This window comes from Gracilibacillus orientalis (assembly GCF_900114645.1).
GTDB lineage: Bacteria > Bacillota > Bacilli > Bacillales > Amphibacillaceae > Gracilibacillus > Gracilibacillus orientalis.
Genome location: NZ_FOTR01000008.1, coordinates 173015 through 217596 on the forward strand (window position 1 = coordinate 173015; position 44582 = coordinate 217596).

42 protein-coding genes, 2 tRNA genes, 2 rRNA genes and 1 pseudogene (1 of these 47 cut by a window edge) are annotated in these 44582 nt (G+C 36.1%); 14 read left to right on the top strand and 33 right to left on the bottom strand.

Translation table 11 applies throughout. From position 1 onward, the window contains the following. The 4 genes from BM121_RS15115 to BM121_RS15130 form a co-directional block, all read left to right on the top strand. On the top strand, positions 1–764 hold the 3' portion of the coding sequence (locus BM121_RS15115) for a response regulator transcription factor (protein WP_091484491.1). It extends 385 nt beyond the left edge of the window; the window shows 764 of its 1149 coding nt (coding positions 386–1149); its start codon lies beyond the left edge, outside the window; it ends in the stop codon at positions 762–764. Beyond that, the gene (locus tag BM121_RS15120) at positions 761–2017 is read left to right on the top strand and encodes an ABC transporter substrate-binding protein (RefSeq protein WP_091484492.1); all 1257 of its coding nucleotides are present in this window, start codon (positions 761–763) and stop codon (positions 2015–2017) included. The genes BM121_RS15115 and BM121_RS15120 overlap by 4 nt, the downstream gene beginning before the upstream one ends. Positions 2018–2279: 262 nt before the next feature. Further along, positions 2280–3755, top strand: a complete 1476-nt coding sequence (locus BM121_RS15125) for a glycoside hydrolase family 68 protein (RefSeq protein WP_091484493.1) — start codon at positions 2280–2282, stop codon at positions 3753–3755. A 122-nt stretch (positions 3756–3877) separates the two neighbouring features. Further along, a complete protein-coding gene (locus BM121_RS15130; RefSeq protein ID WP_091484534.1) occupies positions 3878–5407 on the top strand; it encodes a glycoside hydrolase family 32 protein in 1530 nt (509 codons plus the stop codon). Between the two features lie 852 nt (positions 5408–6259). Here the strand turns inward: BM121_RS15130 and BM121_RS15135 are convergent. The 3 genes from BM121_RS15135 to BM121_RS15145 all read right to left on the bottom strand — a co-directional run bounded on the left by BM121_RS15135 (position 6260) and on the right by BM121_RS15145 (position 9345). Continuing rightward, the gene (locus BM121_RS15135; RefSeq protein WP_091484494.1) at positions 6260–7279 is read right to left on the bottom strand and encodes an NADP-dependent oxidoreductase; all 1020 of its coding nucleotides are present in this window, start codon (positions 7277–7279) and stop codon (positions 6260–6262) included. A 193-nt stretch (positions 7280–7472) separates the two neighbouring features. Continuing rightward, a complete protein-coding gene (locus BM121_RS15140; RefSeq protein ID WP_091484495.1) occupies positions 7473–8243 on the bottom strand; it encodes a sugar phosphate isomerase/epimerase family protein in 771 nt (256 codons plus the stop codon). A 256-nt stretch (positions 8244–8499) separates the two neighbouring features. Further along, the gene (locus BM121_RS15145; RefSeq protein ID WP_175495452.1) at positions 8500–9345 is read right to left on the bottom strand and encodes an AraC family transcriptional regulator; all 846 of its coding nucleotides are present in this window, start codon (positions 9343–9345) and stop codon (positions 8500–8502) included. Between the two features lie 561 nt (positions 9346–9906). Between BM121_RS15145 and BM121_RS15150 the strand changes: the two genes are divergently transcribed. After that, complete coding sequence (locus tag BM121_RS15150; protein WP_245780815.1) at positions 9907–11406, top strand: right-handed parallel beta-helix repeat-containing protein; 1500 nt, start codon at positions 9907–9909, stop codon at positions 11404–11406. Between the two features lie 229 nt (positions 11407–11635). Here BM121_RS15150 and BM121_RS15155 read toward each other — a convergent pair whose 3' ends face one another. From BM121_RS15155 to BM121_RS15175, 6 genes are all read right to left on the bottom strand, one after another. Continuing rightward, positions 11636–12631, bottom strand: a complete 996-nt coding sequence (locus BM121_RS15155) for a hydroxyacid dehydrogenase (protein ID WP_091484497.1) — start codon at positions 12629–12631, stop codon at positions 11636–11638. A 56-nt stretch (positions 12632–12687) separates the two neighbouring features. Then, positions 12688–12855 carry a hypothetical protein gene (locus tag BM121_RS22155; RefSeq protein ID WP_175495453.1) on the bottom strand — a complete coding sequence of 56 codons (168 nt, stop codon included), beginning with the start codon at positions 12853–12855 and terminating at the stop codon, positions 12688–12690. Between the two features lie 116 nt (positions 12856–12971). Beyond that, positions 12972–14366 carry an extracellular solute-binding protein gene (locus BM121_RS15160; protein ID WP_091484498.1) on the bottom strand — a complete coding sequence of 465 codons (1395 nt, stop codon included), beginning with the start codon at positions 14364–14366 and terminating at the stop codon, positions 12972–12974. A 67-nt stretch (positions 14367–14433) separates the two neighbouring features. Continuing rightward, a complete protein-coding gene (locus BM121_RS15165; RefSeq protein WP_091484499.1) occupies positions 14434–15288 on the bottom strand; it encodes a carbohydrate ABC transporter permease in 855 nt (284 codons plus the stop codon). A 24-nt stretch (positions 15289–15312) separates the two neighbouring features. After that, positions 15313–16293, bottom strand: a complete 981-nt coding sequence (locus BM121_RS15170; RefSeq protein WP_091484500.1) for a carbohydrate ABC transporter permease — start codon at positions 16291–16293, stop codon at positions 15313–15315. A gap of 103 nt (positions 16294–16396) precedes the next feature. After that, entirely contained in the window at positions 16397–17536 is a 1140-nt protein-coding gene (locus tag BM121_RS15175; protein ID WP_091484501.1) for a DUF2264 domain-containing protein, read from the bottom strand. 550 nt (positions 17537–18086) lie between these two features. On the opposite strand from BM121_RS15175, the gene BM121_RS15180 reads away from it, so the two are divergent. Continuing rightward, positions 18087–18956 carry an AraC family transcriptional regulator gene (locus BM121_RS15180; protein ID WP_091484502.1) on the top strand — a complete coding sequence of 290 codons (870 nt, stop codon included), beginning with the start codon at positions 18087–18089 and terminating at the stop codon, positions 18954–18956. Positions 18957–19545: 589 nt separating this feature from the next. On the opposite strand, the gene groL is transcribed toward BM121_RS15180, so the two are convergent. The 7 genes from groL to wrbA form a co-directional block, all read right to left on the bottom strand. Further along, entirely contained in the window at positions 19546–21186 is a 1641-nt protein-coding gene (gene groL / locus BM121_RS15185; RefSeq protein WP_091484503.1) for a chaperonin GroEL, read from the bottom strand. A 65-nt stretch (positions 21187–21251) separates the two neighbouring features. After that, positions 21252–21536 (bottom strand): co-chaperone GroES, encoded by a 285-nt coding sequence (groES, locus tag BM121_RS15190; RefSeq protein WP_091484504.1) that lies wholly within the window; start codon positions 21534–21536, stop codon positions 21252–21254. A gap of 835 nt (positions 21537–22371) precedes the next feature. Further along, entirely contained in the window at positions 22372–22941 is a 570-nt protein-coding gene (locus tag BM121_RS15195) for a flavodoxin family protein (protein WP_091484505.1), read from the bottom strand. Positions 22942–23003: 62 nt separating this feature from the next. After that, positions 23004–23303, bottom strand: a complete 300-nt coding sequence (locus BM121_RS15200; RefSeq protein ID WP_091484506.1) for an MFS transporter — start codon at positions 23301–23303, stop codon at positions 23004–23006. A 12-nt stretch (positions 23304–23315) separates the two neighbouring features. After that, complete coding sequence (locus BM121_RS15205; protein WP_175495455.1) at positions 23316–24245, bottom strand: M20/M25/M40 family metallo-hydrolase; 930 nt, start codon at positions 24243–24245, stop codon at positions 23316–23318. 1015 nt (positions 24246–25260) lie between these two features. Beyond that, positions 25261–25989, bottom strand: a complete 729-nt coding sequence (locus BM121_RS15215; protein WP_342714488.1) for an arylamine N-acetyltransferase — start codon at positions 25987–25989, stop codon at positions 25261–25263. A 290-nt stretch (positions 25990–26279) separates the two neighbouring features. Beyond that, positions 26280–26891 carry an NAD(P)H:quinone oxidoreductase gene (gene wrbA, locus BM121_RS15225; protein WP_091484510.1) on the bottom strand — a complete coding sequence of 204 codons (612 nt, stop codon included), beginning with the start codon at positions 26889–26891 and terminating at the stop codon, positions 26280–26282. Between the two features lie 120 nt (positions 26892–27011). On the opposite strand from wrbA, the gene BM121_RS15230 reads away from it, so the two are divergent. Beyond that, positions 27012–27389: a winged helix-turn-helix transcriptional regulator gene (locus tag BM121_RS15230; protein ID WP_091484511.1), complete on the top strand. Its 378-nt coding sequence runs from the start codon at positions 27012–27014 to the stop codon at positions 27387–27389. Between the two features lie 46 nt (positions 27390–27435). On the opposite strand, the gene BM121_RS15235 is transcribed toward BM121_RS15230, so the two are convergent. Beyond that, positions 27436–27756, bottom strand: coding sequence for a DMT family transporter (locus BM121_RS15235; RefSeq protein WP_091484512.1), 321 nt, complete (start codon positions 27754–27756; stop codon positions 27436–27438). Beyond that, positions 27756–28499: an SDR family NAD(P)-dependent oxidoreductase gene (locus tag BM121_RS15240; protein ID WP_091484513.1), complete on the bottom strand. Its 744-nt coding sequence runs from the start codon at positions 28497–28499 to the stop codon at positions 27756–27758. The genes BM121_RS15235 and BM121_RS15240 overlap by 1 nt, the downstream gene beginning before the upstream one ends. A gap of 201 nt (positions 28500–28700) precedes the next feature. Here BM121_RS15240 and BM121_RS15245 point away from each other — a divergent pair, with 201 nt between their 5' ends. Beyond that, positions 28701–29027 carry a winged helix-turn-helix transcriptional regulator gene (locus BM121_RS15245; protein ID WP_091484514.1) on the top strand — a complete coding sequence of 109 codons (327 nt, stop codon included), beginning with the start codon at positions 28701–28703 and terminating at the stop codon, positions 29025–29027. A 1165-nt stretch (positions 29028–30192) separates the two neighbouring features. On the opposite strand, the gene BM121_RS15250 is transcribed toward BM121_RS15245, so the two are convergent. Genes BM121_RS15250 through BM121_RS15265 form a run of 4 tightly spaced genes read right to left on the bottom strand, consistent with a single transcriptional unit; the run spans position 30193 to position 33451 of the window. Continuing rightward, on the bottom strand, positions 30193–30501 hold the full coding sequence (locus BM121_RS15250) for a PTS sugar transporter subunit IIB (RefSeq protein ID WP_091484515.1): 309 nt from the start codon (positions 30499–30501) through the stop codon (positions 30193–30195). Position 30502: 1 nt separating this feature from the next. Next, positions 30503–30838 carry a PTS lactose/cellobiose transporter subunit IIA gene (locus BM121_RS15255; protein WP_091484516.1) on the bottom strand — a complete coding sequence of 112 codons (336 nt, stop codon included), beginning with the start codon at positions 30836–30838 and terminating at the stop codon, positions 30503–30505. Between the two features lie 2 nt (positions 30839–30840). Next, the gene (locus tag BM121_RS15260) at positions 30841–32130 is read right to left on the bottom strand and encodes a PTS sugar transporter subunit IIC (RefSeq protein ID WP_175495456.1); all 1290 of its coding nucleotides are present in this window, start codon (positions 32128–32130) and stop codon (positions 30841–30843) included. Then, entirely contained in the window at positions 32123–33451 is a 1329-nt protein-coding gene (locus tag BM121_RS15265; RefSeq protein WP_091484517.1) for a 6-phospho-beta-glucosidase, read from the bottom strand. The genes BM121_RS15260 and BM121_RS15265 overlap by 8 nt, the downstream gene beginning before the upstream one ends. 208 nt (positions 33452–33659) lie before the next feature. Here BM121_RS15265 and BM121_RS15270 point away from each other — a divergent pair, with 208 nt between their 5' ends. Together BM121_RS15270 and chbG are read left to right on the top strand one after the other, a co-directional pair. Continuing rightward, positions 33660–34394 (top strand): GntR family transcriptional regulator, encoded by a 735-nt coding sequence (locus tag BM121_RS15270; RefSeq protein ID WP_091484518.1) that lies wholly within the window; start codon positions 33660–33662, stop codon positions 34392–34394. Positions 34395–34409: 15 nt separating this feature from the next. Then, positions 34410–35108, top strand: coding sequence for a chitin disaccharide deacetylase (gene chbG / locus BM121_RS15275; RefSeq protein WP_091484519.1), 699 nt, complete (start codon positions 34410–34412; stop codon positions 35106–35108). A gap of 42 nt (positions 35109–35150) precedes the next feature. Here chbG and BM121_RS15280 read toward each other — a convergent pair whose 3' ends face one another. Further along, positions 35151–35396, bottom strand: a complete 246-nt coding sequence (locus BM121_RS15280; RefSeq protein ID WP_139220277.1) for a hypothetical protein — start codon at positions 35394–35396, stop codon at positions 35151–35153. 132 nt (positions 35397–35528) lie between these two features. Here BM121_RS15280 and BM121_RS22480 point away from each other — a divergent pair. From BM121_RS22480 to BM121_RS15295, 3 genes and pseudogenes are all read left to right on the top strand, one after another. Next, positions 35529–35678, top strand: a pseudogene (locus tag BM121_RS22480) (AAA family ATPase); the annotation flags it as partial. Between the two features lie 474 nt (positions 35679–36152). Then, positions 36153–36863 (top strand): CPBP family intramembrane glutamic endopeptidase, encoded by a 711-nt coding sequence (locus BM121_RS15290; RefSeq protein ID WP_091484521.1) that lies wholly within the window; start codon positions 36153–36155, stop codon positions 36861–36863. 4 nt (positions 36864–36867) lie between these two features. Then, a complete protein-coding gene (locus tag BM121_RS15295; RefSeq protein ID WP_091484522.1) occupies positions 36868–37077 on the top strand; it encodes a YdiK family protein in 210 nt (69 codons plus the stop codon). Between the two features lie 65 nt (positions 37078–37142). Here the strand turns inward: BM121_RS15295 and BM121_RS15300 are convergent, their stop codons facing one another. Next, complete coding sequence (locus BM121_RS15300) at positions 37143–37790, bottom strand: redox-sensing transcriptional repressor Rex (protein ID WP_091484523.1); 648 nt, start codon at positions 37788–37790, stop codon at positions 37143–37145. 169 nt (positions 37791–37959) lie between these two features. On the opposite strand from BM121_RS15300, the gene BM121_RS15305 reads away from it, so the two are divergent. Then, a complete protein-coding gene (locus tag BM121_RS15305; protein WP_091484524.1) occupies positions 37960–39885 on the top strand; it encodes an ABC-F family ATP-binding cassette domain-containing protein in 1926 nt (641 codons plus the stop codon). Between the two features lie 272 nt (positions 39886–40157). Here the strand turns inward: BM121_RS15305 and tsaD are convergent, their stop codons facing one another. From tsaD to BM121_RS15350, 9 genes are all read right to left on the bottom strand, one after another. Next, on the bottom strand, positions 40158–41195 hold the full coding sequence (gene tsaD, locus BM121_RS15310) for a tRNA (adenosine(37)-N6)-threonylcarbamoyltransferase complex transferase subunit TsaD (RefSeq protein WP_091484537.1): 1038 nt from the start codon (positions 41193–41195) through the stop codon (positions 40158–40160). Next, entirely contained in the window at positions 41192–41638 is a 447-nt protein-coding gene (gene rimI / locus BM121_RS15315) for a ribosomal protein S18-alanine N-acetyltransferase (protein WP_091484525.1), read from the bottom strand. Before rimI ends, tsaD begins: the two co-directional genes overlap by 4 nt. Further along, positions 41631–42329 (bottom strand): tRNA (adenosine(37)-N6)-threonylcarbamoyltransferase complex dimerization subunit type 1 TsaB, encoded by a 699-nt coding sequence (gene tsaB, locus BM121_RS15320; RefSeq protein WP_091484526.1) that lies wholly within the window; start codon positions 42327–42329, stop codon positions 41631–41633. The genes rimI and tsaB overlap by 8 nt, the downstream gene beginning before the upstream one ends. After that, the gene (tsaE, locus tag BM121_RS15325) at positions 42326–42781 is read right to left on the bottom strand and encodes a tRNA (adenosine(37)-N6)-threonylcarbamoyltransferase complex ATPase subunit type 1 TsaE (RefSeq protein WP_091484527.1); all 456 of its coding nucleotides are present in this window, start codon (positions 42779–42781) and stop codon (positions 42326–42328) included. Before tsaE ends, tsaB begins: the two co-directional genes overlap by 4 nt. Before the next feature lie 4 nt (positions 42782–42785). Continuing rightward, positions 42786–43763: a thiamine-phosphate kinase gene (gene thiL / locus BM121_RS15330; RefSeq protein ID WP_091484528.1), complete on the bottom strand. Its 978-nt coding sequence runs from the start codon at positions 43761–43763 to the stop codon at positions 42786–42788. 172 nt (positions 43764–43935) lie between these two features. Then, positions 43936–44012 (bottom strand) — tRNA-Asp (locus tag BM121_RS15335). Between the two features lie 76 nt (positions 44013–44088). Further along, a tRNA-Met gene (locus BM121_RS15340) sits at positions 44089–44165 on the bottom strand. Between the two features lie 62 nt (positions 44166–44227). Beyond that, positions 44228–44344: ribosomal RNA gene (gene rrf, locus BM121_RS15345) — 5S ribosomal RNA — on the bottom strand. Positions 44345–44415: 71 nt separating this feature from the next. Then, positions 44416–44582: ribosomal RNA gene (locus BM121_RS15350) — 23S ribosomal RNA — on the bottom strand; the annotation flags it as partial.

Here is a 44582-nt window from a genome sequence, read left to right on the forward strand (position 1 = left end):
CTAATTTAATTGAGGAGAATTATATATACAACAAGATAGTTACGGATGCTTGTACAGGAGAAACCTATGATATGAACAATCTACTACTTTCTCTTCCAGAAGCTAACCGTTATGATATGACATTATTATCTTTCTATCATATGCATTACTCAGAACCAGAGATAAAATCATTGGCAAATAAACTTTCCACACAAAGGTTAGGAAATGCATACTCTCTTCAAACATATCATAATCTCTGCCTTGTTGTGACCTTGGAGAATGAGTGGGTGACAATAGAGAAATGGCTTAGTGAACATATGGAAAGCCCCGTCCGAATTGTAGCTAGTGAAGATCCGCAACCATTAAAAAATCTTCCTACAGTGTTCAAAATGTTGAAGACAAAACTGTACAATAATCAGTTTAGAACCGTTTATCAATCAACACAATTAGATCAAGTCAGTCAAATCCAAGACATTGTTTCTTTTGTCGATAATTATTATATGGAAGATATAAGCCTTGAAAAATTATCAAATTTATTTTTCTTGAGTCGTGAGCATATTTCAAGGAAATTTAAACAAGAGAAGGGTATGCCTATGTCAAAATACGTGACAAATCTTAGAATTAAACAGGCTAAGTGTTGGTTAAGAGGAACCGATGAGACTATTTATTCTATTTCTGTAATGCTTGGCTACCAGGATGAAAAATTTTTCTCCAAATTATTCAAAAAAGTAACTGGCTTTACGCCAAATGAATATAGAAATAAAAAAGACGAGGTGATTGGATGAGAAAAACACTTCTTTTCCTTTTTATCATCTTGTTTATTTCAGCATGTCAATCAAACACTCCGAAAGATGATAAAGAAGAAAACTCATCAAAGGTCACCCTTACCATACGTAATCCTAAAATAGAGATTGCTTCCGCATTTGAAGAAATGATCCAAGCGTATGAAAAAGAACATCCCTACGTGAAAATAGAAGTAACCACGGTGGGCGGTGCATTGGATGATTTTTCTGATTTGAAAGCACAAATAGCAGCCGAAGAAGGTCCTGATATTTTTACAAACCCTGGTTATAGCTCTACAGAGTTATGGATGCCATATTTGGAGGATCTATCTGATCAGCCATGGGTGAAAAATGCTTATCCAGAAACATTGGAAGCAATAAAAATGGATGGGCATGTTTATGGAATGCCAATGAATTTAGAAGGATATGGTTTCATTTATAATAAAGAATTGTTTAAGGAGGCAGGAATTGAGAAACTTCCCTCTACCTTCACAGAATTAAAGTCTATAACTAAACAATTAGAACAAGCTGGTATTACCCCTTTTGCGACAGGATATTACGAGAAGTGGAAATTAGGAGACCATTTGATGAACATTGCTATTTCTCAACAAGAAAACCCAGATCTTTTTATTAAGAAATTAAAAGATGGCACAACTTCAATTGAAAACAATCAGATATTCAAACAACTAATAGAGCTATTAGATTTAACGATAGAGCATGGCGGAGAAGATCCGCTATCAACAGATTATACAATGGAACTTCAGCAATTTACATCAGAAAAGGCAGCAATGATGTTGCAAGGGAATTGGATTCAGCCTATGATAAATAAATTCGCACCAGATATGCAGATTGGTATCTTCCCGATTACTCTAAATGAGAAAGCAGAAAAAAATACATTAAGCATTCATACCCCAAGCTACTGGGTAGTTAATCAACAAACCTCAGCAGAAAAGAAAGAAGAAGCAAAACGATTTTTAAATTGGATGGTAAATTCTGAGCAGGGACAAAAGTTTATGGTCGAAAAACTGCGGTTTATTCCTGCTTTTAAACATGTGGATATACAGGACACAGATCCACTTACTTCCAAAATAACAGAACTTTATCAAGCAAACAGAACTTTATCCTCCAATTGGTCAGACCTTCCTGCTGGGTTAAGAGAAGCGTTCGGTACTGATACACAACAATATATCGAACACGAATGGAGTAAAACACAATTACTACAAGCCTATCAGAATACATGGGATGAAATACATTAGAAAAGGCTTTGTGCGCCCGTTTAATAAACTTGTGACTAGAGTGAATCAACTGAGATAAAGGCATCACAATCTAGGGATAAGTTATACTTTGTGACATTTACCATTTTTACTACGTTGGACAGATAATCTCAGGCCTATTTTCCTAATCAATATACAACGAAAATTATATCAATCTTAGACATTTCTTACCTTTCCTAACTCTCTTATACTAATATTTGTACACAGCCCGGGCAGATAAAAAGTATCTATGAGGAGGAATAGTATGAAATGGAAAGGTTTTGTTAAGAAAGCGACAGTATTAACACTAAGTACTGCCATTTTAGTTGGCGGAAGCGGTCTTGTGCATGCAGAGAAAAAGTCTTCACAAGACTATAAGGAAGATTATGGTACATCTACCATCACACGCTCTGATATGAAGGATATGATTAAACAACATGGTGATGAAGATTTCAAAGTACCTACATTTGACTCATCCACCATTCAAAACATCCCTTCTGCTACAAAAGTTACGGAAGATGGAGAAGAAATAAAATTAGATGTGTGGGATACATGGCCACTTCAAAATGCGGACGGAACTGTAGCAGAATATAATGGATATCATATTTTATTCGGTCTAGCAGGTAATCCAGAGAATGCTGAAGATACTTTTGTTTATTTGTTTTATAAAAAAGCGGATGAAAATTCTATCGATGCCTGGGAAAATGCAGGACGAGTTTTCGATGATAATGATAAATTCGAAGCTAATGATAAATATTTAAAAGATCAATCAGAAGAATGGTCTGGTTCTGCCACATTTACTTCTAATGGAGAAATTCGTTTATTCTATACCAACCGTACAGCGTTCGATGAAGCAAAAGACCTTTACGGTAAGCAGACGTTAACAACTGCACAGGTAAATGTTTCTGAAATTGAAGATGGAGCACTTCAGGTTGATAGTGTGGAAGATCATAAATCAATCTTTGAAGGTGAAGACGGCTCTGTCTATCAAAATGTTATGCAAGCTTTCGGTGGGGATGAAATCAATTGGAAGGAAAATCATACCTTAAGAGACCCTCACTATATTGAAGAAAATGGCCATAAATACCTTGTCTTTGAAGCTAACACCGGAACAGATTATGGATACTCTGGGAAAGACTCTCTTTATAATCAAGCTTATTATGGGAACAGCAATCATTTCTTTCAAAATGAAAAAGATTGGCTATTAGACAGTTCCCAAAAAGACTATGCTGAATTAGCAAATGGTGCTATCGGAATTGTTGAAATCACTGATGACTATGAATTGAAAAAAGTAATGGACCCTTTACTAGTTTCTAATACCGTTACAGATGAAATTGAAAGACCAAACATTTTCAAAAAAGATGGAAAATGGTACCTGTTCACGAGTGCCCGTGGATCTAAAATGACAATTGACGGCATTGATGATGAAGATATTTATATGCTTGGATATGTTTCCAATTCACTAACTGGTGAATTTAAACCAATGAATAAAACAGGTATTGTTCTTCATCATGATTTGGATCCATATGATATTACTTGGAATTACGCACACTATGTTATTCCACAAGAGACAACAGATGAAGCGGTAGTTACAAGTTATATGACGAACAGAGGCTATTTTGAAGATCACAAATCTACCTTTGCTCCTAGCTTTAAGTTGAGTTTAAACAACAAAAAATCATCAGTTGTAAAAGATAGCATCCTTGAGCAAGGTCAAATTACACTACATGGAGAAAACTAAAAATGAATGAAAAGAAAATGCCGAATAAACTCGGCATTTTCTTTTTTGAACATTGTCACTTCAAATAAAGGAGGTCAAAAATCTTGAAGATATTCAAAAATTGGAGGAGCAAATGGGATGTAATGCTATTCTCGCTCTTTTCTCTTTTGCTCATCATTCTTATAATTTTTAATTTGCATACAGTAAATACAATGCCACCTTCTAATTCGCAAGATGAAGATTACTCTTATCGAGCTGATTATCATTTTACAGTGCCCGATAATTGGAAAAATGACCCTCAACGTCCTCTCTATTTTAATGAAAAATATCACTACTATTATCTTTATAACAGAGATTATCCCGAAGGCAACGGAACAGAATGGCGTCACGCTACTTCTAAAGATCTGATTTATTGGGAGGATGAAGGGGTCGCGGTTCCAAAATATACGAATGAAAACGGGGATCCCTGGTCAGGCTCTGTTATCGTTGATCATGATAATTCAGCTGGATTCGGAGAAAATACCCTTGTTGCTATCGTTACTCAACCATCCGCAAATGGACAACAAGAGCAATATCTTTGGTACAGCACAGATGATGGTTTAACATTTAACGAGTATCAAAATGAACCTGTAATGCCCAATCCAGGAATAGAAAACTTTAGAGATCCGAAGATCATTTGGGAAGAGAAATCTCAAAAATGGGTTTTGCTGATGGCTGAAGGATCCAAAATTGGTTTTTATGAATCTGAAAATCTTAAAGAATGGCAGTATACTGATGGATTTCAAACAGAAAATCTGGGAATATTAGAGTGCCCAGATCTATTTCAACTGCAAACAGATGATGGCAGTATAAAATGGGTAATGGGCGTCAGTGCAAACGGTATGGAGCAAGGCAAACCCAACACATATGCTTATTGGATCGGAGACTTTAATGGTCAAACTTTTACTCCAGACCACAAGGAACCTAAATGGCTGGATTATGGCTTTGATTGGTATGGAGGTGTTACTTTTGAAGATGGTAAGAGCAGAGATAAACTGAATAATCGCTATGCTTTAGCATGGATGAATAACTGGGCATATGCAAACAATACACCAACATTAGAAGAAGGCTTTAATGGACAAGATTCCATTGTTAGAAAAATAGAGTTAAAAAAAGATGAACAAGATGAATATTATATCACTTCCCAACCAAAAAAAGAACTAGATCAACTCATAGAGAGTACAGAAAGTTATCCCGAAGTAGAAGTAGATGGTATGGTAACACTAGAAACCGTAGGAGATGCATATCAATTAGAAACTGATATCAGTTGGGATGAAGCTGAAAATATCGGAATCAGACTTAGAGAATCCAACGATCAGAATCGTCACATCGATATTGGATTTTCCCCTCGGAAGGCGTATTCCTATGTCAATCGCGAATCTACCGATCAGCCAAATGATAATAATAATATGGTTGAAAGTAAAGCACCTATGAATCAACACAAAAAGAACGCTCACCTCAAAATACTTGTCGATAAAACTAGTGTGGAAGTGTTTATTGATGACGGAAAAATAACGCATTCCAATTTAGTTTTTCCTCTAAAGGAAGATCAGGGCATTACTCTATTTTCTGAAGGGGGTAAAGCTATTTTTGAAAATGTAGAAATTCAGCATATACATTCGATACATGAATAAACACTACAATGTAAGAAACGCTGATGAAATCATTAGCGTTTCTTTTTTCGATACGACATTCTGCTACACAAACATTGAACAATTTCAAAGATCTATACTATGTGAACAAGTAATTGAAAAGAGACGCTTACGCAAAAGTTGATAACATATACGTAAACGCTTCTATTTAATTAGGATAGTTATCACTACATGATCTATAAAACTTATGTTTAATATTTTGATTCAGATTTGATTTTTCTTGTTCTTAACATATGCAAAAATTATTCTTTCTTCTTTTTTAAAAAAGATAAGAATACAATAGAAAGTGCAAATGTCCATTAGGTATAATTATATCTTCAAAAGATTAGCTTTTATTATATTTTCATTCCCTATTCTAAACATTATTAAAAGTAAATTTTTCACAAATGAAAAGACTACCCCCCTTTAATTTCAGGGGATAGTCTTTTACTTACAAAATAATTATACATGATACAGTAAGGCTGATTACATCATGCCTGACAATTCGCCACCTATTGGTACTAGATTCACCATCTTCTTCTGGAAGGTCAGCTTATAACCTCCATAGTTCCGGGAGAATATTAGTAAATAGCCTATTCATTAATCCCCCCTTGCAAGTACAAAAGGAATGTTACTAATTCTTAATAAATAGTCTACCTAGGCTTTACTGTCCCTCGATGAAAAGGTCTAGGTAAGGGTATTAAATATAACAAGCCATTACTTCCCTCATTTGCTCTAGGTATTATATGATGATTTTCAATATTGTCTCAACTCCTAATACCATAACGAGCTTCATACCAATTTCAACTGATGGAGGGAGAATGGTGGATGATAAGCTAGTATAAAAGCAGGCTTTTATTGAGGTAATTCCGCTACTTTTACTAATAGTTTGCCGATATTATTTCCTTCAAATAGATCAAGAAATGCATCTGGGATATTTTCGAATCCTTCTTTGATTGTTTCTTGATATTTTAATTTACCTTCTTGTAACCACTCTGCAAGTGCTACTGTACCTTCAGGGAAGCGGTCTGCGAAATCACCTAATGTGAATCCTTGCATTACGGCACTTTTCTTAATAAGTGTTGTTTGTACACGCGGTCCAATATCTTCACCTTCCAAGTTATAACTTGATATGGCACCACAAATTGGCATACGTGCGAATTTGTTTAAATGCGCATGTACTGCATCAGATATTTCTCCACCAACATTATCAAAATAAACATCTATGCCATTTGGACAGGCTTTCGCTAAATCATTCTCAAGATTAGCAGTTGTCTTGTAATTAACTGCATCATCAAAATGTAATTCTTCTTTTAAATATTGAATTTTTTCATCTGAACCTGCAATTCCAACAACATGTGCTCCTTTAATTTTAGCAATTTGGCCTACGATTGATCCTACTGCACCTGCAGCACCTGAGATAACAACCGTTTCACCTTCTTTTGGCTTTCCAATCTCAAGAAGTCCGAAGTATGCTGTTAAACCAGTCATCCCTAAGATACCTAAATGAGTGCTAATAGGTGCTATATCCTTATCAATCTTTCTAATTTCATTTTCTTTTGCTGTGTAATATGTCTGCCAACCATAGCCACCAATGACTACATCACCTGATTGAAATTGATCTGACTTGGATTCAACAACCTCTCCGATTGCTCCACCATCAATAACTGCATTCAACTCAAAAGGTGCTACATAAGAAGGAGCATCTATCATTCGCCCACGCATATATGGATCGACGGATACGTATAATGTACGAATTAAAACTTCGCCTTTTTCCGGTTGCTTACTATCTGTTTCTACCAATTTAAATGTATTTTTATCAGGTGTGCCTGTTGGTCGTTCTGCTAAAATAATTTGTTCTTTTTTATTATTCAATTCTATCTCTCCTATTCTGTATTACTTTCCATGCTTAGCTAAAGTAACAAAAAATTAGGATAAAAGAAAGCTAAATGCTTCACTCAAATGTTTTAATGACTATCCCTACACTTTAGTAAGCTTCCTTAATGTGCCCAAGATACTGCTGATATACTCTTTGTTGAATAACATATTCCCTTTTAATTCCTAAGTTTCACATTTCATCATTAATTTGTTTCGACAGGTTTTTCAAATTAGTTAAACTAGTCTGTAAGCAATCATATGGATTTCGTTCACAAACATCCTGTTCTACCGCATACCACTCGATACCGTTTGCTTCTCCCCATTGAAGAATTGGCACAAAGTCAATTACGCCTTCTCCCACTTCAGCAAATGTCTGCCGTTCATCATTTGTCATATCTTTCAAGTGAATGATCGGCATACGATTTGCGTAAGGATATATAAATTCAACAGGATCACGCCCACTCTTTTTCACCCAAAAGACATCTATTTCAGCCAAAATTTCATTACCATTATAAGGATTAAGTATATAACGTAATGCATTCTGTTCATCAATCTCATTATCAAACTCGAATGCATGGTTATGATAACTAATACGATAACCTGGTGCTTGTTTGGCAACTCGATTTAACGTTTCTTTAACCTCACGATAGCCTGATTCATTTCGTAATTCATTCGATAGAAACGGACAGATAATATCCTTAGTTCCATATAAATCTACTTCTTTTAATACATTATCCAGATCCGATTGCAATCGCTTCAATGGAGTGTGCATCCCAGCAGCTTTTAACTTATTTTCTTCTAAAGCAAGTGCTACTTCTTTAGGATCATAATCTTTTGGCAATGCGGAGATTTGTACACCTGCCCAGCCCATCTCTTTCAACTTTTTGAATACCGGACGTATTCCCTCTTTTTTTAATTCCTCACGCAACGTATATAGCTGTGCGGCAAACTTTTGTTCCATTAAAAACATCTCCTTTTTAAAACGACATACAGATAATTATTCGAGAAATATCACCTTTGTGCCTTAATTCTTTTCCATTAATCAGTGAAATTACCTCTTCCATTTAAAAGGTAATCGTTTTCAAAATAGATTTAACTAGTTAAATTATAGTAGAATTTTAGATAAAAATCATTGTATGACGTTACTTAGATTATTAGGAAAATTATCTGAGTGTGCATTTGAAGTTTTATTAGTAGGATATTCATTAAATACCCTTTCATTTATTGTTTAACCGAATATGACGATATTGCTTTGCAGTTACCCCAACTTTTTCACGAAAGAAGCGACTAAAGTGAGAAACGCTTTCAAAACCGCACTCATAAGCTATATCTTTTAATGGTTTATGAGATTCCATTTCTAATAAATATTTTACTTGTGTTAGGCGGCATCCCATCACATATTCCATTACTGTATAACCAGTCATTTCTTTAAATACATGAGAAACATATGACTTACTTAAGCTAAGTTCTTTTGCTATATCATTTAAAGATAACTTGTTCATGTAATTAACTTGAATATATTCAGCAATTTTTTCTGAATGTTCAAACTTATCACTTTTCCGATCTGGCAGTTTAATAGAATCAATCTGACCGAGATGATAAACACTAATTAATACTTGAATTAACAATACTTTCAGTTCTGCTTCAGTGATAGCATCGTTCTGATTTGCTGCACGCTTCCTCTTCACAAGTCGTTGAATTACTTCCTCTAAATATTTGGATTCATCGTTTTCTCTCGTACGAATTAAGCAATGATGCAGTTTTTTAAAAACTTCTAATAAATACATACTGTCAATTTCTAAAAGAATACTTTTAATCCACTGAGGGGAAAAATGAATGACACTGCGAACATACTCTTTATTTGGATTTACATTGGGCTTATGAAGTGTCATTCCATCCATAAGCAATAAATCACCTGGTTCTAAATCAAAAATCTGGTTATGAATTAAATATCGACATGATCCTGAGTGAAAAAAATAAATTTCATATTGTTCTGGATGTGAATGATAATCAAACTCACCACTTCCACTTGAACGATATCCGATTCGCAAAGGTTTATTCACATGACCCATTCCTTTCTGATGTAGTATATAAAGATGATTGAAATGAAAGGCATTGCATTAAAATGTAAATATTCTCAAAAATCCTTTTTAATCAGACGTTCTCACTAAATTTTATAATATTATCGATTATAACACACGGTTTACTAGCATCCTTGCTGTGCTACAACGATTTTGTCATAAGACTTCCATATATCTGGCAAAGACTCTCAGATAATTTTGGAAGAAAACTAGATATTATCAGATCATGAATTAATTGAATGTTTAAACTATAATAACCTTAATGTAACCGTTAACATTTTTTTGAGTTAGAGTATGCATACATCAAACCCATCGATAGGCGGGACTCTACATGGACCCAACCAATGTGATAGGAAAAGAACTGCATAGATGTGAGAATAAGAAAGAAAAACTGATTTCCAGCTATGCTTTAAAGGAGGTGATTTTATCCGTAACCTGTTGTTGCCTATTCCCCTTACTTAGGAAGACAGAAATCTATGAATCGTTTTTAACAGAAGACCAGGTCAGCTAGTATCAATTTATTGAAGAAAGGGGAAATATATTGTGAAAAAAATAGGAAGTTTGTTTGTGATTGGATTTATGTTTGCCGTATTGTTTATGACAAGCACAGTTTATGCAAATGAAGGTAATACAAGCTATTACATTTCTCCAACTGGTAGTGATAGCAATCCAGGAACGGAAAGTGAGCCTTTTAAAAGCATAATGAAAGCACAATCAGCAGCTGCATCCGGGGATACTGTATATATTCGTGGAGGAGTTTATGATGATTTTGAAATACCAGAAACCGATAATCCACACGAGAGTGCCTATCATTTTGTGCATGATATTTATAAGAGTGGGATTACTTATAAGGCTTATCCTGAAGACGAAAGGCCAGTTTTTGATTTTAGTAATGTGCCAACTGATCAACGAGTAGCTGCTTTTTATGTAGGAAGCGATGTAACCGATATTAATTTCGAAGGATTTAATGTGACAGGTATTAAAGTTGGTAATCAAAAACAATCCGAAGCTTTTAGATTACACGGTCAAGCAAACTTTTGGAATATGATTGTTCATGATAATGAAGCAAATGGTTTTTATTTTGCTGGTGGCCCTGCGTCAGGCATTGTTTATAATTCCGATGCTTATAACAACATTGGACCAACTGACAGCTCAGCTGGAAATATAGATGGCTTTGGTGCCCATGGAGAGGAAGTAGTATTCATTAACAACCGGGCATGGAATAATAGTGATGATGGTTTTGACAGCATCAGTGTAGAAGGAGCAGTGATTCACCATAAAAACTGGTCTTTTAATCACAGGGGTAATCAAGATGGCAATGGTGACAGAAATGGTTTTAAAGTCGGTGGCTATAGTTATAGAACAACGGGAATACCAGATCCTATGCCAGTTCACACCGTTCAATATAATTTAGCAGCTAATAACGGTGGTAATAACTTTTATGCTAATCATCAACCAGGGCAATCAGCTTACTGGATGAATAACACTGCTTATAGTCCTGGATACGGTGCTAACTTCAATATGCTAGAGCGTGTTAGTCCAACTAGTAAAGAAGACATCCCTGGTTACCGAGAAGTTTTACACAATAACATAGCTTTTGAGGGTGCACTAACATCAAACAATAATACTCCGCCAGAAAATGAAACGAATAATTCTTGGACCATAGATGGTGGTCTTGAAATCACATCTGAAGATTTTAATAGTCTGGATATGACCCAATTAACTGCACCTAGAAAATCAGACGGTAGCTTACCTGATGTGACATTTATGCAACCTGTACCTACCAGTCCTCTTTACGAGCACGATTTAGGCTACCTTACTTACCAAAAAGATCCTGTTTCAGCCTTACAAAGCCTAGTGACAGTACTCAACCAATACGGAATGATAGATAATCACGGAATCGCGAACAGCCTTCAAAAGAAACTAAAAAATCATAATCTATCTGCTTTTATTGATCAGGTAAAGGATCAATCGAACGAGCATATAGATAAGGGAATAGCACGTGTTCTTGTTCTAGAAGCGGAAGCATTTCAAACCAAATAAAGAATTAGCAGAGAAGCACCCCATATAACCATAGTGGGTGCTTCTTTTTTCAATACAGTTCATTTTTCTGGTGAGTGCCATTACACCATGAAGTTGCTGTGAAGTTCGATGGCGTTTTCATACTCATATCTATACAGTAATTTTAATTAATTCTTCAGAACTCCTTTATCATACTCCATATCTTCTAATACATGAGGAATATATCTTTGGACTGAAAAGTATAAGTACCTTAAGCTAAGATATTAAAATATTCTTTCTTAACCTGCCATTGTAATGGTACTCCAATTAGGTACCGCTTAAACTCTTCTAGCATATAGTAGCCCATTCGTTCACATTCCTTACCCTCACTTCCTGCTAAATGTGGTGTTAATACCATGTTTTCTAAATAATAAAGAGGGGAGTCTTGATTTGGTGGTTCAGGAAAAGTTACATCTAAGACAGCGGTTATATCTGATCTATCCTGCAAAACCTCGATCATTTCTGATTCTCTTACTATAGCTCCTCTAGAAGTGTTAATAAAACTAGAGTTTGGAAGCATTTGAGAAAAATGCTCTTTTCCAATCATGCCTATAGTTTCATCTAATAGAGGCGTATGCAAAGAAACCACATCCGATTTTTTGAAGACTTCATCCAAGCTACATAGCTCCACACCTAACTTTTCAGCTTCCCTATCCTTTATATATGGATCGTATCCTATTACTTTAATATCAAATGGCTTAAGTAACTCACAAACAATTTTACCTACAGTACTAAACGAAACTATTCCAACTGTGCTTCCAAAAGTACCTGGTATATCAAAAGGTTTTCCGGGAAACTGCTTTGTATTTCTAATACTTCTGGTAAATGTCCAACCTTTCTTTAAGCAGAATAAAATCTGTGATAGCGTGAATTCTGCAACAGGAACAGCATTAGCCTTAACAGCATTAGTTATTAATATTCCACGATCCCAAGCCGCATCTGTTGCAATACTCTTTACTGATCCAGCAGCATAAAAAAATGCTTTTAGATTTGGTGCCTCATCAAGCAGTGATTGATCAAGCTTTGGTCCTCCCCAACCGGAAAAGATTACTTCTACCTCATCTAGGACTGAAAGATCCTGTTGGATTTGCTGATTCGTCATTGGTGGTCGATAAATGTCAGATAACTCCGCAATTTCTTTCCTCAATTTTTCTGGATATACTAATTCAAATGGAGCTTGATTCATAATATACAATCCTTTTACCATCGTTATCACTCTTTCTTATTAGACTGGGACAAGGGGAGGTTTCTTGGCCTTTCTTTCTATTTGACACCTTTTAAATGTTTAACAGTATCGATGTTGTGCTTAATAGATTCTTTTGTACCCTTTGAACGTTTAAAATCTTCTATTCCATCATAGCCTACAGCTTTTACATCAAAGAAGACTTGCGTCCAATCCACAACTCCTTTTTCAACTAATACCCACTCCAATTAAAATTATCCCTTGAAATGCTGAATTTCTTATATTAACAACTAGTGCATCATTAAAAATTGATAAGAAGGAGGATAAAATATCCTCCTTCTCCTGCTTACTAAATAAAAGCAATTTATCTATTCTCTAGCCATTCTGTACTTTCTTTTTGAGCCTTATCCAATGCTTCCTGAGCATTTCGTTGATCCGTCAATGCAGCCTCAATCTCTGAAGTCAAGATAAATCGCGGTTGCGCGGCTGCCCAATGATATCTAGGTGAATTATACGGTGTACTCATCGCTTCAAAAACTGGTCCTAATAAGTCTTCGTGTTCTTTGACGCTTTCCCATTCAAGTGCTGATTTTACAGATGGAAATGCACCGGTTGTATAAAAATATTGCTGGGCATATTCACTAGTTGCATATTTAAGCCATTCCCAAGCCAAGTCCTTGTTTTCGCTATCCTTAGCCATCGTTATCGGGCTACCAGCAAACAAACCACCTGCGCCATCTTCATTCTTAAATTCCTGAGCAATTGCAATACGATCCTCTAACCCTTGCGCTTGTACTTGCTCAACTAACTCTCCAGGACCTGTGTTTAACATAATGGCAATATTGTTATCTTTTGTCATCCATTTTTCCTGGCCTTGGTTACTTACAATACCTTCTGGTGCTAATTCTTGCATTTCAAGCAGCCAGTTTAGACTTTTAACCATTTCAGGTGAATTAAATTCAAACTCAACTTCATCCCATGCGAAACCTGTTCCCCATTTTCCTCCTAGACCTTCAGCCGCGTTAACTAGTGTAAATGCGGAAGACCAGTCGCCACGGAACCAAATACCATAGTTTTGTTCACCCGTAACAGGGTTTGTTCCAGTCATCTTTGCGGCCTTATCACCAATTTCTTCCATTGTTGGGTGTTCAGAAAGATATTCTACTCCCCAATCATCAAATAACTTTTTATCATAAGTAATAAAACGAGCATCGCCGAAGAACGGTAGACCAAAAATCTCCAAATCACTACTTTCAGGTCCTAATGCTTTCCAACCATCAACTTGCTGATCGATAAAAATATCTGTACTAAATTCTTCGTCTTTATCCATGTACGGTTGTAACGGTTCTAATAATCCTTGAGCTGCAAAGTCAGCGATACCAGGCATTTGGTAAACATCTGCTTCAGAAGAGGTTAACATTGCCTGTGTTTTTTCTGTATAACCTTCCCACGGCATAAGGATAAATTCGACAGTGGCACCTGGATGTTGTCTTTCAAACTCTTCTTTTACGTCTTTTAACCCAGGAGTTGTTTCTCCTGTTATTGGATCTGTTGAATCTTCCATAGAAAAGTCACCTATCAACTGAACTTTAACTGTTTGACCATTCCAATCCTGAGAGTTGTCCACTTCTGTTTCTGGAACTTCAGAACTTTCATCTACTCCGGTATTTTCTGAAGAGGATTCATTGTTGCAACCTATAAGCGTTACTGTCATTAATAAAAAGAGAACAATTCCTAAAAAAGATTTTGTGCTAAACATGCTTTTACCCCCTGTTTTTAATAGTAAATTCCAGTAATATAGCTTCTTAAAGATAGAATCAATGATTTTATTCCCCCTTTACCCCGCTAAGGGCTATGCTTTGAATAATGTATCGCTGTAGAAAAAGATACAATATTACTATTGGCAAAATACTAACTGTAGCAAGGGCCATAGTCAGACCACCGAGGCTTGTCCCATTTTCCAGAGAGAAACTGGCTAAATATAATGGTACAGTTTGCAAATCCTGGTTATTAAGTACTACTAGCGGCCACATAAAGTCGTTCCAGCTCCAAATAAAAGCAAGAATAACCATGGTTGCTGCAATCGGTCCTGCTAAAGGTAGATAAACCTTGAAAAAGATTCGAAACTCTCCCGCCCCATCAATCTGGGCTGCTTCACGAAGGGTATTCGGAAGCTGATCAAAAAATTGCTTACATAGAAAAATAAGCATCCCATTAATGATAGGAGGAAGGATTAGCGGCCAGAATGAGTTCAATAGATTCACACTGTTAAATAAGGTATATAAAGGAATTAAACGTGGTTCCATAGGTATCATCAATGTACAAAGAACAATAATGAATAACAGTTTTTTTCCTTTAAACTTGCCTTTAGAAAAAGCATATCCAGCTAGTAAAGAGGAAGTCACTCCGATTAAAACAGAACTAATCGTTACAATTCCTGAGTTAAGATACGACTGGATCAAACGCCCGTTTTCAACAACAATTCCATAGTTAAAGCCTGAAAGCTCTTCAGGTATCAGTCTTGGTGGAAAAGGCATGGTTATATTTGCTGTCCTGTCAAATCCCACACTAACCATCCAGATGAACGGAGCCATTAAAATGACACCGCAGACTAACAATACAAAAAACTTTAGTATATTTGTTAATCTTTGAATTTGATTTTCCGAGAAATTACTGTTCATTTTAATTTCTTCCTTTCTTTCTCATTACAGTTTCATGTTAGAGATTTTTATATTAAGGAATGTGAAAATGAGAATAATAATAAACATGACATACGTTGCAGCAGATGCCATTCCAAACTCGAACCCTGTGAAACCCCTTTCGTAAATAAAAGCTCCCATTGTCTGGATGGAACGGGCAGGGCTCCCACTTGGCCCACCCAATACATAGACTTCATTAAAGCGCTGTAAGGCGCCTATCCATCCGGTGATAAGTAAAAAAGCAAAAGTAGCAGTCATATTAGGAATCGTAATAAACAACCATTGCTGAACTCTTCCAGCTCCATCAATCCGGGCAGCTTCATACATTTCCGGAGAAATTGCTTGTAAGTTTGCCAGACAAATAATAATAACAAAACCAATCCAATGCCAGACTGACAGTAAGATAACTGCCCACTTTGATGTAGACGGATTCGAGAGCCAACCAGGAGTTGGCAGACCAATTGTCTCTAATATATAATTAACAATTCCCATTTCAGGATGCAGGACAAAAGCAAAGATCATAGCAGCTGCAACAATTGAGGTTACATTCGGCAAGAAATAAATAACTTTAAAAAAATTCTGTCCCCTAGGTGTGGAGTTAATTAATGAGGCAAAGATAAAACCTAAAGGAATGGTAATCAATATCTGAAATATACCAATATAGAAAGTATTCCATACTGAATTCCAGAATGGTCCAGAAGTCAAAATCGTTTTAAAGTTATCAAGCCCGATAAAAGTCTCCATCGTTCCATTAGATTGATAAAAACTTAGTCTCAGAGATTCAAAAATCGGATAAACCATAAAAAGCAGAATTCCAAGGAATGCTGGAATCAGGAAAATATACCAAATGATTCCTGACCCAAAGGCCTTCTTTTTGTCTTTTTTAACGACCCGCTTTGACTGCTCATTTTCTTGTCGGTTGAGCGGTGAAATAGGCCGACGTTCCGGTTCTTGGTTTGGTTGTACTTTAGCTTGGTTTTCGTTCATCATATTCTCCTTTCTTAGTTTTACATGAAAACGCTTTAATTTTTAACCAGAAATAAATGGAATAATTCCATTGCATCCTTCAGTCCCATGTGGAAACCCTTCCCTACAAGCCTTGATAAGCCTGATCAATCGGAATTTCACAGCCTGACCATGCTTTTTTGGAAGTCCATTGTTCTTCTCCCTTCCAGAATAAGTTAGTTTCCGACAATCCTAGCGGAAGAAATACGGTTGCACATAAATACAAGCTGCCTGTTGAGATATAACTTTCTCCCAATTCTGGCTGATGACCACATAAACCAATTTGAAGCCAGCCACTATCATCGTAAGTTCCAGGCATTTCTAACATTTTTTTCATGACCGCCGTAAGGGCGCATCGTACCTGGGCTGGTTTAAGTGTCTCAGCAAGTTTATGCTGAAGAGCCATCTGGGCTAAATGCTGAAATACTCCTAGCCGATAGGCAATAGATCTTCCTGTTATAGGAAATGTACCTTCCGGTGAAATGCTTCTTTCCTGGATTACTGCATATCTTCTGGCACGCATTTCCACTTTTTCCTGCATGCCATCCCAATCTGATGACAAGTGGCCGATATTTTTTAAAATATCTATCAACATTGGCTGAATAACGAAGCTATTATAATAGTCCATATGAAATTCAGGTCCATCTCCATACATCCCATCGCCCAGATACCACTGTTCGTGCTGTTTTAAAGCATAATCAATTCGCATCGGGTCCCAGTCTTCATCCAAAATATATAAAGCGGTTTCAATCATAGCTGAAAATAAAAGCCAGTTACTAAAATGAGGTTTACGTGTACGAGTAATCTTTAGTGCTTTTACCAGATTACTTTTAACTTCTGGGTCTAATTTTTCAGCAAGTTCATTAGGTGCACGAACAATAGCATGTGCTAAAAATGCCGTATCTACAATAGGTTGTCCGCCTTCTGAGAAATTCATATAGTCAGGGGATTCCGGATCGGTGGCATTTGCGATTCCCACTCTGATGAGATTACTGTATTTTTCCCGAAGTTTCATTTCCTCTCCGTAAGCTGGACCTGTTTCAATCCATGGTGCCATTCCTGATACTAATCGTGCAAAAGCTTCTAAACAGCTGTAGTTTTCCCTATCCTTAACTTCACGAGGTATATTCTGTTTTAATTGGCCAGCTGCAAGTGATTCCAGAACAGGGTTTGCCATCGTCAACATGGCTTTTAACCAATATTCTCGATCATTAGTAACTAACATCTGTTCACCTCCCTTTACTAAATTTGATATAGTCTACATGAAGGTCAATAATAGCTATAATCTGATTAACTTAATTTTCACCAGACTCACTAACCAAACTGCCTTCTTAAATCATTCTGTAAATAAATTATAACTTACGTAATATTCTAAAAGTTGTTGTATAATAACTAAAAATGTTGTTCTATTGTCCTAGATTTCCCTGGTAGATGAAAGTGAAATTATCTTTGGTAGCAGATACCATAGTCACTTGGTAATCAATGATGAGCTTTTAAACTGTGAAGAGTTTCAATATCAACATGTCAACAAGTTGCAGCTGGTTGACATGCTTATCATACAGAAATTTTGCAATATATTTGCCTACATGAACCCCCCATTAAGGCAAATATATTTTTTCCTGAAGTTTGATATGTTGAACACATAGGTTATACTTATCACTTCCTATCAAGTATTGGTGTGAGCCTGTTAAGCTATTTTTTTACATTTAAAAACTATTACATTAAGTTTATTACAAATTTTTACAATATGGAATAGTATAATGGAGGGGCTATAAATGAATAATTTATTTCAACAAATTAATCTTAAGCCGTTTACATGGGTTTATCGCAGGGTTAACGAAAAGAATTTTCAAGGTTTTTATCACTGGCATCAAGGTTGTGAATTATTATTTGTATATCGCGGACGAGGAAATGTAATTGTAAACCAGCATTCTTATGAAATTAAAAAAGGTATGATGTTCTTTTTTCAACCTTTTCAATTACATAAGGTATATGTTGAAGTGTCCCCCGACACTCCTTATGAGAGAAGTGTCATGCACTTTGATCCACTAACTCTCGGGAAAAATTTGCACTTATTCCCTGATCTAAGTGCCCTATTAAAACAATTACAAAATGGTGTAAATGAACCTCAAGCATTTGATTTAAAAAATTCCTTTAATTACATGTACGAGGTATGTGATATTTTTAATAAATCGTTGCAAACAAACAATTGGGAAGAGGATAGCCAGCTTTTTCTTATGCAATTGCTCTCTTGTATTCGTTCAAACATTCACGATAGTGATCTAGAAACTTCCTCTAATAAAAAGTTCCGTTCCCTTCACTATTCGGAAAGAATTATGCAATGGATAGAAGAGCATTACATGGAGCCATTTGACTTGGAACTATTATCGCATGATCTGCATCTATCAAAGTCATATGCCTCAAGAATATTCAAACGCGAAACAGGAAGTAGCTTAACAGAATATATTAATATTCGAAGGATCAAGGAAGCTTGTCAGTTACTACAGGTTACCCATAAACCTATAGAATTAATTGGTGAGAGCATAGGCTTTGGCAGTGTATCATATTTTATACAATTATTTAAAAAAATGATAGGAACTACTCCTCACCAATTTAGGCTCTCCCATCAGACGGTTCATAAATAAAACTAGAGTATTTTTTAATAATTAAAACTACGCCGCAATAGCCATAGTTCAAAATAAAATTTTATTAATACAGAGACAAAAAAATCTCTGGATAGTTGAGCTTTTTACTATCGATTTGCTATGAGCGAATTACTCTTGTCTGATTTGTTCATCAGTTAAAATACCAATCTTCACACATCTTCTTTTTGTCTTTTTTACTTTACGTGCTGGATTTTACTAATTACTACACACTCCAACATGTAGTTTTAAAATACTCATAACTTTTGTGTTAAGGTTCCCGCTTGATTCCATTTACCTTGGCAAACTCCAAAATACTGTCTAATGTGAAGGTAAATTAATATTCTCTACATCTACTACTTCATTTTCAATATAATAAGCATCGTCTGATAATTTCTTATGTTTGTCTTGGTTGTGTTCTTGAAACATCTGTATTCAAGAAATCTCCAAAGGAATGTTAACAAAACAAAAAGACTACCTCCTTAAATTTTAGGAAGTAGTCTTTACTTTAGAAAAAAATCATTTACATGACTGGTTCACAGAATGGGTAAAAAATAGCTTAAACTAGTTCTCAAGATGAAGGATTAAATCCTTACATCATACCCGGCATTCCGCCGCCCATTCCACCCATGTCTGGCATGCCGCCACCGGCACCGCCATCTTCATCTGGTAGGTCAGCTACAACAGCTTCAGTTGTTAGGAACATTGCCGCTACAGAACCTGCGTTTTGAAGTGCAGAACGAGTAACTTTTGTTGGGTCTACAATACCTGCTTCGATCATGTCTACCCAATCGCCAGTTGCTGCGTTGAAACCTACACCTACTTTTTCACCTTTCAGACGTTCTACAATGATAGAACCTTCAAGTCCAGCATTAGCTGCGATTTGACGTACTGGCTCTTCTAACGCGCGAAGGACGATATTAACACCAGTTGCTTCGTCACCTTCTAGGTTAAGATCAGCCACTTGTTTGTAAACGTTAAGTAGTGCAGTTCCACCACCAGAAACGATACCTTCTTGAACCGCTGCACGAGTTGAGTTCAATGCATCCTCAATACGTAGCTTACGTTCTTTTAGTTCTGTTTCTGTTGCAGCACCTACTTTAACTACTGCTACACCACCAGCAAGTTTCGCAAGGCGTTCTTGTAATTTTTCTTTATCAAATTCAGAAGTAGTTTCTTCTACTTGTGCACGGATTTGTGCAACACGAGAAGAGATTTGTTCAGGGTCACCAGAACCTTCAACCATTGTAGTGTTATCTTTTGTTACCACTATTTTAGAAGCGCGACCTAATTGCTCAATAGTCGTATTTTTCAGTTCTAAACCAAGATCTTCTGTAACTACTTCCGCACCAGTTAATACAGCAATATCTTCAAGCATTGCTTTACGACGATCACCAAATCCTGGAGCTTTTACTGTTACTGCATTAAATGTACCACGAAGTTTGTTTAATACTAATGTAGCAAGTGCTTCACCTTCGACATCTTCAGCAATTAATAGTAGTGGTTTACCTTGTTGAACAACTTGCTCAAGCACTGGTAATACTTCTTGGATATTGTTAATTTTCTTATCAGTTACTAAAATGTATGGATCTTCAAGCACTGCTTCCATTTTGTCTTGGTCAGTAACCATGTATGGAGAAGCATAACCACGGTCAAATTGCATACCTTCCACAACTTCTAATTCCGTGTTGAATCCTTTAGATTCTTCGATCGTGATAACACCATCATTACCAACACGTTCCATTGCTTCTGCGATTAATTGCCCTACCTCGTCATCACCAGAAGAGATGGACGCAACTTGTGCAATAGATTCTCTACTTTCAATAGGCTTAGATACTTTACGAAGTTCTGCAGTCGCAATCTCAACAGCATTTTCAATTCCTCGGCGTACACCTACTGGGTTTGCACCAGATGCAACGTTTTTTAAGCCTTCTTGGATCATTGCTTGTGCTAATACTGTAGCAGTTGTTGTACCATCACCAGCTACATCATTTGTTTGAGAAGCTACTTCAGATACAAGCTGTGCACCCATGTTTTCGAATTTATCTTCTAATTCGATTTCTTTTGCAATGGTTACACCATCATTAGTGATTAGTGGTGAACCATATTTTTTATCTAATACAACGTTACGACCTTTTGGCCCTAATGTTACTTTCACTGCATTTGCAAGTGTATCTACCCCGCGAAGCATTGCGCGACGTGCTTCTTCACTAAATTTTAATTCTTTAGCCATTCAAAAAAACCTCCTTAAAATTTGGAAAAATATATGCTATTTATCATTAATGCTCTTCGTCATCCTTAGCCAACGACTGCTAAAATATCATTTTCACGAAGAATTAAGTATTCTTTACCTTCATACTTTACTTCTGTACCAGCAAATTTAGAGAAAATAATAGTGTTACCTTCTTCAACTTCAAGTGCCACTTTCTCACCATTGTCTGTTACACGACCAGAACCAACAGCTACAACCTTACCTTCTTGTGGTTTTTCCTTCGCAGAATCTGGAAGAACAATTCCACTCGCCGTTTTTTCTTCTTGTTCTACAAGCTCAATAATGACACGATCACCTAATGGTTTAAGCATCTCTTTGTTACCTCCTTGGATTTCTCATTCATTATTTTGTTGATTATTAGCACTCGTTCATGAGGAGTGCTAACACAATTATTATAATAATGAAATCTATATTTTTTTGCAAGTATTTTAGTAGCGTTTTACAAAAAAATTTATAACAAATACTCACATACTTCTATGTGTAGACGAAGTATTTCAATTTTATTCTAAGTTTATGTTAAAATACGCACTACTTTTATTTTGTATCAAAAAGTAAAATTTTTATTGAACTGCTGATATAACAGTATTTAGGTCACTTATACAAATATGTCAGCAATGCAAAATAATGCAATGAAATGAATGTATTTGAGGCTAAGTGAGGCTAATTTGGAGCTAATAACTATAGAGTGGGCAGATATAAAAAAACTCTCACAGAATAATGTAAGAGGTTAGTCAATTCGTTAAAGCTTTTAGTCATTGCACACTTTTATACACCTGATAAAAAGCAATACGTTTCATTTCATTGAGTCATGGTGTAGAAAGATAAATTATTCAAACATAACACCCCCTCCTATTTTAGCTATCATTATGCTGGTATTCCTTCAAGCGGTACCATGCGATTCGAAAGGCAGAACCTCACGCATCACGAGCATCCCAATAGCTTGGTTTTAGATAATTTAGCTTATTAACGCATTTGTTGTAAATCAGTCGAATTGCTCGATCGGATCTCTCCTAAATGCTTATTAGGGCAAATGGAGAAGTCTAATGTTTGTTTCATTATCTTCGAGTTTAGTATTAATGGAAGCTATCCCAATTAAAATGTATAGGAAAAACACAAACGCTAAACCGTTTGTGTTTTTTATTCTACTTATAAATAGTTGCCCATTTCAGCCCTTTTTTGCAACAACTCTCCCAGCTTGCGAGCATCCTCCAACGCTTCCTCATCTTGCAAGATATCATCCGGCTTCGCTGCTTGCCCCAATACATATCCTTTATATTGCAATCCGATAAATTGGCAAATATAAGTAAACTGCTTTACGAGTGCGATACCTTTCTCGCGAGGATTATCTCCTCCAACCGCGATAATATAAGCCTGTTTTTGACCCATTTTTTCCTTGAAATCCGGATACTTATCATCTCTTACCGTTTGCGACCAGCGATCAATGAACCGTTTCATCACACTAGTCATCCCATACCAATAAATCGGTGTCGAAAAAATTAAAACGTCACAATCTATGATTTGATCAATAATACGATCATACTCATCATCGACTCGGTCAAATCCACCTTTGTCATGCCTTTGATCGATAATATCTTTGAAATCATAGTTTTTTAGATCCACTTCCGTGACACCTGGTAAATGTTTAATGACTTCTTCTGTTAAACGTGCCGTGTTTCCGTTCTCTCTCATACTTCCATAGATGACACCAAGCTTCATTTAAACCACCTCATAGCTATATTTTTCTTTCTTTTTACTTCTTGATATACTAACATGTAATACTAACCGAAAAGCATTAATCCTCCCATACAGATGAAACCTATATTTGGTGAAAAAACATCAATCAGTAAGCCAAGTCCACCAGCAAAGACCGTTTGTAGTAATAAAGCAATACCCATCCACACCGACATCGCTCTGCCCATTAAAGGTTTTGGAACAATCTCCATAAGCATTGTATTCATAATAATTCGTATAGATGAATTAGAATAACCAATTAAGAAGCTGCCCAAAAATATGAAAATAACGAATACGTTAATAGATAAACCCATTAATGTCACGACCGATAAGCTAAAAATGATCATAATAGCTTTATTTTAGGATTGAAACTCTTCATTGTTATGATCAAGGTTAGAATCTCCTGGTCCATACGCTATAATCGGTACATCTTTCCAGGTTGTAGCAAGTGTATTCATATCGCTTGTTCCTGTCTTCTTTAAATATTTACACTTTACCTTTTGGTTGGCAAAACTCTTTGCGAATGATTTTACTAATGAGCAGTTTCTTTTGTTCATAAACCCTGGTGTTGCCCTTAAGACATCAACCGTAATCTCTTCCGAAACAAGTAAGTCCAATTGACTGACATAGTCTTCCCTTACACCTGGAGATATTCTGAAATTCAAAATTGCTTCTAAAACATCCCTGTCCTCTTCTTTATATTGGTTAATCCTTGTGGTAGTGGCCACATGATCAGGATCTATATCCTTCATCCTGCTTTCTAACTCTTTCTTAATCAGGAAAAACTGATCAGCAACGCTCACATTATCTCTTGAAGCACTGTGTTTTTGACTCTTGTTTATCGTAATGCCTAGCTTGAGCAATCCATGATAGCCGAGCGTCAGATTATTTTCCCCACTCGGTTCACCAACAATGACAGCGTCTGCCGGGTGATGATCCCTCACATAATAGGCACCAGCCGAGGAGGATACCTCTTCTTCAACAGCGCCATTTACTTTTAATTTGCAGTTAGCTGGTACCTGTACGTCCTTCAGCATCTGTACAAAATTCACAAAACACCCTTTCGCATCGACAACCCCTCTTCCCGAGATTGTTGTCTCATCACTTTTCACCTTCCATAAATGCAGAACTGTATCTACATGCCCTAACAACAGGGTATGATCACCACTCCCTTTTTCAAAGACAATGTTTCCCGCATGATCTACAGCGTTGTTTACACCAAGAATTCTACCATTATCACAATTGAAAGAACATGAGATTTCCCACTTTCTTTCATGGCATAAAGACAAAAAACTTACCCCACTATTAAATACATTTATTTCACTGAGTCAAAATGTTTTTTGATTCTCCGAATACAAATACGATCATATTTCTGTATGATAATAGAGGCTGGGACAGAAGTACTCGAATTAGGACAAAACACGAACATCAAGTTGGATGTTCGTGTTTATTGTTCCTTGGAAATATTCATTCTTCCTTGGAAAAATGAATATTTCTAAGGAACAGAAGCACTTTTCCAAGGAACAGAAAGAGAATTCCAAGGAAGAAGGAAGAAGCAACAAGCACAGAAGGTAGAGCATGGGTCTGTTCAAATGAGTAAGAGTATCTAATGTATGTTTTGTCCATTTTTTGATATCATTTGGATCCACTAGTGTCGCATAAATATATTCTGTCTAAACCTTTGCTTTTTTGATGAAAAAGAGTATGGTAAGGCTTGAGTGCCGTTGTGCCTTTTCCACGAGAGTGATCTGCGTACCCAGGAGCGATTGATGAGTGGAAACGACCTTCCATCATGTTCATACCGTTTGGAGTAGGATACTAAGATTGATAGGTGCAGTCACATCAGGGTCATTGTTCCTATTTCATTGCCAAGTACAGTGGTTTACGGCGCCATTTCATTTTTCTTTGCTTGGGGAGATTTGATTTTCAGTATTACCTTTAACCGAGATTAAGAGCTGTTGCCACTGACGGCAGGTATCTTTAATGCCGTTGATAGATATGGTATTGAGTGGAACAATTTAATGTCTTTTGCCACCATTTCTGTTTTACAGTTATTATTATTTTCATCTTTCTACAAAAGCATTTAATAGAGAGGCTAGTGAGTGGATCGGTAAAATAAAGATAGCATTATAACCATTTAAACCCTCTCTTTATTTCAAGAGAGGGTTTTTTGTAAAATGAAAAGCAGCGTACCACTAATTTTCGGCTTTTCTTATCTTATGCTTCGTATGGTTGGTTTCCCATTCATGCAGGGTTTTTAAAAGTGACCCCTGCGATAAGGTTTCATGGCACCATAAGACTTTGCTAGCCTAAGTTGACGCTATGATCTTTTTTTAAATCTTGAAAGATATCAACACCGAGCTCTTGTAAAACGATAATTGCTCTTTCAACAGGTAAATAAGGTAGTTGAAATTCTTCATTTATTACATTCCGAATATCGTTTATACTGGAAAGTTGATGCTTCTCTACTTTTCCGTTTATGTCTCGTATATTCAGTGTATGATTAACTAAAGAGAGGCTTCGTTTTTTTTCTTGTTGCCACATTTGACAGCGCAAAGTTGACATAAATAATGTTCCGGGCTGAAAATACTCTTGAATAGGCGTGATAAAATCCTTGAAATGATACGTTTTTTTAGTAGTAAATGACCAGAGAGTTTGCTTGATTAATTTTCCATCGATATACCGGTGAAAAGTAAAATTACCTGATTCATCTTCTGGCTGAATGAATACTTCTATTCCTCCAAAGGATACTGAGTTATCCGGATCTGTTTCAAACCGTAATGGTTTAAATAAAGGAGCGGCAGTACCACAATCAACATAAACATATTCTTTTGTATTTGGTATCTGAACTAAAATTGCCAAATGAATAGTACCCAATTGCACAAAGCGGCAATGGAATCCAAGATGCTTCAGAAGTGAACAAAGGTTGCTGTTTATGGCATAACAAGTTCCACCCATATGATTGGTAAATAATTGATGTATAAACTCTTCTTCTTTAGGAATATACCATCCATTTTTAGATAATCTCTGTATTGGAGCAAGGTACTAATGTTTTCAAAGGGTATTTTGTTTAGATGAGCAGTACAAATTTCTGTCAGATATTCGTACGATGGACTTTTCACCGGAACTTGGATGTACTTCAAGTAATCACGTACCCACCCAGGGTTTGTGTTCATGTTTTAAACTCCTTTCGAACTCACTTAATTAAAGTGCTCTGCAAAATCTCCTATATTCATTACTAGTCTGTTTTTTAATTTGTTCATTAGACCAATAATTACTATTTTAAATTTGTAGTTCCTTCAAGAAGGGAAACCCAAAGAGACTCACTCTTTATCCCTTCCGTTTTTCATCCAATTTGCTACGGTAACGACCCGTTTCACTTGGTGTTTGGTGGCACCTGCTACCTTTTCTGATATTCCATGCTCCGTTGTAACACTCGTTCCATATGGATTACCTCCAGCTTCGAAAATGACATCATCGGAATATCCAGGCGCAACCACAATCGCCCCCCAATGATACATGGTCGTGTACAGTGACAGTATAGTCGCTTCTTGCCCACCGTGAGGGCTGTCGGAAGAAGACATCGCCGAAACAACTTTATTGATTAATTTACCCTCAAACCAAAGACCGCCAGTGGTATCTAAAAACTGTTGCATTTGTGAAGCTATGTTACCAAATCGAGTGGGGACACTGAAGATAATGGCCTCAGCCCAAACAAGATCGTCTGTTGTTGCAACTGGGATTGATTTTGTTTCCTCGTAATGGCTTTTCCATTCAGGGTTTGATTCAATCGCCGATTTTGGTGCCGATTCCTCTACTCGGACGACGCGCACTTCGGCATTTGTTTCTTTCGCAGCCTCTTCAGCAAGCGTAGCTAACCTATAGTTGGTTCCTGTCGAACTATAGTAAATAATAGCAAGGTTAATTTTTGACATCTTTGATCTCCTCCTAATCATTTTATTACAATTTATATTATACAAGTATAATATATTTATATAAGTACGCACTTTAAAGTGGTATAGTATTAATATGGATACTATTGGGAGGAATGTTGTATGTCAGAAAATACAGAGATGTGTAAGGAAACGGAAAAAACAATGGGAATTTTGGCGGGAAAGTGGAAGCCAGTCATTTTATTTCATTTGTTATATGGGGGAACAAAACGTTTTAATGAGCTGAAGAGGTTGATTCCCACTGTCACTCAAAAAATGTTGACCAATCAATTGCGCGAATTAGAGCAACAGGATATCATTAAAAGGATCGTGTATGCACAAGTTCCACCAAAAGTAGAATATTTAATGACTGATTATGGAAGAAGTTTGCAGCCTTTAATTGAAATAATGTATGAATGGGGAGCATCTCACATTAAACATATGGAAAACAAAGAGAAGGATCTAACTGTTGATGAAAAGTCAGTAACAAATTCTGATTAGAAAAAAGGGGAAGTATGATATCATACTTCCCGGCATGTATGGAATATTACCCTTCGATGATTTGTAGTCCTACCACTCCAATTAGAATCAATATAAGAAAGACGATACGAGTTGGTGAAATATTTTCTTCAAATAGCATCACACCTGCAATAATGACACCAATAGCTCCGATCCCTACCCATACGGCATAAGCTGTCCCAACCGGCAAGCTCTTGAGTGCAAGGGATAGCAAGTAGAAACTGGCTCCAGCTGCGAATATACTAATTACACTAGGCCAAATATATTTAAATCCGTACGAATATTTTAACGCAATGGACCATACGGGTTCTAGGAGTGCAGCAATTATTAAAAAAATCCACCCTAACATTAGGCTTCGAAACCACCATCAACAGCGACTGATGTTCCCGTTATAAATCTCCCATCCTCTCCAGCAATAAATGTAACCACCCCCGCAATGTCATCAACATTTCCGTAATGACCCACAGCTAACCATTCTTTTTCTTCCTCGGCATCTGGCCCATCTGTCGGATTCATATCAGTATCTGTAGAACCAGGGTCAACTACATTAACAGTGATACCACGTTGCCCAACATCTCTAGCCAATCCTTTTGTAAAGCCTATCAATGCAGACTTACTCATAGCATAGAGGCTTACACCAGGAAAAGGGACACGGTTTGCGAAACACGATCCAATTGAAATAATTCGTCCTCCTGCTTCCATATGCTTAATAGCAGTCTGGGATGCAATGTAAACTGCGCGAACATGGATTGCTAGTGTGCGGTCAATTTCTTCAAGTGTAAAATCTTCCGGATCTCCAAACGGAAAAATGCCCGCATTATTAACTAAAATGTCTAATTTACCAAAATTAGAAGCAGTTTGGTCGACTGCGTTAATCACTTCATCTGTATTTGCACTGTTTGCCTGGATTGCTAAACCTCGCTGTCCAAATTTATTGATGTCTTTTATAACAGCTTGGGCTTTTTCTTTACTATTTGTATAGGTAATCACGACGTTAGCTCCTTCTCGGGCTAGCTTTTTTGCAATACCGGCTCCAATACCTCGACTACCTCCTGTAACCAACGCGACTTTATTCTCTAACTTTAATTTCATATTGTTGATTCCTCCTCTTTTCAAATAATATTTGTTTCACTATCATTATGCGCAGACAAATATTATTTGAAAAGTACGCATTTTATTAATACTTAGTATGAAAAATCATACTAATAGCGCCAACAAATATTTTTTTCTATTTATTTTTTTATGGTATGATTTAGTTATTAACTCTAAGAAATGTGATGGAGGGGTACAAAGATGGATAAATCAATGGGTACAACGTATGGAATAATGACAACTCTCCAATCTATAGGCGGAAAGTGGAAACCTCTCATTTTATTTATATTACTAGAAGAGGGGACCAAACGTTTTGGGGAGTTAAAACGAGATATGCCACAAATAACACATGGAGTTTTGACCCAGCAACTTCGAGAGCTTGAGCGATCTCAATTAATCGAGCGAGTTGTTTATCAGGAAGTGCCGCCACGAGTGGAATACTCGTTATCCGAACATGGTAAAACGCTGGAAATAGTATTGAATAACATGTGTAGGTGGGGATTTTCGCATGATGAATTTTTAAAATAGGACTAATTGTTATATCATATGTGATTAAGAGATAAGTTAGAGACTTACTCGTCTCACTTCAATCTTTTCCAAGGTACCACGCTTTAATACTGGTCTATTTTGACGCCATAAATCACCTTCCCACGAATTCTGCATTTAACGCTTTTGAGATTCACCCGAATTATCCCATCCTGGTGAACCTCAGTTTCTATATAAGACTTTATTGCTCTATTATTAAACGAAGAGGCATCTAATTCAATTATATGACTAATGATGATATGCCATGGTGCTTTTGGCAATGCGTATTGGCCTTAGAAGCATCGACTCGCAGAATAAGACAATCGCCATTGTACAACAAATAGAAAATGGCGGCCCATTAACGTTACCTTTTTCCAGATGACTGTAATTGCATTAGCTGATTATATATATTAAATACAAGACCTCAAAGCAATCTGATCCTTTTAGCATTCACCAATAAAAACGCACCCTATTTTCTTCATTATAATAAAGAATAAACTGTACAGTAAGAGCCGTACGTTTCTCATTTACACAGTCTATACCCAACTCCGAGTTATGAATTCACTTAAATATCGATTGATTCCCTCTCAAAAATCCTTTTTAATCATACTATCTCATTTTGTTAGAATAATTTTCTGAACCCTTTTAATTTCTATGGTATATGTCCTCCATATTGTGCTCACCAGTATCATATGGGACGTGAGTTTCTTGTGAATTTAAAATACCACAATATATTTAAGATCGCTATTAGTGCTGCAGTAGATGAAGAGATCTTAATTAGAAATAGATTCAATAAAATTACACTAACAAATCCTAGTTCTGAAAAGATAAAATTTGCTGAAGAAAATCATCTAACCACTGAGGAATTAAACAGACTATTAGATAGGACTAAATAACATGCTGATATTACAACTTTTATTGTTTTATCTTTTAAATCAATGTCGCCCCAGGTGAACACAAGTAACTCACCACATCTTACACCTGAATAGGCTAGTAGCATAGTTGCAGTGTAAGTCAAAACTACTAATAGTGATCGTACTATCTTTGATTTACACAATGCGCAAAATAAAAAGCCCTCTACTCATAAGTGTAGAGAGCTTTGCTGACAAAGGTTATTGGATTTACATTTTACTCCTCAAATTTAAACCACTACTCTATTAATTTGTGCCTACTTGTATTTAGCTAATTTAATAGCTTGATCTAGAACTTGATCCCCTTTCATCATACCATATGCTAATTGGTCAATTATATCACATTTAATTCCTAAAGGTTCAACCTTTTCTCTAATTCCTTTCTCCAAATAACGAACTTGAGGACCAATTAATACCACATCTACATCATCCAGATGATTCTGTAGTTCTGATTCTGCTACAGCATTAATTTCTGCATCAATAACTTTTTTTTCAGAAGCTTTTTTCATTTTATCTACTAACATAGATGTTGACATTCCCGCAGAACACACTAATATAATTTTCATTTTACTTTCCCTCCAATTTATTCATTTTTTCATACATTTCTACCATCTCAATTCCTAATTCTTTAACAGTCATAGCTGTCATTAAATGATCTTGAGCATGGACTAAAATTATCGGAACTTGTGTTTGCTTACCACTAGCTTCATCTTGCAAAAGTTGAGTCTGTTCGTGATGAGCTTTCACGAATTCATGATCAGCTGCTTCAATTTTTTCTTTTGCTTCTTCCATATTGTTTATTTTTGCTAATTTAATAGCTTCCATAGCAAAGGATCTAGCATTCCCCGCATGTAAAATTATCGAAAAAGAAAGCATTTGTAATTCTTCATTTACTTGTGACATATTTATTCCTCCATTCGTTGCTTTGATGCTTTAACTCCTGCTAATACAAAAGGTATATAAATTACAATTGCTACTGCTAAATTGAATAATTGTAATGCAATTCCACGCCAACTTCCACCAGTTACAAGATATCCACTTAAAATAGGCGGTGTTGTCCATGGCAATAACGCGACTGTTCTAGGTACAAGACCAATATATAACGCTACATAGGTAATGATCGTTAAAGTTACTGGAACTAAAACAAAAGGTATTAACATAATTGGATTCAACACGATTGGCAAACCAAAAATTACCGGCTCATTAATATTAAATAAACTGCCTGGAGTAGAAACTTTCGCAACTTCTCGATAAGGGTGATTTTTCTGTTTTCGGATAACAATGAAAATAGCAATCAATAATGCTATTGTTGTTCCTGAACCTCCCATAAATACGAAAGAGTCTAAAAATGGTTTTGTTACAATATTCGGCACATCATAAGCCGAAATACCTGATTGGAACAAGCTTAGATTTTCTTCTACTAGCGGAATATAAATAGGCTCAATAATAGAACCAATTATATTGGTACCATGTAATCCAAAAAACCATAAGATATGATTTAACAAAGCTACTACCAATGCTGCTGGTAATGAATTACTTAAACCTTGTATTGGTTTTTGTATTGCTGTAAAAATTACTTCAAAAATACTTGTATCAGCTAATACTGCTAAAGATGCCTGAAATAACCCGACAATAATTAAGATAATCATAGTTGGAATTAAGGCTCTAAAAGACTTAGTTACACCAGAGGGTACACCTTCCGGCATTTTTATAATAAGTTTTGGGGTATTTACAAAAACCCTAAATAATTCAGTGGTTAATAAAGCAATGATAATACCGACAAAAAGACCTTGTGTGCCTAGCCAATTCATATTTAAACCGAAGTCATCTGTGACAGGTACTAACATAATATAGGACGCAGAGGATATAAGCGATGCAGCTAATCTATCCACATTATAACTTTTCGCCAAATTATAGGAAATTGTAAACGATGCCAATAAACCTAAAACTGCAAAAGTTCCATTCCAGATACTCCCCCCTACTTGTTGCCAATTACCATCACCAAAAATCGCACTCATCCATTCAACAAAATTGAATTTCCCAAATGGAGGGAAGTTATTTATCAAAATCGCTAGTGAACCAATAATCACTAATGGCATAATAGCAACAAAGCCATCTCTAATTGCAACTAAATGTCTTTGTGAACCAATTTTTCCAGCAAACTCAATAAATTTTTGCATTAGCTTATTATTCATTTCCCTTTCCTCCCTTATTAAATTGTGGTAAGCATTCCTTATGCGCACATAGCAATTCGTCTAACAGGGATTTTACTTTTCTTTCATCCTTTATAAGCGGATTTGCAATAAACGCTTGATAAGCTTGATTATAATCTCCACTAATACTTGCCAATATAACTAATTCTTCAAAAGATTTCATTTGTAATATATCACCTTTTACTTGTGCAGGTAACGAACCAATCGCAATTGGCTTCGGACCATTTTTTGTAATAAGACAATTGGCTTCAATTACAGAATCATTAGGTAATTCGGCAATTGCTCCATCGTTAAAAGTATTAACTGTTTGGATATCCTCCTTATTATTATAAATGGAATCGATTAAGCTACACGCTACATCACTATAAAAAGCTCCACCTCTTTCCTCTAATTCCTTGGGTTTAACGTTTAAATCCTTATTACTATATATAGTAAATAATGATTTCTCTAAATTTTTCACTATTTCTGCTCTCGTACCATGTTCTTTTAAAGCTTCTTTATCCTTTGAAAGTATATCTGTTGTTTGATAATAATATTGATGATAAGGATTTGGAAGTAGTTTCATACTATTAATAAATCCTTTAGACCACCCTAAACTAACTATATTTGCAGGAGAATAATCTAAATTTTCTCTGGCTAAACTTGTTAACACTTCATCTGTACGATTAATTCCATCTACAAACACTCTTTGTCCAAACACAAAATGGTTCATACCCACAAACTCTATTTTTACTTGGCTTGGGTCAGCATTGAGTATTTCAGCTGTCGAATGAATCATGTTAAAAGGAATATTACATACTCCAATCACTTTTTTGTGAGCTGAATGTTTTAGTAATGCCTCAGTTACAATACCAGCAGGGTTTGTAAAATTAATTATCCATGCATTAGGACAAATTTCGTGGACATCTTCAGCTAATTCTAATAGTATAGGAATGGTTCGAAATGCCTTCATAATTCCACCAGCACCATTTGTTTCTTGCCCAATAAAACCATGTTTTAATGGAATTCTTTCATCTTTTTCTCTTGCATTTAGACCACCAACACGAATTTGAGTAGAAACAAAATCTGCATTCTTTAATGCTTGCCTACGATCAAGTGTCCAAGACAATTGTATAGTTTTACCAGATTTTTCAATCATTCTTTTTGCTAAATTTGCTATGACTATTAATTTATCTTTACCTTCTTCAATATCTACTAATGAAATTTCTGTAATAGGTAAACTATCAAAACGTCGAATAACGCCTTCAATTATTTCAGGTGTATAGCTTGAACCCCCACCTATAACAACTAATTTTACTGACATACTACTGCTCCTCTCTCGTTTCTTGATAATCTAGGGTCTTAATTTGTATTACTGATTTGTTCCTTTTTAAAACGTATCATACAAATATTTAATTGTAAACACATTTAAAATTAAAAAGGTGATTAGTAATTACATATATAGACTTGTAATACAAATTTTTTTTTAGTAAACTTATTACGTCAAACTTTAATGAATGAAGGAGACTACAATGGATAAAAAACAGTCATTACATGCTCATATAAAAAACGAATTATTATCAAGAATTAAAAACGATACTTTTCAAAAAGGTGAAAAAATCCCCACTGAGTTGGAACTGTGCAAAGAATTTGACGTAAGTAGAACGACCGTAAGAGCAGCATTAAACCAATTAACATTAGAAGGTTATCTTGAAAGAGTTCAAGGAAGAGGTACGTTTGTTGCAGAAAAGAAAGTACATCAAACACTCTCACAAACAGTGAAACGCTACATCGACCAAATTGAAGTACAAGGTAAAATAGCGGAGATTATTTTGATAAACCTTTCCGTTATCCCTGCAACTACATCTCTTCAAGCTGCATTAAATGTTCCATTAAATGACCCTATTCAAAAAATCGAGCGAGTTAGAAAAGCAAATAATTCTCCGACTCAATATGAAATATCTTATATTCCTTGGAATGTTGCACCCGGAATTAGTAAAGAACAGGCTGAAACCTCTTTATATAAAGCACTAAAAAATGATTTTAATGTATCAGTTGCTAAAACTACGGAGCATATTGAAATTGCTTTATCAGATGAAAGTACTTCTTATTATTTAGATTCTGAAATTGGGCTGCCTTGCTTCTATATCGAAACAATCGCCGATAATAATGATGGGGACAAAATTGAATATTCCCAATCTTATTTCCGAGGGGATAAAACTAATTTCGTTATCGAAAGATATTATCCAGAAAAAGACGAACAGTAAGGAGGTAAAGTGAAAATGGAAATTTTATTTAATGCAGATGATTTTGGATTAACAGAAGGGGTATCAGAAGGTATTGTAAAGGCACATAAAAAAGGTGTAGTTTCTTCTACAACATTAATGATGAACGGAAAAGCTACTAGGTATGCAGTGGCATTAGCCAAAAGAACACCTACACTTAAAGTTGGAATACACCTTACCCTAACATGGGGAAAACCATTACATCCAAATGTATCGAGTCTTATAGACGCTCAAGGTTATTTTAAATTTACCAATCAGTTTCGAAACTTTAATCTACCAGATTTAAATGACGTAAAAAAAGAATGGAAAGCGCAAATAGAAGGGTTCTTACAAACTGGTCTAGCACTTCACCATATTGATAGTCATCATCATATTCATGGATGGGAACCTTTAAAAGAGGTTGTCATCCAGCTGGCGACTGAATACAAAGTTCCGGTACGATATACAGATTCATTAAAAGATCAACCTGAAATTTTACTTACGAACTCCCTTTGGTTAGGTTTTTATTCTGAAGGGATATACAATGATATCTTTAAGCAACTAAAACATAAAAATCAACAATCTATTGAAGTAATGACTCATCCCGGCTTTGCGGACTTAGATTTAGTGAATGTAAGTTCCTATACTGCAACAAGAGAAGAGGAAATTAAAATACTATGCCAACTGGATCCGCCAAGTTGGGTAAAAATACTTTAAAAAAGACGTAGAAGCCTTTAGTAATAGACTTCTGCGTCTTTTTTAAATTTTAGTAATACAAAGATATAAACTAGTATCAATTGACATACTTTCTACTCTGGTATGATCCTGTTGAATGCTAGAATGCATCGTTTTTTTTACCTCTGAAAATAGATTTAAGATATTCCAATAATAATTTCCTGTTACCTGTACTGGCTGATTTGGAAATCGATAAATTTCCTCTAAACTCATCTTTTCTACATCGAAACTATTTAACATTAACCATCCGTCGTTATGAGGTCTGAACATAATTTGCACATTCACAATGTCAACATGAATCCACTTGATTTGATCTTCCACAAAATGGATCAGAAATAAAGAAGCAATAATTGATCCCCCGAAAGTAGATGACCCCTTTCAAGATCCAACCGCCATTCATACAGCATTATTAAGATTACCAATGGAAATTTTAGGCTCATTCAAAGACTTTTTATGCAAATTGATCTCATACTTGAAATAAACAAACTCGGAACGATAACAACGGAAGTGGTGGAGGCTGCACGAGACAGTTTGATTATAGGTATTAAATAAACTGTAGGAAAGCCATCACTGATTTTAAAGATGGTTTTTTATTAGGTGCTTATTGTTCAAAATACCGATTGAAATAGACCCAAAAAAGTGACAGCTGATCCTATCCGAATAGTTACATCAATCAAAAGATTAAAGAAATGATACAACTAGCAAAAGTGAAGAAAATAACCGTTCATGGCTAAGGCACACACACGCTACCATCTTAATTAATAAGAACGCCACCGTTAAAGCTATTGCAGAACGTTTGGGTAATACACCGGACATGATTTATAATGTGTACGATCATGTCTTTAAAGAATTAGAAGAAGAAAGTGTTAGGCTATTTAATTACAGTTTACAAGAAAGTGGGGCTAATATTGGGGCTGATTCATAAAAAAATATACCATACGCCCACTGTTTATAAGGGATATGTATTTTTATTTATGTTAAAATACATATCATGACATTAAAAAGAATGTAAGGAGTCGTTATACTTTGCCAAGAAAATATATTTATTTGATCATAACGTATGTTGCAATGCAGAGTTCCGGTTTACTAGTACAGCCGTTTATGCCACTTATCGAAAATCAAGATGTTTTTATCGTTGCATGGTCAGTCATGACATTTGCCGTGGCACTCGTTATTTGTCTGATTATACTACGCCATGAAATGAAGGATTTCTTTCAATTAAGAGAGAAAAAAATCGGGTCAATCATATTATGGTCATTTCTCGGCATTATTTTAGTTATGATTTCACAATATACTGCGATAATTATTGAACAAGTAGTGTTTGGTATTAAGCCCGGATCTAAGAATACGATGGACTTAATGAATGTTGCTCGTCAAGCTCCCATATTTATTGTGATCATTTCCGTTTTAGGACCAATTTTAGAAGAGCTCGTGTTTCGAAAAGCTATTTTTGGTTCACTCTATAAAAGAATGAATTTCTTTTTTGCAGCTTTGCTATCTGGTGTTATATTTGCGGCAGTTCATATGGATTTCGAACACATTTTAACTTACACAGCAATAGGAATGGTATTTGCTTTCCTATATGTAGAGACAAAACGAATCATTGTTCCCATTATTGCTCACATGGCAATTAATACCTTCGCTGTGATTGGACAGTTATCGATGGATCCAGAAGAAATCGAACGACAAATGGAGAAAATGGAACAATTAATGATGATTCTTATTGGAGGACAATAGTATTATGCGTATTTCACCTTTACGTTCTGCCTTTTTTTACATTGCGTTAGGTGCCTTATTCACCTATATAGCAATCCAATCGGCAGATGAGACTATTTTTAATTTTATTACGATTGCATTAGCAACCTTTGCAACGATTGATTTTGTAGTTGCAGTAAGGTTAATGAATTTACATTTTCGCATTAAAAAGGCGAACGATAAGGATAAAAAATAGACTCGGCTATTAGCTGAGTCTATTTTTATCCTTCATCTGATAGATACTTGAAAAACTCTTGTTCCTTATTGCTCTTCTTCATGCTCTAGCGGATAATGCTTCATAAAATAGGCAAGGGATTGTAATTCTACTGCTAAATCAATATGATGGACACGCACGTGTTCTGGAACGGTAATTCTTGCCGGTGTGAAATTCAAAACACCACTTATCCCTGCATTTATTAGACGATCGGTAATATTTTGCGCTTCGGACACAGGTACTGTTAAAATCGCAACAGAAATATTTTCAAGATTATCCTCTAAATCTTCAATGTGATAAATTTGAACATCCCCAATCGTTTTCCCTACCTTACGTTTGTCTGCATCAAAGGCCATTTCAATTTTTGTATTATTATTTTTAGTGAAATTATAATTTAAAAAAGCGGTTCCTAAATTACCTACACCAATTAGAGCAACAGGTGTATTTTCATCCTGGTCTAATGTTTTACGGAAAAAGCCTAGCAAGTATTCAACATTGTAGCCATACCCTTTTTTTCCTAATGCACCAAAATAGGAGAAATCTCTTCTGATTGTAGCAGAATCAACTTTAATCGCTTCACTTAATTCCTTTGAAGATACGCGGGATTTTCCTTGAATGTGAAGATTATTTAAAAATCGATAATATAATGGTAAACGTTTTGCTGTCGCTTGTGGTATTTTATTTTGATTCATCATCATTCATTCCCCTTACTATTGATCGGTTTGGATTTGTGAATGTTTTTACTTACTTTTATTCTAACAGAAAAACAATTAAATGTCGTGAAATTATTCACTTAATCCAAAACTACTGTGCTTGCAGTGGTATCTGCTTTCAGATACACTTAATATCTAGAGGTGAAATCAGATGATTTATTTACAAGTAAACAATTTAACCAAAAGATTCGGTGCAGAACTGATCTTATCTAATATAAAACTAGAGATTAAAAGTAACGAACGTATCGCTATAGTTGGACGTAATGGTGCTGGTAAATCCACGCTTTTAAATATTATTTCCAATCAACTTAGTTATGATGAAGGAGAAATTCATAAACCGAAAGAGGTTTCATTAGGTTATCTTGCTCAGCATTCCGGCTTAGATTCCAATGAAACCATTTGGGATGAAATGCTTAAAATATTTGAGCACTTTCAAAAGGAAGAAAAAGCAATACGCCAGATGGAACAGCAAATGGGGGATCCTAATCTGCTTGCTGATAGGGAACGCTACGAACAGCTGCTTACCAGTTATGATCAAAAACAGGAAGACTTCAAACTTGCTGGCGGCTATCAATATGAAGCAGACATGAAAGCAGTGTTAAATGGTCTTGCTTTCCCGGAAAGCATGTGGACAGCTTCCATTGCTACACTAAGCGGAGGACAAAAGACCAGATTGGCTTTAGGGAAACTATTACTAACCAAGCCAGACATTCTCATTTTAGATGAGCCAACCAACCATTTAGATATTCAGACGCTGACTTGGCTGGAGGGATTTTTAAACAGTTATCAAGGTGCTGTCGTCATCGTATCACACGACCGCTATTTTTTAGATAAAACAGTGAATGTCATCTATGAAATTTCTCGCCATCACTCTAGTAAATTCCACGGAAACTATAGTGATTATTTACAACAAAAAGCTGCTAATTATGAACGCGATCTCAAGCTCTATGATAAACAACAGAGTGAATTTAAAAAAATGGAAGAGTTTATTCAGAAGAACATTGTACGTGCTTCTACTACCAAACGTGCGCAAAGTAGACGAAAGCAGTTAGAAAAAATGGAAGTCATGGACAGACCCGCAGGCGAAGAAGGCTCCGCTAAGTTTTCGTTTGCGATTGAACGGAGAAGTGGTAACGATGTTTTAAAAATTAATGACTTGGCTTTCCATTATCAATCGTCAGACCCGTTCATTTTTTCTAATCTTAACTTGCATATCGAACGAGGTGATAGTGTTGCACTGGTCGGACCCAATGGTGTTGGTAAGTCGACCTTATTAAAGGCAATCATCGGACAGTTAGATCCCGCCACAGGTGAGATTCAGCTCGGAACGAATGTACAGATTGGCTATTATGATCAGGAGCAAACACAATTAAATCCGAAGAAAACGGTATTGAATGAACTATGGGATGATTACCCAGCAATAAATGAAAAAGACATTCGTACCATTCTCGGTAACTTCCTTTTCAGTGGCGATGATGTGCTACGCAACGTATCAGCTTTAAGTGGTGGAGAAAAGGCAAGGATCGCATTAGCTAAATTAATGATGAAGAAAGCCAACTTCTTATTACTCGATGAGCCGACCAACCATTTAGATTTGGATAGTAAAGAAGTGCTGGAAGCAGCACTAATCGATTACCCCGGATCCATTTTGTTTGTCTCTCACGACCGATATTTTATTAATAAGTTAGCCACAAGTGTACTGGAAATGCAGCCTGATAAAACAACTCTCTACTTAGGTGATTATGATTACTATGTGGAGAAAAAACAAGAAGAACAGGAACTTGCCGAATTAAAAAAGGCCGAAAAGAAGACAGTAGAAAAAAAGGAAACCACAAAAACCAATTATGAAAAAGATAAACAACAAAAAAAAGAACAACGTAAAATTGAGCGTCGAATTAAGGATATTGAAGATGAGATTGAACAACTTGAATTAGAAATGGAAGAAATAGATCAAATGCTGTGTGATCCTCAAGTGTTTCAAGATCATGAAAAAGCCCTGGAGTTAACCAATAAAAACGATTCCTTAAAAGAGCGAATGGAATTATTAATGGAAGAATGGGAAACATTACACGAATAATTATAAAGGACATTGTGCACATTTAGGCATAATGTCCTTTATAATCCATTCCGATTTACACACAACTTTATCCACTTATTCTACCCTAATAATTCAGTTATCAAGAGGTTTGTCCACATTATCCACAAAAACGAATCATGTTATACACATTTTTTCGTTGTTATCCAAGCTTGATATGAAAAGGTTTATATAATTATCCACATTTTATGTTTTTAATTGTGGATAATTATACGCTTGGTTATTCTTGCATAAAAAAGAAAAGCTAGAACGTTTTAACGTTCTAGCTTTGATCTTTTTGCGTATCTTTCTAGGCTTAAGCTTGGGTTTGCGTTTAAATCCCATTGTGCTCGATGTCCTTGTTGAAAGGCAACAGATCCTGCTGCTGCGATCATTGCTGCATTATCTGTGCAAAGTGGTAATGATGGAAATAGTAATTCCACTGATTCTTCTTGCTGAAATTTAGACTGCATAGCCGTTCGCAATCCTTTATTTGCCGCTACACCGCCGGCTACAATAACTTGATTCACTCCGTATTGTTTTGCGGCTTTATAAGCTTTTTCCGTTAATACTTCCACAACACTATCCTGAAAACTTGCAGCAACATCTTCTTGTTTTAATGTTTCTCCTTTTTGTTTCGCGTTGTGCAATGTATTTATGACCGATGACTTCAATCCACTAAAACTGAAATCAAATGAATCCTCTTCTAACCATGCGCGTGGGAAGTCAATATTAGATTCACCTTGGTGTGCTAATTGATCCATTTTAGGGCCACCTGGATAAGGTAATTGCAATGTTCGTGCTACTTTATCGTACGCTTCTCCGGCAGCATCATCTCTTGTTTCTCCAATAATTTCAAAGTCACCGTGTTTTTTCATCAAAATCAATTCAGTATGTCCGCCGGAAACCACTAGGGCTAACAGCGGAAATTCGAAGTCTTTTTCTAAACGGTTAGCATAAATGTGTCCTGCTATATGGTGAACACCAACTAGTGGCTTTTGGTGTGCATAGGCTAAGCTTTTCGCTGCATTGACACCTACCAATAGTGCACCGACTAGACCTGGCCCTTCCGTTACGGTAACAGCGTCGATATCCTTCATAGTTAAACCTGCTTTTTCAAAGGTTTCTTCTAACACGACGGTGATCTGTTCGACATGATGCCTTGAAGCTATTTCTGGAACAACCCCGCCAAAGCGTTTATGGCTTTCAATTTGGGAAGCCACCACATTCGACACAATCTCTCGACCATCTTTTATAATGGCTGCAGCAGTTTCGTCACAGCTCGTTTCAATTCCTAATATATATTCACTCATAAATTCACCCACAATACTAAAGCATCTTCCTGATTATCGCTATAATAATTTTTTCTGATTCCACCGAGTTTCATCCCGAACTTTTTGTACATCTGTTGTGCAGTTATATTGGAAACACGTACTTCCAATGATAAATGGCGAATGCCATGGGCAACTGCATAATTGATTAAATACTGAAATAGTCCTTGCCCATATCCTTGCCCTCTATAATCTGGATCAATCGCAATATTCGTTATTTGTGCTTCATCTAACACCATCCATGACCCACAAAAGCCAACCACCTTGTCATTTAATGTGGCCACAAAATATTGTGCATACTGATTCTTTGTTAATTCTTCTTTATAGATATCGTCTGGCCATGGGATTGGAAATGAACGTTTATCTATCTCTTTGACCGCCTCTATATCTGTTTCTGTCATTATACGAAATTGAACTTTAGCCATTTTGTTCTTGTTCCTTTAACCACTTTGCTTCTGCTTCAACTACACGAATATAGTTAGGTGTTAATTCATGAAGATTATCCTCGTTATGTTGCTCCCCTAAGAGGGCTAATTGACCAGCACGAGGGAGATGATCAATAGCAGGAGGGAAAATGGCGGCCTTTGCTAATTTGTCTTTAATCAAGCTTTGGTGTTGCTTTATGTCCTGGCTTAGAAAGATAACAGGCTTTTGATAGCTTTGTAATTCATCCAGCCACTGCTCCATTAAAATATTCTGATCTTCTTTTTTTACATGAATCCGATCATAATTGCTTTCATATAAACCTGTATAGACTAAGCCTCTACGCGCATCAAAAAAAGGTGAGATGAGCACATTTTGCTGACGTACATTATGCGCCAATAATTCTAAACTGGATATAGCCACAATCGGAATGTTTAGTGTCCAAGCCATTGTTTTTGCTGTAGATAGACCAATACGAACCCCTGTATAAGAACCTGGACCTTTGGCAACAACAATCCGGTCTAATTGATCTGGCGTCGTTTCTGTTTCTTGCATCACATGGTCAATAGCTGGCATTAAACCAACCGAGTGATTGCGTTTCATGTTCGCAGTGTATTCTGATTTCACTTCCCCATCTTTACTTACTGCAACACCTAATACTTGATTAGAAGTATCAATTGCTAACACATTCATGAATATAGCTCCTTACATACCGAATCAAAGTGACCACCAATTGGATGGAAAATAATATTCCTTGTATGTTCATCGATTCTTTTTATTTGAATCTCTAATCGTTCTTCCGGAAGAAATTCTTCTATAAAGCTTGCCCATTCTACAACGGTAATACCTTCACCATTGAAATATTCATCAAAACCGATATCCTCTTCACTATCCTCCAGACGATAAACATCCATATGGTATAACGGGATTTCCCCCATATATTCTTTTACAATCGTAAAGGTCGGACTGTTAATCGTTCTTCTTACACCAAGTCCAGCCCCTAAACCTTTGGTGAAAGTTGTTTTCCCTGCACCTAAATCGCCTTCTAGTGTTAGTACTTCACCAGGACGTAGGAGTAATGCTAATTTATTTGCTAATCTTCTTGTTTCCTCTTCTGTTTTTGTTTCGAAGATATATTGACTCATTTTTTCACCTTCTTAGATGTGTATAACCCGATTTTTCCAATCTATTTAATTCTTGATTATGTTGTAACCACACGGTACCATTCTTTTTATAATCATTTCGCACGATTCCTATCGCTGAAATATTGGTATCAGTTTGCTTTGCTATAACCTGCAATTGCTCCCAATCTCTATTTGAAACAGTTCCAATTAATTCAAAGTCTTCTCCACCTGATAACGTCCATTTAAATTTCTGTTTAGAGGAAAAATCAAATAGTTGTGGATGGCTTGGCACTTTATCATAATCAATGATCAATGTCTTATCAGAAGCCATTGCTATTTCATTTGCTTCATTTGCAATACCATCACTTATATCATTTAATGACATCCTCTTAATAGCATCAGATTGATTAATAAAAGAGACCCTTGGCATGGGCATTCGATGTCGATTAATAAAATATTGATATTTTTCATGATCTGTATGAGATGCATTCAATAATATATGTAAACCACAAGCTGCATCACCTAGTGTTCCAGTCACAAAGATTATATCATTTTCTTGTGCATCACTGCGAAATCTAGCTTTCCCTTTTAAAACAGTCCCTAATACTGTTATCGACAGAACTAACTGTTCACCTGATACAGTGTCACCACCGATAAGGTCCATGTTACATTCTTTTGCCAGTCCATTCATGCCTTGATAAATCTCTTGTAATTCATCTGCAGTCCAGCTGTCTGGTATCACAATAGATACTACATACGACGTAGGCTTCCCACCCATAGCTGCAATATCACTTATATTAGCAGCCAGGGCTCGATAACCAATATGATATGGTTTGGTTGTCTTAGAGGAAAAATGAACATCCTCCACCATTGTATCAACCGTCGTAATTATATCTTCATTAGTATGCCTTACAATAGCCGCATCATCACCAATACCCTTCACTACTGAAGACTGTCGATAAAAGTTCGGCTGAATCGAGCGAATAAAATCAAATTCCTCCATCAATCCTACCTCCATACACAACAACTACACACATCATACCAAAACTTAGGACAGGGGGACAGGGGAAACATCTCTTTTTCATAGCTTAATCTTTATTTATGATAATTATTTTAGACAAACAAAAAACCTTAAGTATCAAAACTTAAGGTTGTCTTATTCGTTAGTCATAAAATGGCGGTCCGGACGGGACTCGAACCCGCGACCTCCTGCGTGACAGGCAGGCATTCTAACCAGCTGAACTACCGGACCAAATTTGGTTACATTCTTCAAGAACAACGATTATTTTCTAACAGTAATAACTATATCAACGTTGCAAGAATTTTTTTGGTTGCGGGGGCAAGATTTGAACTTGCGACCTTCGGGTTATGAGCCCGACGAGCTACCAGACTGCTCCACCCCGCGATAATAATAAATAAAAGGTAGTACATTAAACTATAACATAGTTTGTTCTTTTTTAAAAACAAGCCTGGCAACGTCCTACTCTCGCAGGGGCGCGAGCCCCAACTACCATGGGCGCTGGAGAGCTTAACTACTGTGTTCGGCATGGGAACAGGTGTGACCTCTTCGCTATCGCTACCAGACTTTATATCATTAGATAAGGGATATACCCTAAAAACTAGATAAGAGTTAACAACAAGTTCAAACAAATCGTATAGTTAAGTCCTCGATCTATTAGTATTCGTCAGCTTCACATGTCACCACGCTTCTACCTCGAACCTATCTACCTCATCGTCTCTGAGGGATCTTACTCTATCGAATAGATGGGAAGTCTCATCTTGAGGGGGGCTTCATGCTTAGATGCTTTCAGCACTTATCCCT

Excerpts from the sequence above, each read along its gene's own strand:
- BM121_RS15120 (WP_091484492.1), top strand. The coding sequence starts at position 761 with ATGAGAAAAACACTTCTTTTCCTTTTTATCATCTTGTTTATTTCAGCA.
- BM121_RS15125 (WP_091484493.1), top strand. The coding sequence starts at position 2,280 with ATGAAATGGAAAGGTTTTGTTAAGAAAGCGACAGTATTAACACTAAGT.
- BM121_RS15130 (WP_091484534.1), top strand. The coding sequence starts at position 3,878 with ATGCTATTCTCGCTCTTTTCTCTTTTGCTCATCATTCTTATAATTTTT.
- BM121_RS15140 (WP_091484495.1), bottom strand. The coding sequence starts at position 8,243 with ATGGAACAAAAGTTTGCCGCACAGCTATATACGTTGCGTGAGGAATTA.
- BM121_RS15155 (WP_091484497.1), bottom strand. The coding sequence starts at position 12,631 with ATGGTAAAAGGATTGTATATTATGAATCAAGCTCCATTTGAATTAGTA.
- BM121_RS15160 (WP_091484498.1), bottom strand. The coding sequence starts at position 14,366 with ATGTTTAGCACAAAATCTTTTTTAGGAATTGTTCTCTTTTTATTAATG.
- BM121_RS15165 (WP_091484499.1), bottom strand. The coding sequence starts at position 15,288 with ATGAACAGTAATTTCTCGGAAAATCAAATTCAAAGATTAACAAATATA.
- BM121_RS15170 (WP_091484500.1), bottom strand. The coding sequence starts at position 16,293 with ATGAACGAAAACCAAGCTAAAGTACAACCAAACCAAGAACCGGAACGT.
- BM121_RS15175 (WP_091484501.1), bottom strand. The coding sequence starts at position 17,536 with ATGTTAGTTACTAATGATCGAGAATATTGGTTAAAAGCCATGTTGACG.
- BM121_RS15180 (WP_091484502.1), top strand. The coding sequence starts at position 18,087 with ATGAATAATTTATTTCAACAAATTAATCTTAAGCCGTTTACATGGGTT.
- groL (WP_091484503.1), bottom strand. The coding sequence starts at position 21,186 with ATGGCTAAAGAATTAAAATTTAGTGAAGAAGCACGTCGCGCAATGCTT.
- groES (WP_091484504.1), bottom strand. The coding sequence starts at position 21,536 with ATGCTTAAACCATTAGGTGATCGTGTCATTATTGAGCTTGTAGAACAA.
- BM121_RS15195 (WP_091484505.1), bottom strand. The coding sequence starts at position 22,941 with ATGAAGCTTGGTGTCATCTATGGAAGTATGAGAGAGAACGGAAACACG.
- BM121_RS15200 (WP_091484506.1), bottom strand. The coding sequence starts at position 23,303 with ATGATCATTTTTAGCTTATCGGTCGTGACATTAATGGGTTTATCTATT.
- wrbA (WP_091484510.1), bottom strand. The coding sequence starts at position 26,891 with ATGTCAAAAATTAACCTTGCTATTATTTACTATAGTTCGACAGGAACC.
- BM121_RS15230 (WP_091484511.1), top strand. The coding sequence starts at position 27,012 with ATGTCAGAAAATACAGAGATGTGTAAGGAAACGGAAAAAACAATGGGA.
- BM121_RS15235 (WP_091484512.1), bottom strand. The coding sequence starts at position 27,756 with ATGTTAGGGTGGATTTTTTTAATAATTGCTGCACTCCTAGAACCCGTA.
- BM121_RS15240 (WP_091484513.1), bottom strand. The coding sequence starts at position 28,499 with ATGAAATTAAAGTTAGAGAATAAAGTCGCGTTGGTTACAGGAGGTAGT.
- BM121_RS15245 (WP_091484514.1), top strand. The coding sequence starts at position 28,701 with ATGGATAAATCAATGGGTACAACGTATGGAATAATGACAACTCTCCAA.
- BM121_RS15250 (WP_091484515.1), bottom strand. The coding sequence starts at position 30,501 with ATGAAAATTATATTAGTGTGTTCTGCGGGAATGTCAACATCTATGTTA.
- BM121_RS15255 (WP_091484516.1), bottom strand. The coding sequence starts at position 30,838 with ATGTCACAAGTAAATGAAGAATTACAAATGCTTTCTTTTTCGATAATT.
- BM121_RS15260 (WP_175495456.1), bottom strand. The coding sequence starts at position 32,130 with ATGAATAATAAGCTAATGCAAAAATTTATTGAGTTTGCTGGAAAAATT.
- BM121_RS15265 (WP_091484517.1), bottom strand. The coding sequence starts at position 33,451 with ATGTCAGTAAAATTAGTTGTTATAGGTGGGGGTTCAAGCTATACACCT.
- BM121_RS15270 (WP_091484518.1), top strand. The coding sequence starts at position 33,660 with ATGGATAAAAAACAGTCATTACATGCTCATATAAAAAACGAATTATTA.
- chbG (WP_091484519.1), top strand. The coding sequence starts at position 34,410 with ATGGAAATTTTATTTAATGCAGATGATTTTGGATTAACAGAAGGGGTA.
- BM121_RS15280 (WP_139220277.1), bottom strand. The coding sequence starts at position 35,396 with ATGTTCAGACCTCATAACGACGGATGGTTAATGTTAAATAGTTTCGAT.
- BM121_RS15295 (WP_091484522.1), top strand. The coding sequence starts at position 36,868 with ATGCGTATTTCACCTTTACGTTCTGCCTTTTTTTACATTGCGTTAGGT.
- BM121_RS15300 (WP_091484523.1), bottom strand. The coding sequence starts at position 37,790 with ATGATGAATCAAAATAAAATACCACAAGCGACAGCAAAACGTTTACCA.
- BM121_RS15305 (WP_091484524.1), top strand. The coding sequence starts at position 37,960 with ATGATTTATTTACAAGTAAACAATTTAACCAAAAGATTCGGTGCAGAA.
- tsaD (WP_091484537.1), bottom strand. The coding sequence starts at position 41,195 with ATGAGTGAATATATATTAGGAATTGAAACGAGCTGTGACGAAACTGCT.
- rimI (WP_091484525.1), bottom strand. The coding sequence starts at position 41,638 with ATGGCTAAAGTTCAATTTCGTATAATGACAGAAACAGATATAGAGGCG.
- tsaB (WP_091484526.1), bottom strand. The coding sequence starts at position 42,329 with ATGAATGTGTTAGCAATTGATACTTCTAATCAAGTATTAGGTGTTGCA.
- tsaE (WP_091484527.1), bottom strand. The coding sequence starts at position 42,781 with ATGAGTCAATATATCTTCGAAACAAAAACAGAAGAGGAAACAAGAAGA.
- thiL (WP_091484528.1), bottom strand. The coding sequence starts at position 43,763 with ATGGAGGAATTTGATTTTATTCGCTCGATTCAGCCGAACTTTTATCGA.